The following is a 57671-nucleotide window of genomic DNA, read 5'->3' as shown; positions in this document are numbered from 1 at the left end:
GCAACAACTCGTGCAGCAGTCTACCAAAGACGAAATCATCTGGACCAAAGGCTATCTGGCGGGTTTTTTAGCAAATCAGAACAGCGTTCCACAACCAATAGAAGTTCCTGTTGCGGTTAATGTAAAACCGTTGATTGTTTATGGAACCGAAACCGGAAATGCTAAAAAAGTAGCAACCCAATTGTTAGCTAATTTTAAAAAGGATAAAATTCAGGCGAAAACTACCGATATCTTTCAATTTGACGTTGCCAAATTAGAGAAAGAAACCTTAGTGCTTTTCATTGTCAGTACGCAAGGCGAAGGTGAATTTCCTCAGAATGCGATAGGCTTTTATGAAAAACTGAAAGCTACTGACACTAACTTAAACAAACTGAACTTTGCCGTTTTTGGACTTGGCGATTCCTCCTATCCGCTGTTTTGTAATGCAGGAGTTTTGTTGGATGAAGTTTTGGAACAGAAAGGCGCCAAACGTCTAATTCCTTTAGTAAAAGCCGATGTCGATTATAGCCAAACCGTAACCAATTGGGAATCCGATTTGAAAGCAGTTTTTTCTAAAAAGGCTACCTCAACTTCTCAAGTAACGGGAAAACAGGCAACCTCATCCGTAAATCAAAAGAAAAACTATAAAGGAGTTGTATCGCATAAAGTAATTTTAAACGACAGAGGTTCCAACAAACAAACCTATCATATCGAAATTACCCCTTATGAAGAAGTGTTTTACCAGCCGGGAGACGCAATCGGGTTTTATCCGAAGAACTCAGAAGCAGAAATCCTTGAAATTCTTTCATTCTTTGATAAAAAAACTGAAAAAGAAACGCTTTTTGATAAAAATATACGCGGATTGGGCAAAAAATCACTCGAAAGCCTTTCAGAAATATTCGGAATTACCATCACGGAGGAAAAAGCCGATTTGTTGGATATTCTAAACAACTATAGCAAGCCTGAAAACGTAACTTTTGAACAAGTGGTTGCACTACTCCATCCTATTGCTCCTCGTTTGTATTCCATTTCTTCTGATGTTGCAGCCCATGATGGATTGGTACATATAACCGCAAACCTCAACACCTTTTCCATAAACGGCGCTACCAAAACCGGTTTGTGCTCGCAGTTTTTAGCGGATTTTCCAAAAGATGCCGAAATCGAGTTTTACATCCACAAGAACAACAATTTCAAATTGCCTGAAAACGATACCGATATCATCTTAATTGGACCGGGAACCGGAATTGCGCCTTTCAGAAGTTTCCTTGCCCATCGTGATACCGAAGGAGCTGAAGGGAAAAACTGGCTCTTCTTTGGTGAACAGCATTTTGCACTGGATTTTTATTACCAAACCGAAATTCAGGAATGGCTTACCACCGGAACGTTAACCAAACTGGACACCGCTTTTTCACGCGATCAGGAGCAGAAAATTTATGTACAAGACCGAATTCGAGAGAAAGCCAAAGAGTTTAACCAATGGCTTGAAAACGGCGCATCATTGTACATCTGTGGTCAAAAGCACCCGATGAGCATTGATGTGGAGAATGCAGTATTAGAAGTAATCGCTGCTGAAAGAAACATCAGTATTGATGAAGCACAAGCTGTTTTGGAAGCTTTGGAATCAGACGGAAAATATCAAAAAGACGTCTATTAAAGGGTTCAGATGTGTTAAGACACGTTAGACAACGTGGTTAATGTGGTTCTGAACTTTAATGGACACATCAGTTAACGTGGTAAAAGAGGTTCCGAACCACAAAAAATACGTCAGGTAACGTGGTAAATTGGATTATAAACCGAAAAATATACGTCAGGTAACGTGGTAAATGGTGTTCATAACGTACTAAAATACGTCAGATAACGTGGTGAATGTACTTTGGAACGTATTGTAACACGTCTGACAACATAATTAACTAAAAAAATAGAAATGAGCGAGAAATTATCCCCTATAGAAGCCATAAAAACCAAAAGCGACGGTTTGCGAGGCACCTTAAAAGAAAGTATTGATTTAGACAATCACACAGGCAACGTGCGTCCTGATGATGAAACCTTGGTAAAATTCCACGGAATGTACGTGCAGGACGACCGCGACCGCAGAGCCGAGCGTGCCGAGAAAAAACTCGACAAACTGTACTCTTTCATGATTCGTTTGCGTATTCCCGGTGGTGCCATCAATGCCGAACAATGGTTAGCCACCCACGATATTTCAGAACAATACGGCACCGGAACTTTAAAAATCACTACGCGTCAAACGGTGCAGTTACACGGGTTGCTAAAACATCAGCTGCGCCCTACTATTCAGGCATTTAATGTAGCGAAACTGGACTCAATTGCGGCTTGTGGCGACGTAAACCGTAACGTGATTGCGAGTTCACATCCGCAATTGTCGCCATTACACAACGAAATTCATGCATATGCCGATAAGATTTCGACTTTGTTGTTACCGAAAACCCAATCGTATTATGAGGTTTTCATTGATGGTGAAAAGATTTACGAACGCTCCGCAGAAGCCGATCCGTTGTATGAAGACCGTTACCTGCCCCGAAAATTCAAGATTGCCATTGCGATCCCACCAAGTAATGATATTGATGTGTTTGCCAACGATATCGGACTGATTGCCGTAATCGAAAACAACCAACTCAAAGGGTTCAACATTGCTGTTGGAGGTGGTTTGGCAACTACGCACGGAAACCCAAACACCTATGCACGTTTGGGGACAATCATCGGTTTTACGGATTCTGAAGAGAAAACTTTGAAAGCTGTCTACGAAATCCTTACTGTGCAACGTGACTTCGGAAACCGCATTGACCGTAAGTTCTCCCGATTGAAGTACACCGTAGATAAAATGTCCGTGGAAGGTTTCAAAAAAGAATTGGAACAGCGCATAGGCTTTGATTTGTTACCGGAACAGCCCTATACGTTTACTGAACGAAACGACCGCTACGGTTGGCAGCAAAACCATGAAGGCAAATGGTTCTACACTTTGTTTGTGGAGCACGGGGTTATTAAACCGTATCAGAAACAGTTTTTATACGAACTGGCGCTACTGAAAATCTCCAATTTCATTTTTTCAGGAAACCAGAATTTGATTTTAGGCGAAATCCGTGAAAATGATAAATCGAAAGTAGATGCGCTTCTCGAAAAACATCAAATCGACAAAAATGACAGCGCACTCCGTAAAAACTCGATGGCTTGTGTGGCCTTGCCAACTTGTCCGTTAGCCCTTGCCGAAGCTCAACGTTATTTGCCGGAGTTAGTAACCAAAATCGAACCGATACTGGAAAAATATCAGCTTCAAAACGAAGAAATCTCCATAAGAATGACCGGATGTCCTAACGGTTGTGGCCGTCCTTATGTAGCCGAATTAGGGTTCATCGGAACCGGGCCGGGACAGTACAATTTTATGTTAGGCGGCGATCGCTACGGCGAAAGATTGAACACCTTATACAAAGAGAAACAAACCGAAGCCCAAATTTTAACCGAAGTAGACCAGTTGTTAGAACGTTACACTAAAGAGAAAAATGAAAACGAAACCTTTGGCGATTTTGCCTTCCGAACGATCATCAACCCGAATTAGATTTGTATTACTTCTGGTTGCGGTTTTCCTATCGGCCTTAAATACATCGGCACAAAAAAAGGTAACCCACCAGCAATTAGTGTGGTACGGCTATTACAATTCGTTAACCTTTAATGAAAATTGGAGTTTGAAAAGTGAAATTCAGGAGCGGCAATTTATTAATCCGACGGCACAGCATCAGTTGGTTTTCAGAACAAATCTGGAGCGAAAACTGGTTGAAAACTGGAATACTTCGGCGGGAATTACCCTGTTTTTGCAAAGCCCAAACGATCCGAATTCCGAAAGCAATTTGATGGTTCCGGAATTGCGCCCGGACCTCGGCTTTAACAACAAACAGAAGCTTTCCTTTCTAACGATTTCCCACCGTTACAAAGCGGAAGCCCGTTTCTTTCACGATGTGGAAAACAATGAATTGGTTGGTGGCTATCGGTTTTCCAATATTCGATTGCGCTACCAGCTAGGTTTAGATTTTCCTGTATGGAAACAAGATGGTCAAGAGAAATTAATCTTTAAAGCAAAAGACGAAGTGATGTTTAATCTCGGAAGTAAAATTGTAAAAAACACTTTTGATCAAAACAGGGTCTATCTGGCTCTGAATTATGTATTAAGTCCTTCACTCGCTGTAGAAGCCGGATACATGAATTGGTTTCAGCAGCAAAAATCGGGAGTGGATTTTTACAATCGGGACATCATTCGCTTTTCGGTCTTCCACAATCTAAATCTAAAAAAGAAAAAACATGAGTAATACCTTATTTCCCGTCTTTTTAAAAACAGAAACCGCACGATTTTTAATTGTAGGCGGCGGCAATGTAGGTTTGGAGAAAACAGAAACCTTATTGCGGCAAAATCCGACGGTCAACATCAAACTGGTGGCGACTGTTATTTCTTCAAAGCTTAAAGAACTATTGGAGCTGAACCCGCACATCGATTTTTACGAACGCCCTTTTGAAGAATCCGACTTAAACGATGCTGATTTTGTGATTACGGCCACCAATGATAAAGTCATCAATTCGGAAATCAAACGAAAAGCAAACCATCTGAAACTATTAGTCAATGCAGCCGATCAGCCAGATTTGTGTGATTTCTATCTTGGTTCGATTGTAAAAAAAGGGCATTTGAAAATCGCTATTTCCACCAATGGAAAATCGCCTACGGTTTCCAAACGCTTGCGAGAAGTACTGGATGAGAACATTCCGTACGAAATCAATGATTCTTTGGAGCATCTTGAGAAATTGCGTGAGCATTTAAAAGGGGATTTCAACCAGAAAGTTGACCGGCTCAATGAAGTGACAAAAGTACTGGTAGAAAAGCAAGAGCCCGCAAAAAGAGGGCGTCTAAAAATCAGCAACCTGAGATTATGGATTTATGGTTTCAGTATTCCGGCATTACTGATAACAGGTTATTTATTGGGCCAACTAATCAGTCCTGTAGAAATTGGGAATTATGGAGCAACATTAATTCATCAGGCTGATGAAAATTTACTGTGGTTCATACTGGCCGGTTTCGTGGCACAATTGATTGATGGCGCACTCGGAATGGCTTATGGAGTTACCGCTACAAGTTTTTTGTTGTCGTTCGGGATTTCTCCGGCGGTTTCCAGCGCCAGTGTGCATGCTTCGGAAGTATTTACCAGCGGGGTTTCCGGGTTGATGCATTTAAAATTCGGCAATGTTAACTCTAAACTGTTCAAGAATTTACTGATTCCGGGAGTTATCGGCGCAATTTTAGGCGCTTACGTACTGACGAGTTTTGAAGAATACAACAATTATATCAAACCTATTGTTTCGATATACACATTGATTCTTGGAATCATAATCATCCGAAAAGCATTGAAAAAAGACAAAAAACGACAAAAAGTGAAACGTCTTTTCCCTTTGGCCGGAGTTGGTGGTTTTCTGGATTCCATTGGCGGTGGCGGCTGGGGACCGATTGTTTCCACTACCTTAATTGCTAATGGAAAGAACCCGCGTTACACCATTGGTTCGGTAAATCTTGCGGAGTTTTTTGTGGCGCTGGCGAGTTCGTTTACGTTTATTGCCACCATTGGATTTACGTTTTGGTCGGTAATTATCGGATTGATTATTGGAGGCGTAATTGCCGCACCGATTGGAGCTCTACTAGCAAACAAAATCCCAACCAAAGCACTAATGATATTGGTCGGGATCGTAATCATCATCACCAGTTTAAAGAGAATTTTGTTATAAACTAAAAGGGGCTTGAATGCCCCTTTTATTATTTCAGTTTTTTAAGTTCTACCAAGACTGCTTCCCCAACCGCATGAGCCGATTGAGGGTTTTGCCCGGTCACCAATCGCTGATCGGTCACCACATGTTGCTTCCATAAGCCGGATTTTTCGAATTTTCCTCCGCGTTCTATCAGTTTGGTTTCTAATGCGAAAGGCACAACGTTTTCCAGTTTTACGGCAATTTCTTCCTCATTGGTAAAGGCGTTGATTTTTTTACCATCAACTAAATATTTACCATTGCTCAATTTAATGTTTACCAAACCTGCAGGGCCATGACAAACGGCACTTACCACACCATTGTTTTCATAGATTTTTGAAGCAAGAGCAGCTATCTCTTTGTTATCTGCGAAATCCCACATAGCACCGTGACCTCCGGCATAAAAAATAGCCACATAATCATTTGGGTTAACTTCTGAGGGTTTCATCGTGTTTTCCACTTTGTGGTGGTATTTGGCATCGTCCCAGAACTTTTTGTTAACCTTATCGGTTAAGTCGAAACCGTCAACCGGAGCTTTTCCGCCTTTTGGGCTTACAAAATCGATTTCATAACCTGCCTCATGTAAAACTTCCCAAGGATGGCTAACTTCTCCTAAATAATAACCGGTTGGTTCTCCGGTAGCGCCTTTTTTATCGTGGCTAGTTACCACAAATAGAATTTTCTTTTTCATGTGTTTTGCGTGTTTAGTTTGTGCTGATGCTTGTGTAGTGCTAAATCCGATGGTGCCAGCGATAATGACCATTAGAAATACTCTTATAAAGTTACTTATTGTTTTCATGATTTTTATTTTTTTAATGATGTTAATGCTGAATTGATCGTGCTTAATTCTTCTTGGTTGAAGGTAATATGCATCGCCTGTGCGTTGGAAAGTGCTTGTTTAGCATTTCTTGCCCCTGCTAAGGCTGTCGTTATCCCGTTTTGCTGAATGGTCCACCCTAAAACCAATTGTGATAAGCTTACTTGTTTGTTTTGGGCGATTGGGTTTAACTGCTCTAAAAATGATTTTACCTTATCCAGATCATGTTGTTGGAAATAACCGTTTCTATGGTCGTCTTGCTTTAGTTTTCCGTTGGTAAAATACTTTCCGGTTAGCAATCCACGTTCCATTGGGCTGTAGGCAATGATACCGATGTCCTTCTGTTCAGAAAAAGGAATCAATTCCTGCTCAATAGAACGGTTCAACATACTGTAAGCAACCTGATTGGAAGCCAGTGTTGTAGATTGTTCTGCTTCCAGCAACTGAGCTATGTTATAATTTGAAACGCCTACCGCTCTGATTTTTCCTTGTTGTTTTAAGAGTTCCATAGCTTCCATCGTTTCGCTAATTGGAGTCGTGGGATCGGCCCAATGAAGTTGTAACAAATCGATATAATCCGTATTCAGTCGTTTTAAACTTTCTTCTACTTCTTTGATAACGTTTTCTTTAGAAGAAAACTTATATACCGGCAAACTTTCTCCATTGTGGTTTACATCGAAAAAATACTCGCCTTTTCTGTTATTGCTTCCATCCCAAACCAAGCCAAATTTGGTTAACAATTGTACTTTGCTTCGGTCTTTGCCTTTCAAGGCTTTCCCTATAACTTCCTCACTTAATCCAAGCCCGTAAAAAGGTGCTGTGTCGATACTGGTCACTCCATTATCGATAGAAGCATGAATGGCTTCTAAGGATTCTTTTTCTTCATTTCCACCCCACATAGTACCTCCAATGGCGAAGGTTCCTAAGGATATGGGAGATACTTGTAACTCTGATTTTCCTAAATTTCTCATACTGTATTTTTTAAATGAATTGTTCTGTTTTTTTATTTTCTGTGATGCTAAAATGTGGCAACACTTTCTCAGCAATAAGCTTCATAGCTTCGTCTATCGGGGTTTCCGATTTTCGCAAATGAATCGCCAAGTGGTTTACTCCTGATTCTTCGTATTGTTTGAAAAGCTCCAATAAATTGTTAATCCCTACCGAACCTCCGAAACGTTGGGTTTTAAAGGGTGCATTCGGATCTTTCAATAAATTAAGGTGGAAAGCAGTGATATAAGGTTTTGCGGCTTGGTTGTTATCATACAAGGCATTCTTCCAATCGATGACCATTTCTCTGGTTTGCTCCACTTCCCTCGGATAATTGAACCATCCTTGCACGTTTTGCGCAATCCAATCCAAATTTTGTTGTGCTCTTCCGGCTAAAACCCAGGGAATATCAGTTTTTGGTTTCGGATAAATCTGAATGGCATTTGATAAACCTTCATAATACAGATTCAGTTCGCTTTTATCTTTCCAGGCTTCGTTAACAATCTTATGATTTAGTACAAAACGTTCTGCTCTTGTTTCAAAATCGTAACCGAATAGAGGAAATTCAATAGGACGATCACCCAATCCAACCCCAAACAAAAAACGTCCTTGTGATAGATTTTCAATTGTAGCCGTAGCTTTAGCCAACTGCAACGGATCGTGAAGTGGCAAAACAATGGCCGCCGTTCCCAAAAGAATCGAATTAGTAATTCCGGAGAGATAACCTAAATACGATAAGGTATCGAAAAGCTGTGCGCCATCTCCAAAGTTCGGATCGTAAACCGGAACTTCGCGCATCCATAAAGCGGCAAACCCCAGTTCGTCGGCTAATTTTGCGTATTTGGAATGCTGGCTCACATCAGGAATTCCAAAAGGTCTTCCTTCAAGATTGCGTTTGCGTTCCCCTTCGAGCGACCAGTCGTTATCCAACGGAAATTCAATTCCTAACGTCATTTTGCCCGGCTGGTGAATTTTACAAATGGTTTCCATTTTACTAACTGTCTAAAATTATTTTCTTGAAATACGAGCGCTCACAAAAGTGACCACGATGGCAGCGGCTACCAGTAAAGCACCAACCCAAGGTGTAGCTTCAAGTCCTAAGGTAGATTCCACAACAATTCCACCCACAAAGGCACCAATGGCAATTCCTACGTTAAAAGCGGCAATGTTGAAAGCTGAAGCAACGTCTTCCGTACCCGGCAAATGCTTTTCAGCAAGCTGTACCACATAAAGTTGTAATCCCGGAACGTTAGAGAACGAAAGCGCTCCCATAACAAATAAGGTAATCATTCCTAAAACCGGATCACTGGCTGTAAAGGTGAAGATTAACAAAGCGATTGCCTGTAAAATAAACATCCACAGTAAAGCTCGCAAAGGATTTTTATTAGCTACTTTCCCTCCTACTAAATTTCCTAAAGCGATAGCGATTCCATACACAACCAATACCATGCTTACCATTGATTCTGAAAAACCGGTAATTTTTTGAAGGATAGGCGATAAATAGGTGAAGGCTACAAAAGTTCCACCATACCCTAAAGCAGTCATTAAAAAGGCTAACAACAAACGTCCGTTGGTAATCACTTTAAACTGGTCTTTTAAAGAAATCTTATCTTCATTTTTGATTTGATTCGGCACTAATATCCAGCTGGAAATAAGTCCAATTACACCTAATAAAGCCACCCCAATAAACGTTGCTCTCCAACCGAACTGTTGTCCGATGAAGGTTCCGAAAGGCACACCGGTTACAATCGCTACCGTTAATCCAGTAAACATTATGGATATAGCCGAAGCTCTTTTATTGGGTGGAACCAAAGCCGCTGCAATGGTTGATCCGATGGAAAAGAAAACCCCGTGCGCAAAACCTGTTACAATTCTTGCGATAACTAAAGTGGTAAAACTTGGCGCTACTGAAGCGAGTCCGTTACCAACTATAAACAACAACATTAAGTAAATAAGAAGTTTCTTTCTGGGAATTCGGCTGGTCAAGGCAGTTAAAATTGGTGCTCCGATTGCAACACCTATAGCATATAAACTAACAAGTAATCCTGCTGATGGGATCGTAATGTTCAAATCGGATGCTACGGTTGGTAAAAGTCCAACAATAACAAATTCTGTAGTACCAATACCAAAGGCACTGATGGTTAAGGCCAATAAAGCGGCCGGTATTTTTTTGGTTGTACTGCTTGCGGTGGCAGTGGTTGCATACGCTGTCGATTTCATATTTGTATTGCTTAAAATTAACAGTACAAAGTTCCGTCGATGGGCGCTTGCAGACGATGAGGTAGATCAATGTTTTAAAGTGAGGTAGATCACACTTTTGTTATCCTTTTAAACGACTAAGCGTTTCTCGTGTAACTCCCAAATAGGCGGCAAGAAGTTTTTTAGGCACTCTTTGAATTAAACGTGGAAGTTTCTTAATCAGATTATTATAGCGTTCTTCGGCGGTTTCTGTAAGTAATGACAAGATTCGTTGCTGTAAAGCAATGTAACCGTGATGCGACTTTATTCTGAAGAAATTATTCATCTTAGGAATTTCATGGCAGAGGTATTCCCTATCTTCCCATTTCAGGCAGAAAAACTCCGAATCTTCAATACAATCGATAAAAATGGAAGCTGGCACTTTATTCTGAAACGCATTGAAATCACTGGTCCAGTACTGCTCCATGGCAAATTGTAAGATATGCTCCTTACCGCTGGAATCGATGGCGTAAGCTTTGGTAAGTCCTTTAATTATCCAATATTCACAAGGAACAAGCTGATCTTTTTGAATTAAGAACTGATGCTTTTTCAAAGACCTGTGTGTGAACCGCCCAGCCACTACAGCCCATTCTTCATCGGTTAAGACGCAAATTTCTTCTATATGTTTTCTTAGTAGTTGATACTGATCTTCCATAGTTTAAAAGTAGTTCTAAAACCATAGTTTACAAAATTTCAATTAAAAATATTCCGATTAAAAGCTTAATAGATTGACTTTGATAAAGTAGTGTTAAATATAATCTGTTCTCAATAAATTCAATCTAATCCTAGTAAATTAGCCGAACTATGGAACACAATGCCTCAAACAACTTAGTAAATGTAAATGGTAAGGAACTTTTTGTTACACTTTATCAACCTTATAAAAACCGACCAACTTTAGTTTTTTTACACGACTCTTTAGGATGTATTACGCTTTGGAGAGATTTCCCGATGAAACTTGGTAAACTTACAAACTGCAATGTAATGGTTTACGACCGGGAAGGTTACGGCAAATCGCAATCGTTTTCCAATCCGGAAAGGGATAATTTCTACTTGGAAAAAGAAGCTGCAATCCTTAATTATTTATTAGACGAATTAAACATAACTGACGCCTTACTTTTCGGGCATAGTGACGGAGGTTCGATTGCTTTGCTTACGGCTTCCAACTATCCTTCAAAAATCAAAGGAGTCATAACAGAAGGCGCACATGTTTTTGTGGAATATGTAACCTTAAAAGGTATCAACGAAGCCATTGAAGCCTATCACAACACCGATTTGGTTGCCCGATTAAAAAAATACCACGGAGAGAATACCGAAGCGATGTTCTGGGCCTGGGCAAAAACCTGGAATACCGAAGCCTTCAGAAGCTGGAACATTGAAAGCTTCCTTTCTAAGATAAAATGCCCTTGCTTAATAATGCAAGGCGAAGACGATGAATACGGAACCTTATTCCAAGTGGAAAGCATTGTAAACCAAGTTAACGGGACATCTGAAAAACTAATTCTTCCAAAAGTAAAGCACAATCCGCACAAAGAAGCACCGGAATTGGTTTTAAAAGCCTGCCAAGAATTCATTACTAAAATAGGTTAATCTTATCCTTTAAAATCATAAAATACTGAAGCTTCCCACATACTTTTTGTAACTTTGTAAAACTCATTATAGTTTTATGCAAAATCGGTATTCCATAGCAATTTCCCCACCAGATGAGGTTATTTCCTCGGTTAAAAACATGAAGGAAAACCTCAACAAAGAGGTAGGATGGTTCAATAGCAAGAACTCTATGGCGCATATTACCATAAATGAATTCATAACCTCCGAACTCCAACTGGAAAACATCAAGAAACAGCTTACTTACATCTGCAACGGGTTTGAGCCCATTAAAGTTCATATGAACAGCTTTGGAAGTTATAACAACGGAGCATTTTACATTGCCCCCGATGATTGTTCCAAAATGGGGTTAAAAACCATAATGCGCCATGTAAACAATTCGCTTTGCATCAACGATAAAAAAACCAGCAATGATCCACACATGTCTATTGCCCGAAGATTATCGCCCGAAGCTTTAGGCAAAGCTAAAAAACTATTCGATGAAGTAGACCTTAACTTTGTTTGCGACCATGTGGTAATCAGACAGTTCAACCCAAAAATAAAACAATTTGAAATTATTGAGCGCTTCCCGTTTAACAACAAACCAAGTGCTGTACAGGGAAGATTATTTTAAGCATATAATTAAAAACATTTCGACTAAAAAGTATACTATGAAACATTCATTATTGCTATTCCTTTCCGCACTAATCATGACCGCTTGTACTTCTACAAAAACAAGTACTTCTACACAAAATACTAATACTGAAACCAATACTCCTCCTTATTTTAAAGCCAGTGGGAATGAACCGTTTTGGGGTTTGACCATTTCCGAATCAGTGATCGAATTGCAATCGTTGGCAGACGACAAGACCTATTCGTTTAGCCATGTAATGCCAATCAAAGCAATGGATGCCAACGTGAAAATGTACCGCACAGAAAATACCGAAGCCAAGCTTGAAATAACCATTCAGCAACAGGATTGCATCAACGATATGTCGGGCGAAAAATCACCTTATATTGTTAGTTTAAATCTTACCAAGAAAAATGGTAAATCTGAAAGTTTAAAAGGATGCGGAAGTTATCAGTTACCATTGCGCTTCCATGATATTTGGGCCTTGGAAAGCTTAAACGGAAAAAAGGTAACCGCTTCCGATTTTGCCAAACAAATTCCTTATTTCGAAATTGATTCCAAAAAAAGCAGTTATTCAGGTTATGGCGGATGTAATGGCATGGGTGGTTCTTTGTTTTACGAGCCGGGAATCTTACGCTTTGAAAAAGGCATAAGCACTATGATGTATTGCGGCGACAACAACAAAGAAAACGAATTTCATCAGGCCCTGAACAAAGTAACACAATACGAATTTAAAGACACTAAATTAGTACTTTCAAATCCTTCCGGTGTGCTTGTAGTAATGAAAAAAGTAGATTAATTACTAAAATAAAAGCTAAGCCATGTTTACTATCGATCAAATTAAAAACGCTCATTCCAAAGTAAAAAGCGGTGCCGATTTCCCTAATTATGTTCAGGATCTCATTAAACTGGGCGTTGTTTTCTATGAAACTTATGTAGACGACGGCCACACCGATTATTACGGAAAAGCGGATTACACCGCGTCTTCAAGTTCAAAATATAAAATGCTTGATATTGCAGCAATCAGTAATACAGAACAATTCAAAAGCGACTTAAAAGCCCATCAGCAAGGTAAAACAGATTATCCGACTTTTTGTAAGGATTGTGCAAAGTCGGGTGTGGAAAAATGGGTCGTAAACACCGAAAGAATGACATGTACTTATTACGACAAATCCGCAAACGAATTGCTGGTAGAACGCATTCCGCAATAATTTACTTTAAAACCACTTACCATCCACATAATACCATTGTTCTCCTTCTTTTTTAAAGGTGGATTTCTCATGATGGGTGTGCGGCACAAGGTTTTTATCCAGATAATATGCTTTGAATTCTACAATAGTTTCAATGGCTTTCACAATTTCTAACTTAACCCAGTGATTCTCGGAAGCAAATACCAAGATGTCTTTTCTGTTATGGTATTTTCGGGTAGATATGTGTGTGGTTGCCAAAAGATAGTCTACATTTTGCGCACAATATGCTGAATAACGTGAACGCATTAAAATTTCGGCTGAAGGTGCTTTTTCAGTTCCTGAAATATACGGCATACAGCATTCGGAAAATGGTTTTTGTGATCCGCAATAACAAGGCGTTTGGGTATTCATCTTTTGGTTATTTTCTACAGTTACAAAAATAGAAAAAGATTGATACAAAAGTGCTCTAATAGAAGTAAAAACCATGTATGCAGGGAGTTTCAGCTCAATTTTATGATTAAAAACTACCGAAAAAAAAATTAAAATATCACTAAATTTAGTGATTGTGCACGGGTGATTTTATAGGTAAGTTTGGAAAATTCTAAACAAAATAAAAATCCAGTGATAATTAAAATGAAATGGTAATTACTTCAAGCCCCAACAATTTATATAGATTACCCTTTTAAATCATTGACAACCCAATTAAAAAATGAGCCTACTAAAAAAAATCTTTGGTAAAAAAGAAACTGAATTTACTCCAGACAATACCCAATTAATACATCTGATCCAAGAATATCATCAAGACAACAGCAACGAAAATTATCTGGCCGTATTGGAAGAACTATACGGCAACAATGCTTTTTTGTTGGTTCCCACGGAAAACAATTCTAAAAACATATCCAATTCAAAAAAATGGAAAACCCTGCAAGCCGGGGAAACCTTAAATTTTACAAGTGTTTTCAATCTCGATGGTTTATTGGTTCTGGGCGTTTTTACTTCCGAAGAAAACTTATCCAAATGGACTAATGAGGAAGCTACTTACACCGCTATTCCAGCAAAAACCGTTTTGGAAATTTCACAAGAGCAGAATTTTGGAAGAATTGTTATCGACAGTGATCAGGATACGATGTTTGTTCTGGAACGAAATACTTCCAACATTAAAACCGATGAAATTAAAGAAGAAACAACAGTAAAAGTTGGAACTCCAATACGTCCTATTGAAGGAGCTCACAAAGAAAGTTTAGTAAATGCTTTTAAAAAAATATCAAATATTTCCGAAGTGTTCCATTTTGCAATGCAACGCAACGAAGAGCAGCTACTAATTTTGGCTATTGTTTTGGAGAACCAGTCCGAGAATGCACGTAAAGCTGTCTTTGGCGCACTCAATGATGGCATGCATGGTTTTGAGCTGGATTTACCTCTTGATATTATGTATCTCCAACCTGAAAACCCTTGGTATGCAACTGCCAAAGAGTTCGAATGCTTTTACAATCGCTAAAAACAACTAAAAAGAATTACGTCCCGCCGACTTTATGAAGTGGCGGAATTTTTATTACTGATGTTTACAAATATACCGAAAAGATTGAAAGAGGAAATTGGAAAAAGAGGAGAAAGTGCAAGCACAGACTCCTCCAAATATAAACCGGCTTTAGCCATTTTATAAAACCGTTGTTAGCAGTAGTACCTACCATTAGATGTTACTTGTCAGTGATAATTAATTTAGTTGACAAATAAATTTCATTGTTGTCATTTAAATGAAGAATATAGACACTACTTGGAATATCATCGCGTTGTAATGTGACTGTATACCCCGAAATATTCTTTATTTGTTTAACTGATTGTCCAAATGAGTTGTAAAGAGATAGGGTTGCATTATTTAAATAAATGTCTGATTGTAAAGTTGTTTGCGTAGAAAATGGGTTAGGGAATATTTTTATAGCAGTTGGATTTTTAATGTTATCTGTTATTCCCATGGGACTTAAGGTGCAATTATTGGATGCAGAAAAATTTACTATTCCCATGTTTATATCATCATATGCATCATAAATTTTATTTGCTATTACACTTGGATCAGTCTCTGTCCATGAAACACCTGATAAATCGATATTATAGTTGTACATATGCTTTATATCATATGATGTATTATTAGATAAACAAGTATTTGAGATGGAAAAATTTTCCGGAAAAGTGTCATAATATAAAACAATTCCGTTAGTATTGTTGAATATTTCACAGTTAATCAAGTGCTGTTGAGGAAATAAATATAACCCATTTGTATTATGGTAAAACTTACAATTTGTATAGGTTCCGCCTGTTCTGGTTGGCGATGATGTAAATTCTGAAAATTCAGAATTATTTACAGTAAAATTAGAGTCGCCATGAATAGCTTCAGCTCCTTTTTTAAAAATACAACTATCAATATTCAAATTTTTGCAATGAGTATATACTCTAAAGTGATCATAAAATAATGTATTAGTGAGTGAAACAGTAAATGATGTCATAGACTCATATCCATAAATGGCATAATAATTATTAATAATTGAAGAATGTGAAATATTTAACACTTCACCAGTTGAATTTGCTGTAATCTTAAAAAGAATATAGGCATGACTACCCTTAAAATATTCAACCTTAGCCCTGCCTCCTAAATTATTTTCTATTTGAAAACCAACCCATTTTGATTTTGCCGGTGTACTTGAATTTGAAATAAACTGAATCGAATCATTTACTGTTCCTCTTGCTATTAAAGCGCCCCTGATTATAATTCTGCGGTCATCATTGACCTTCACAATCACACCAGGTTCAACCGTAAGTGTTTTTCCTGGATACACAGCAATATCACCAGTTACTATATACGGACTATTTGCTTTAGTCCATGTTGTATTTGAAAAAATACCTCCGCTAACATTTGTCTGCCCGTAAGCAGTTATGGAGAGAATAATAATCAAGATGTGTAATAGTTTTTTCATTTTGTTGTTAATTAAAGTATCTTTTTTATGGTATTGCTGCTAACTACTTGCTTTCTGAAACTTTTTGATACAACTGATTCAGTAACACCTGATATTTACTGATTTCTATTAAATGTTCGTCTTCTTCAGCATGATCAAGAAGCTCGTCTAATACTTCGCCGGCATCAACCAGTTTGTTGTTTGCGCCTTTAAAGTCTTTGGCAGCGATTAGGTCAATGGCTTGTTGGATGGTTATTTGTAGTTCTGTGAAGTTGATTTCCATTTTTATTTTAATTTATTCTATTCCTTACTTTTGTCTTGATACAAATCTAATGATTCAACGAATACCAAAACAAAATAATATTTTATGATTTAAAAGTAACAAAAAATACTCAAGTGTTATTTAGCCTAAGGATTTCGTGAACCTAAAGGTTTCAAGACTGGAACGCTGCGCCAAAAAATAAAGCCAAATCCTAAATTATTTTAACTCACTGCACTCAAACAGAAAATAATTCTTAACGGATTTTACTTCATTTTCCTTAACGGCTTCGTGTTCTAAGGTCAATTTGCTCTTAATAAAACGTTTTTCCTTAAATACTTTGCTTAGTTTCCTCTTAACTTACATCTCAAAACCTTACTTTTGTAAGTATGGATTCACTAACACAAATCGTATTAGGTATAGCCGTTGCTGAAGCTTGTGCTGGTAAGGAACTAAAAAACAGAACTTTTCTTTACGGAGCAATCATCGCAACCATTCCGGATTTGGACGTATTGGTTGGAAAATTCTTAAACCCCTTGGATGCTCTAATGATACACCGTGGAATGAGTCATTCAATAGTATTTCATTTACTGCTATCTGTTCCGCTTGCATGGTTAATAACCCGGATTGAAAAAAATAAAATCAACTTTAAGAAAGCAGCATTACTGTCTTTTTTATGTTTGGTTACCCACGCACTTTTAGATTGGTTTACCACTTGGGGCACCCAACTGTTGTGGCCGTTGCAAAATCGCTATTCCTTACAAACCATTTTTGTGATTGACCCGTTATACACCATCCCTTTTATTTACTTTTTGGTAAAAGTCTGGAAAGCCAAAGAAACGGTACTTCGTAGAAAATATGTATTCCAGGGGCTTATCATCAGTAGCAGTTATTTGCTATTGTCCTGCATAATTAAACTCTACGCGTTACATCAATTTGAGAACGCTGCAAAAGAGCAGAACATTAGCTATTCCGAAATTATTGTAAAACCAAGCCCTTTCAATTTGATTCTGTGGAATGCTAATATTGACACTAAAGAAACATACCTCATTGGAGATTATTCCCTTTTAGACAGCAAACCGATTTCATTTCAGAAATACCCTAAAAACTTTGATTTACAAAAACAATTAAAAGGAAACCCTGATTTTGAAAAGCTCAAAATAATTAGTGAAGGCTGGTATCTTGTAACTCAAAACAATGGGATTTTATACTTAAACGATTTACGTTTCGGGCTTTTAGATGATGAGCCTAAAAATCCCAGATTTGCTTTCAGTTATCAATTTGTACAAGGTAAAAACGGATTACATGCCATAGAAGCCCCGAAAAACCGAAAAGATGCTAAAATACTTCTCTCAAAAATGTTTAGCCGTTTAAAAGGCAATTGAATCATCCTCTTAAAAGATTGATGCTTACTGTTGCATAATCCGTATTCGGATATTTTTGGAAATACAACATATCTGGGAATAAACCGGCTTCGGCGGCAACTTTGTGCATTACCTCAATCTCTACAATGTACTGATCTGAAAAACCATGTGTAGCATCATAGGCCGTAGCAGCAGTGCTTCCCAAATTGGCAGCTGTTAATTTTGGCGGAACCGTGTGTAATTCGATCATCAACAAACCGTATTTATGTACGTAAGGCGACCACTTCTTGAAATGCTCCAACAAATTATCCTCTACAGCATTATTGGTTAAATGTTTCCCACGATGAGCAAAAGCTCCGGTAGAAGTACTCACACGGTTTGGAGTACTGGTTTGAGGTTCTTCCCAAATGCGGTTGTGGTCTAAAAAGGTTCTTACGTTGAGTAAATCTTTTAAATCAATGTTGTAGTTTTCCTGTAAATCAGCAGCTAAACCTTCCGGATTTCCAATATCGCCCCAGATTACTTTGGCCCAAATATCGGCTTTAATAAGATTTGCTCTGGTAACTTTTAAAGCGGCTTGGTTGTAATCGGCCCCAACCAGAAACAAAGGATGTTCGTCAAACAATTTACCACGAAGAGTTTGACGTTCAATTACGTTAAATATGTGTTCTAAAAAAGCACCGTTTCCACACCCCATATCCAAAATTCCTTTAGGTTGTTCGTGGATCGGTTTATTGAAAATTTCAATGATTATGTCGTCGATAACCTTAAAATAAGTAGCATGCGCTCCTCCACTGCCCCATACATTCATTTCTCTGTTTACATGAATTTCATCCTGATTAGGAGCCAAATCCCTCATCTCGTTCGGATTACCAAACAACAGACTTTCCATGTGCTTGAACATCGGCAAATAAGATACAGTTACTCCATAGGCAGAAGCACGTTTGGCAAAGAAAAGACCATCTTCGGTAAACTGATAATTACCTTTCTTCTGGGTAAACCAACCCAAATGAGTGAAAAATTCGAGCATTAAAGTGAACGCTTCCGGGTTTTTATGAAATTCTTCCGCTCTAAAGGAAGTCTCCATAAAATATTTGTGAAACATCCCACTCATCCCCAAACTTACAATTAATGGAGCCACCAAATAACCTTCAATATGCATTAACACCTGTTCCTGAACGGCACGCTTTTCATCCTCTTTATCCAAAATCAAATCATACTGGTTCGCATATTTTTGAAAAAGGGGTTGAAGATTTTCAATACTATCGGCAGTAATAACATTTGCAGTAAAAACATCCGTAGTATTTAAAAGTTGTACTACATCCTGATATAAGTGAACCAGTGAAAAGGCAAACTCGGTTTTAGTATTGATTGAAACCGTTACCTGATTGGTGGTATTGTCTACCTCATAGTTCAAAAAACCTTGCGAAGCCAACATACGAAGTGCCACATTCATATACCCTTCATTGGCTTTGAACTTTGCAGTTACTTCTGATAAGGTAGTTTGTTTTTCATTCACAAGGAACTCCAAAACACCCTTGTCTTTTAAACAGACAGCAACCGGAGCAAGGGTTATACCGTCTAAATGCCTGAATATGGATTCGCGTAGTTTGGTTTTTGGTATCATATTGAGAATGTGTGTATTCTCAAATTTATGAAATTTTCTTAACGGTTACACGTCTTAGGTTGAAGAAGTGTTTAAATTCACGATTGATTTTAATATTGTACGGTGGCTGAGGCTCTCGAAGCCACTTGTTTTTAAGGTATACTGGATTAATTAAGTGGTTCCGATATTTACCATAGACTCTTTCATTACGTTCTATTTTAGCTGATGTGGCTTCGAGGGCCTCAGCCACCGATTGGCGTTTTGAATATCGTTCGGCTTAGATTGTAACACAATATTTGATAAGAGTACTGTGGCTTTTCAAAAGCTATTTACTATTTTTCAAGAATGTTTTTCAAATTTAACAAACTCGTATTCATGTCTTTAGCCAACATTTTCTCAATCATGGAAATCATCACATTCATTGGATACTTCATTGTGCTTTTGTTGTTCCAAATCACTTTAGTCTGATTCTCAGAAACCGATTCAAGTTTATAATCAGCATAAGCGACTGCTTTAAAAGGTCTGATAAAACGGATTTCGGTAGCTATCAATTCGTTCTCGATTAACTTTTTTATTTCCTGTTCTCCTTCACCTGCTTTCTTATTCCCATTCCAGGCATAAACAAATCCGGTAGTACCATCTTCTCCTTTAAATTCTTTTTTAGCCGTAGGGTCTGCCATTACCCATATATTGAAATTGTCTTGATTTTTAAGCTGCTTCAAATATCCAAAAACGTTTTGTTTCGAAGTGTTGATCACAACTTCACAAGTAACATCGTAAGTTTTCTTTTTAAGAAGTGCTACCAGTAAAACTAATGCAACTAGAGCTGCAAATACGTATAAAATCGTCGTTAAAATTGTCATTTGATTAAGTTTGATTATTGGTTACTAATTTCAAATTTATACTTTTTTAAACGATAGCAAAATTTACTGTTCATTCTCATCTTTGAATTTCTTCATGATGGTTTTCAGTTTTTCTTTACGAAGTTGTTCCGCTTCTTTTTCCTTATTTTTCTTTTGATCGACTTTCTTTTTGTGCGCCAATCGATTGGTTTCATTACGACGTCCCATTATGCGGTATAATTTCGTTTAATTTCTAAAAAAGTTTTTGAAGTAGTAATTAATAGCGTTACGATTTCCTTTCGCAATACATCAAGATCATCAAAATCAAGGTATTTTGCCCAATTATCGGTAGTGAGCAATTCATTTATGGTTTTAATCACTTTTGAAGTTTCAGAAGCATTGCGCAACATTTCTTTTCCTTGATACTTAGGGTTGTTTTTATGCTGAAAACTTACTTCATTGATTTGCCAGTTAACCTCGATGTAAAACAGATTCTCCTGTTCATTATTCGGATAAAAATCGGTCCAGTTAGCATAACCAACTTTCGTTCTCTGATTAACATTTTTACTGTCTGAATCCAACCTCCAGCGGCAATTGGCTGCCCTTCCCCAATGGTTGGAAACCCGGTACACGCCCTCTTCAGTAAAATAATAAACGCTTCCCGATTTACTGTTATGATTGGGTTTTAATGCTTCAATTTTAAGCTCATCAACTTCTTTAAAAACACAAAACGTATGCTTATGAAAATTAAATTTATTGTAGATTTTTGACATTTCTTAATGATTTGAAGCCGCCGTGTTCATTAAATACGAAGTGAGCTGCTTTATTTTTGCATCCTGCATATGAAACACATCGCAAAATACTAAATTCAAAATTGGCCCGTCTTTTAATTTACATTGTACGGTTCCTTCAGCTATTACGATATCGTTTTCTTCAACCATCCGAATCACTTCAATAATTGGCTTCCCTGTAAAATTTTCGTTCTCAATTTCTTTATCGAAAGCTTCTTTACCGGAAATAGTGAACGTGCCCGGAATGTGCCAGATTACGTCGTCAGTAAGACAGGCTAAGATAGCTTCGTGGTCTATTGCTTTGAAGGCTTCCATGTAATTGTGGACAGTTTGTTTGTTTGGTGTCATGATACTTTTTCTGATATTCAAAGTTACTGATTTTGTTTGTTATGTTCTTTGTCTTGATACAAACTGAAGGTTCAACGACCTGAGCGCTAACAGCTGACCAAGCAATACCAAAACAAAACAACCGGTGGCTGAGCGGAGCCGAAGCCACACCTTAAAAAAAACATTTCTAAATTATTTTAACTCGCTTGCGTCAAACAGAAAATAATTCTTAACGGAATTGCTTTTATTTTTCTTAACGGCTACGCGTTCTTAGGTCGTAAAGTGCTTTTATTGACGTTTCATTTTAAATCATGTAAGAATCGTGATCTTTTTATTAAACGTATTATTTTAATCACATTTTTGTGATCAATTTTTTATACAGAATTTTTTGATTACAAAATCGTGATCAAATTCAGTAAAAAATAAATTTGATTACAAAATAACTTAACCATATCTATATTAAAGTTGTAGAACTGAAAAGCCTTCTATTTAGCGAAATAACTATCTTTGAAAAAAAACAGACAATGAAAGAAATTGTACTCACTTTTGGAGCGCTTTACGGCGGTTTAGCAGTTATTTTAGGAGCCTTTGGAGCTCATGCCTTAAAAAAACGAATGAGTGAAGACTTATTAAAAAGCTTTGAAACCGGCGTAAAATATCAAATGTATCACGCATTGGCCTTAATGCTTACCGCACAATTATTTTCTTTTGAATCCGGCATCGAGCAAAGTGCTGCGATTTGCTTCATTGTTGGCACACTTTTATTTTCATTCAGTATTTATGGACTGTGCCTTTCTTCTATGAATGGCAGCAAATGGCGCTTTCTTGGCCCGATCACTCCTCTTGGTGGGCTTTTACTTGTAAACGGCTGGATCCTATTGGCTTTATCGGTGTAACAAATTCCTTAATTTACTACTTATTGCATTCGAATCTTAACTAATCAATTAAATATGAAAACAAACGCAATTGCTTTGTCTCTTTGCCTTTCTGCCACAATTTTGGTTGGGTGCAAGAAAGATAACAATGAGAATTTAGCCGAATTGAGCGACCCCTTGGTAACCAATCGCGATACTTTGGTAAACCCAGCAGACGATTTCTTTAATTATGCCAACGGCGGATGGTTTAAGAAAAACCCGATTCCTTCTTCTGAGCGCAGTAACGGGATTTTCAGAACTATTGGAGACACCATCAACTCTCAAATCAAACAAATCTGTGTAAAAGCTTCGGAAGATACAGGTGCTGAAAAAGGAAGCAACAAACAAAAAATCGGTGATTTCTACGCTTCAGGTATGGATGAAAACGCAGTGGAAAAAGCTGGGTTAAATCCGCTTAAAGCAAATATGCAAAAAATTGATGCGGTTAAAGATGTACCTTCATTAATGGCAACTATTGGTTATCTGCACACTCAAGGTGCTGGTCCTGCGTTTGGGTTTTATGTGGGTCAGGATGATAAAATTAGTACACAATACGCCGTATTTCTTGCTCAAGGCGGTATTGGAATGGGGAACCGTGATTACTATTTCAATACAGATACAGAAACTACAAAAATCCGAACGGAATATGTAAAACATCTTGAAGCGATGCAAAAACTTACCGGAGCAGACGATGCGACCGCTAAAAAGAATGCAGCGCTTATCATGAAAATGGAAACAGAAATGGCAAAAGCTTCAAGAAAATTAGAAGCATTGCGCGATCCTGTTAAAAATTACAACAAAATGAAAGTAGCAGAACTGGATAAAATCACGCCAGCCGTGAAATGGAGCCCGGTGCTTCAGGAAATGGGAATCAAAAATGCTCAGGAAGTCATTGTAGGTCAGCCGGAATTCTTCAAAGCATTAAATACTGTTGTAAACCAATACACTATCGAAGATTGGAAAGTTTATTTGAAATGGGATTTGGTGAATTCATACGCTTCCTATCTGAATAAAGCCATTGACAAGCAAAACTTCTACTTCTACTCTACTGTAATGAACGGGGTTAAAGAACAGAAACCAAGATGGAAACGCGTTGTAGAGCAAACCGACGGGTCTTTAGGAGAGCTAATTGGTCAAATTTATGTTGACGAATATCTGCCAAAAGGTTCCAAAGAAAAATTACTGGAAATCGGGAATAACATCCGTTCAGTATATGCAGACCATATCAGACAATTGGACTGGATGGGTGAAGAAACCAAGAAAAAAGCTTTAAGCAAGCTTTCCAAAATTGTGATGAAAGTTGGTTATCCTGACAAATGGAAAGACATGAGCGCTTTAACCATCGACAGAAACTCGTACTGTAAAAACGTAATGAACGCCAACATCTGGGCTTACAATTACATGACTTCAAAATATGGAAAACCGGTGGATCGTACCGAATGGAGCATGTATCCGCAAACGTATAACGCTTATTACAACCCAAGCAATAACGAAATTGTAGTGCCTGCTTGTAATATTATCGTTCCAGGATTTGAAGGAAAAATGCCGGATGACGCAATTTTATACGGAATCATTGGAGGATCTACTTTCGGTCACGAAATCACGCACGGTTTCGACGATCAGGGAAGCCAGTACGACGAAAACGGAAACCTGAACAATTGGTGGACTGCTGAAGATTTGAAAAAATTCCAGGCAAAAACCAAACTGATTGTTGAGCAGTTCAACAACTATACTGTTTTAGAAACCAAACATTTAAACGGTGACGCTACGCAAGGAGAAAACATTGCCGATTTAGGCGGTGTGGTAATGGGGTATGAAGCGTTCAAGAAAACGGAGCAGTACAAAACGCAACAAAAAATCAGTGGTCTAACTCCAGATCAACGTTTCTTCTTAGCCTATGGTTACGCATGGATGGTTAATATGAAAGACGAATCCCTTGCGAATCAAATCATAGTAGATGTTCACGCACCGGCTCAATGGCGTATCAACGGACCATTAAGCAACATGCCGGAATTCTACAAAACCTTTAATGTAAAAGAAGGCAACAAAATGTTCTTACCGGAAAACAAACGTGTTAAGATTTGGTAATTCTACAAATGAAACACAATTTAAAATACGCAATCTTTTGTGTTTTCTTTTTAACCATCGGGTGCATTAAAAATTCACCCGAGGTTGTTTTTGAAAACAACAATCACCAGGTTGTTGATAGTGTAAAAATTTACACTAGAAGAGATTGCAAACCTTTAACACTATACAATATTAAGCCAAAAGAATCAAAAACGGGAAATATCATTTTCTGTAGAAACAATAAATCTGACGGATCATACGGTATTGAGATTTTTAGAAAAGGAAAAATAATTACCACAAATGGATTTGGATATTACACCAATGGTGGTAGTATAAATCACTCTTTTCAGATTCATTATGGAGAGTTTGGCTCTATATTAGTTAATAGCAAATAAAAAAAACCGCTCAGTTGAGCGGTTTTTTTTATCTGTAAAGTTTCTACCTGATTAAGGGAAGATACCTCTTTGTTTGTATGCCATTTCGATACGAACTAAAGCCTGAATGTAAGCTGCAGTTCTCCAGTCTGTTTTGTACTGACCACCAGTGATTACTACACGGTTGAAAGCGTCTTCAACTTTCTTTCTCAATTTGATGATTACATCGTCCATAGTCCAGATTTCTCCGTTACGGTTTTGCAACCATTCAAAGTAAGAACCAATTACACCTCCAGAATTACATAAAATGTCCGGAATGATTTCGATTCCTTTTGCTAATAAGATCGCTTCACCTTCAGTATCGATAGGTCCGTTAGCTCCTTCAGCAATTACTTTAGCTTTTACAGTATCAGCATTAACTTCAGTAATTTGGTTACCTAAAGCAGCAGGAATTACGATATCACAGTCAATTCCGAAGAAATCTTCTCCAGCATAATCCTGAGTGTTTTTGAAACCAGAGATTGTTCCGTTGTCCGCTTGGAAACGTAATAAAGCTTCCGGATCAATTCCTTCAGGGTTGTAGATTGTTCCTGTAGCATCCTGAACTCCAACTAAGATTGCTCCGTTTTTGTTCATGAAATGTGCCGCCCAATACCCTACGTTACCGAAACCTTGAACAATATATTTTTTACCTTCTAAAGTAGTGTTTCTTAATTTAGCCCAAGACTCTAAAGTAGCAACTACCCCGAATCCTGTTGCACGGTCACGTCCTTCCAAACCTCCTGAACCTACTGGCTTACCAGTTACAACGTGTTGGTTTTTAGAACGCTCAGCCGGAGATTTTGTAGACATATACGTATCTGCAATCCAAGCCATCATTTGTGCGTTAGTGTTAACGTCCGGAGCAGGGATATCATGCTCAGGACCGATATTATCTCCTAATGCGTAAGCAAAACGACGCGTGATACGCTCTAATTCCCCTTGAGAATATTTTTTAGGATCTAACTGGATTCCTCCTTTACCACCTCCGTAAGGAAGTCCTGCCAATGAAGTTTTCCATGTCATCCATGTAGCTAATGCTCTTGCTGCATCGATGTCTACCGTTGGGTGGTAGCGAAGTCCTCCTTTGTAAGGACCTAGTACATTGTTATGTTGTACACGGTAACCAGTGAATACTTCTACTGTACCGTTATCCATTTTTACTGGAAAGTGTACGATAATCTCATTGTTTGTGGTAGAAAGGATTTTTTTAACTGTTTCATCCAATCCCATTACGTTAGCCGCCTTTTCGAACTGATTTTTTACGTTCTCATACATGCTAGGCTGTGGCTTTGCTGCTGTTGCCATAGTTTCAATTATTTACAACTTAATTTTGTTTGTTTGTTTATTTTGAGGCTTTAAAAAAAGCAAGCAAATATATGGTTTTAAAATAAATCCAAAACCTTTTTTAAGAATAAAATAAGTTCAATAACGACAATTTAACACTACTTTTGGATTAACTTGTCAGGTGCTGGAATTTAGGTAACAAAAGTTACTGAAGCATGTTTTTCAAAAACCTACATTTGTAAAAAACAAAACCATGTATCAGTTATTAAAGGAATCGTACGGTTATTTATTTGAAGATGCTTTACTGGAAGAAATCGCCAAAGTCGGAAAGCACCGAAAATTTGCTGCTGATGACATTTTAATGGAAATAGGCGAAACCATAAAATTCATGCCCATCCTTTTAAACGGCGCCATAAAAATTATGCGCGAAGACGAAAACGGCGACGAATTCCTTTTGTACTTTTTAGAGCGTGGCGATACCTGTGCCATGACCCTAACCTGCTGTTTAGGCAACAACAAAAGTAAAATTCAGGCGGTTTCGGAAACTGCTGGCGATTTGATTATGATCCCGATTGAAAAAATGGAAGAATGGATCGTGAAATACAAATCCTGGCGCAATTTTGTTTTTGAGAGCTACAACACGAGACTAATGGAAATGCTGGAAGCCATTGACAATCTAGCTTTTATGAACATGAACGAGCGTCTCTATAAATTCCTGACCGACAAAGCAAAAGTTTTAGGAACAACCGAAATCTCCAATACGCATCAGGAAATTGCAAGTGAAATGCATACTTCACGAGTTGTGATTTCCCGACTTTTAAAAACCCTTGAACAGGAAGGCAAAATCAAACTGAATCGTAACAAAATTGAAATCTTACAATTCTAATGGAAGTATTCGGTTATTTTGGCGCTTTAGTAATTGGACTAATTTTAGGATTGACAGGTGGTGGCGGTTCTATACTTACCGTACCTTTATTGGTTTACGCTTTGGGTTTTAATCCGGTTACAGCTACTGCCTATTCGCTTTTTATTGTGGGAACCACTTCAGCTTTTGGTGCCACTCAAAATTTTTTCAAAGGTTTTGTTGATCTTAAAAAAGGATTCTTATTTGCCATACCTTCATTCATAACCGTTTACCTGACAAGAAGATACATTGTCCCTGCTCTACCGGACACCATTTTAGAGACTTCTTTCTTCAGCTTAACCAAAGAAATCTTTCTGATGGTTCTTTTTGCCGTAATCATGCTTTTTGCAGCTTTATCCATGCTCAGAAAGAGAAAAGAGGTCGTGATAAATACTGATTCCGATTCCAAAATAAAATTCCTTCTTCAAACGATAATTGTAGGATTATTGATAGGATTAGTTGGTGCCGGAGGTGGTTTTTTGATCATTCCATCGCTAGTGTTTTTCGCTAAATTACCCATGCGAAAAGCTGTAGCTACTTCCCTAATGATCATTGCCTTAAATTCGCTAATAGGTTTTATGGGAGATGTTCAAAATCTAACGATCGATTGGCAATTCCTTCTTATCTTTACCTCAATATCTGTAGTAGGTATCTTTATCGGAATCTATCTTAATAAGTTCCTAAATGATACCCAACTTAAAAAAGGATTTGGTTACTTTGTGCTCTTAATGGCACTGTTTATTTTATCAAAAGAACTACTTGGAATGTAACTTATGTTACGTCAAGTAATTACACATTATAGTACCTTTACAAAAAAATTACAACGCATATGAAAATAGAACAAATTTATACCGGATGTATCGCTCACGCTGCTTATTATATCGAAAATAACGGAGAAGCTGCTATATTCGATCCGTTACGCGAAGTTCAGCCTTATATTGATAAAGCAACGAAAGACAATGCTAAAATCAAATACATTTTTGAAACGCATTTTCACGCCGATTTTGTTTCCGGACATTTGGATTTAGCCAAAAAAACAGGAGCGCAAATCGTTTACGGGCCAACAGCTCAACCTAGTTTTGAAGCTACCATTGCAACAGACAATCAGGAGTTTAAAATTGGAAATGCAACAATCAAAGCCTTGCACACCCCAGGGCACACTATGGAAAGTACCACTTATTTAGTGATTGATGAAAACGGTAAAGAACACGGTATCATCACCGGAGACACTTTGTTTATTGGCGATGTAGGAAGACCGGATTTAGCTCAAAAAATTGCTTCGGATTTAACTCAGGAAAAATTAGCAGGATTTCTATACGATTCCCTTCGCAATAAAATCATGCCTTTGTCTGATGACCTGATCGTGTATCCGAACCACGGTGCCGGAAGCGCCTGCGGAAAAAACATGAGCAAAGAAACCACCGACACTTTAGGCAATCAGAAAAAAGTGAATTATGCTTTACGTGCTGATATGACCAAAGAGGAATTCATCGCTGAATTATTGGATGGTTTAGGAGCACCTCCAGCCTATTTTCCGCAAAACGTAATGATGAACATTCAGGGCTATGAAAGTTTAGACACTGTTTTATCTAAAGGAAAACACGCTTTGGAACCAAAAGAATTTGAAGCAGTTGCCAATGATAGCGAGGCTTTGGTTTTAGATGTTCGTCATCAGGATGCTTTTGTTAAAGAACATATTCCAGGTTCGATTTTTATCGGATTGGACGGAAATTTCGCTCCTTGGGTTGGCGCCTTGATTATGGATATCAAACAACCAATTCTTTTAATTACCGCAGAAGGGCGTGAAGAAGAAACCATCACCCGATTAGCTCGTGTAGGCTTTGACAATTGCTTAGGTTATTTAAAAGGCGGGGTTGAAGCATGGAAAGTTGCAGGTTTTGAAACAGACAGCATTGTTTCGATTTCACCGGAACAGTTTGCTTCAGAAAAAGATCAAACTTCATTAAAAGTAGTTGATTCCAGAAAACCGGGAGAATATTCCGCAGAACACGTTGAAAATGCCATCAATATTCCTTTAGATTTTGTAAACAGTCAGCTTTCAGAAGTTCCTAAAAATGAAGATTTTTATTTGCATTGCGCGGGAGGTTATCGTTCGGTAATCATGGCATCCATTTTAAAAGCAAGAGGCTATCACAACATGATCAACGTTGAAAAAGGAATAGCCGGAATACGAAACGCCGGGGTTCCGCTTACGAAATTCGTTTGTCCTTCAACCTTAAAATAACAATTTGAAAATCAGGCTCAGTCCTGATTTTTCTTTTTTAGTGCTAACAAAACTTTAATAAATCCTATAGATAAATGCTTAGTATTTTTGAATACTTTTGCAACTCAAACAATTAAACTTAAAAATGAAGAAAGTTCTTTTATTGGCTGCATTCTCAATTATGGCTTCTTGCAGCAAAGTTGGTGACAACGAATTCTTAATTACCGGTACCGCTAAAGGTTTTGAAAACGGGACTCCAGTAATCCTTCAATTTCAGGGAGAAATGGGGCCGGTTGCTAAAGATACCGTTAAAATTGAAAACGGTAAATTCGAATTCAAAGGAATTGTAGACAGTACAGACATCAGTTTTATTAAAATTGATAACCCTAACACTTTAGTTCCGTTTATTTTGGAGAACGGAGAATTAAACATCTCTATCCAAAAAGATTCTTTACACCTAACTAAACTTTCCGGAACAACAAACAACGACAAACTTCAGAAGTTTAACGAAGAGGTTCAAACGCAATACAAATCGTTCGAAAAATTCAGAAAAGACAATCAGGCAAAATACATGGCAGCTGAATCTCAAAAAGATACTGCAACCGTTAACGCTTTGATGAAACAAATGATGGATTTGCAAAAATCAATGATGGAGCATCCTAAAAATTACATGCAGAAAAACAACAACGAGATTTTGTCTGTAATCATTTTAGAGAACTATGTTTCCAGAGGAATGATGCCTTTAGAAGAAATTAAAACACAAATGGCAAAATACTCAAAAGAATTGAGCGCTACTAAACCAGCCTTGCGTATTAAAAAACTAATTGCGCCAGTAAAAGAAGTTGCTGTAGGATTGGAAGCTCCAGATTTTAAAGCTCCAAATCCTGAAGGAAAAATGGTTTCTTTGAAAGAATCATTAGGAAAAGTTACCATTATTGATTTCTGGGCGTCTTGGTGTGGTCCTTGTCGTGCTGAAAACCCTAACGTGGTTGCTCTTTACAATGAATTCCATGCAAAAGGATTAAACATCATTGGGGTTTCTTTAGACAAAGATGCTGCAAAATGGAAAGAAGCTATCGCCAAAGACAACTTAACTTGGACTCAAGTTTCTAATTTGAAATTTTGGGAAGATCCGATTGCAAAAGAGTACAGTGTAAAATCAATTCCTGCTACTTTTATCTTGGATGCTACAGGAAAAATTGTTGCTAAAGACCTTCGCGGTGCAGAATTAAAAGCTAAAGTTGCCGAATTATTGGCTAAATAAGCCCTAAAAATACTCTTGAACAAAAAAATCTCCTTAGGGAGATTTTTTTTATTTTATTCACTTCCAATACATTAAAAAAAACTTTAAAATTATCTTTATTTAACGCTTGCATAACGAAAAAACAGTTCTATATTTGCAACCGCAATAAGCAATTATGCGTTGGGGAGATACTCAAGCGGCCAACGAGGGCAGACTGTAAATCTGCTGACTAAGTCTTCGCAGGTTCGAATCCTGCTCTCCCCACAAACTAAATGAATAAAAAAAAGCACCAAGTTCACTTGGTGCTTTTTTTTATTCATTTAGTTTGAGTAAGGTTCCCTTACTCAGGATGCCGGAATGAAATGGAGGAATCCTATCATAAAAATTAATACCACTTCGTTACTCAGGATCACGAAATAATTTATCATAATCTCAATAATTAAGAAATAAAAAAGCCCGGAAAACTTCCGGGCTTTTTTATTTCTATAGCTTAATTATTCCAAAGCAAAATTAATGGTAACATTCGCCGTCACTTCAATTTCTCCTATCGCTAATGTTTCTCTAGACATTCCTGCATCGGCACCTACTTTCATCTCGGCAAACATCGGTCTAGGATAATAGGTCTGAGAATTATCGGTTACTAAAAGCGTTTTTCCAACTTTTTGGTTTAATGCCCCTGCATAATCCAAAGCTTTTGCCTTAGCATTTTGAACTGCTTTAACACGCGCCTCAGACTCGTATTGCGCTACTTTTGAAGAACGAAACTCAACTCCGTGAATTGTATTTGCCCCAGAATCTACAAGTCCCATCATAATGACATCGTACTTCGATAAATCCTTTAACGTAATCGAAATAGTTTGTGAAGCATTGTAATAGTACTTCTTTTTATCGTAATCGAAATTTTTATACAAATTCACCTGTTTGGTCTGATAATCTGAAGCTGGTAATTTCGCGTTTTTCAGGTATTTGATTATCGCATCAATGGCAGCATCATTTTTCTTTTTAACTTCTGCAGCGTCATTCCCTGTGTTTTCAACACCAACATTAATAACTGCCTGATCGGGTGTTACTTTGATTTTTCCTTCTCCGGAAACTACAATTTGCGGTACTGTTTTCATTTCTTGTGCGTTTGAAAATACACTCATAAATAAGGTTACGGCGATTAAAACAATTTTTCTCATAGTATTAAATATTAATTTTCTTATAACATTCAAAAGCAATGCCAAACTTTACAACTTCCCTGTTTTTTCCAAAACAAATAAAATCACAATTGGAATGGCAAGCAAAATTACCATCATTGTATTGTCCAGCAGCATTGATGGTTCTTGCGATAACGTAATGATATAACCTCCTATCGCGCCTCCAAAATGCGCTGTGTGACCAATGTTATCGTTCTTAGCTTTCATCCCGTAAATAGAATATAAAAGATAACCAATACCGAAAAGATAAGCCGGAATAGGAATCGGAATAAAAAACAAATACAAGCTCATATCCGGTTGAAATAAAATCGCCGAATACAAAACTCCGGTTACAGCCCCAGAAGCTCCAATTGCCCTGTAATAGTAATCGTCTTTATGAAAATAGAGCGACAACAAGCTACCGCAAATCAAACTTCCGAAGTAAACAATCAAAAAATGGAATACCCCCATATAACTAATCACTACCGGAGCAAAAAAATACAAGGTTAACATATTGAATATTAAATGACCGAAATCACCATGAAGAAATCCCGAAGTAATCATCCGGATGTGTTCCCCGGCTCGAATACTTCCGATGTGAAACTCATATTTGCGAAAAAATGCGCTGTCGTTAAATCCTCTATAGCTTACAATAGCCGTAACTGCAATGATAATTAATAAAACTGGGTTCATATATTGAATTTTCTTACCGTAAATTTACCAATTGTTTCTTTACAGAATGTTAATTAAATAAAAGATTAATTGGTTTAAAAAGTATATTTGTAAAAAATTATCCGAATGCAATTAGTAGTTTACCTGTTGGTATATCCGATTTTGTGGTGCATTTCCATACTTCCTTTTCCTATATTTTATTTCTTTTCTGACTTGATTTATATTTTGGTTTACCGAGTAATTGGCTACCGAAAAAAAGTCGTGCGTTCAAATATCAAACTAACTCTGCCGCATCTTTCTGAAAAAGAGCAGTTGCTTGTAGAGAAAAAATTCTACAAACATATGTGCGATATGTTTCTGGAGATGATTAAAACGCTTACCATTTCTGAAAAAGAGATGAAAAAACGTTTCGTCTTCACCAACATTGAGCTTGTTCATGAATTTGAAAAGAAAAACAAGAGCATTGTGCTTATGTGCGCGCACTATGCCAGCTGGGAATGGATGATTATCCTTGGAAAATACATCAGTTTTAAAGGTTTTGGAATCTATAAACGCATCAGAAATCCTCATTTTGACAAACTGATAAGAGACATTCGTTCCAAATTTGATGCGGCTTTAATCGATACCAAATCAACAATAAAAGCGGTTAATGAAAATCAGGAAAAAGGAATAATGGGAATTTACGGTTTTGTGAGCGACCAAACTCCGGTTCCCTACCGAACACATTACTGGGAAACCTTTATGGGGCATGAAGTTCCTGTACATACCGGCGGCGAAATGCTGGCCAAGAAAACAGACATGAATGTTCTGTACCTCAAAGTCGAAAAAGTAAAACGCGGCCATTATCAGGCAACCTTTATTCCTTTAGCGGAAAATGTAACCGACATTCCCAACTATGATGTTTCCAAAAAATTTCTTCAGGAAGTGGAAAAACAAATTTACGCGGCGCCCGAATATTATTTCTGGACACACAAGCGTTGGAAATTCCGTCGTGATAAAGAATAAAAAAAGCTCAGTAGATTTTTACTGAGCTTTTTCTTTTAAAGTTTGAACCAATTGGCTACCATTTCTTTTTCTTTATGCAACGCATTTTTATGCAGAAACTCGTTCGAACACTTGTTGTACTCATAATCCTGAGCCCATTCTTTGTGGTTTTCTGCTAAGGCTTTGATGCTCTTGCAAACGTATTCGATTTCTTCAGAAGTTGTAGTTGGGTGAATCGACATCCTAATCCATCCCGGTTTTTCAATTAAATCTCCGGAAGTAATTTTATCGGTTAAATAATGGGATTGTTCTTGGTCTACATGCAACAAGTAATGCCCGTAGGTTCCGGCGCAACTGCAACCTCCTCGGGTTTGAATTCCGAAGCGATCATTAAGCAATTTAACCCCTAAATTGAAATGCAAATCATTTATATAAAACGAAATCACCCCCAACCTGTTTTCATGCTGAGCTGCCAGAATGTTTAAATTAGGAATCGCCTTTAACTGCTCGAAAACGTAATCCACGATTTCATGTTCGCGTTTCAGGATATTATCAACTCCCATTTGTTCTTTAAGCTGAATAGCTAATGCCGTTTTGATTACCTGAAGAAATCCTGGCGTTCCACCGTCTTCACGTTCTTCGATGTTGTCCAAATATTTGTGCTCTCCCCAAGGATTCGTCCAGCTAACGGTTCCTCCTCCCGGATGATCAGGCACCATATTTTTGTATAATTTTTTATTGAAAATAAGCACACCTGAAGTTCCAGGGCCGCCTAAAAATTTGTGTGGAGAAAAGAAAATCGCATCCAAATAACCTTCCGGATTATCGGCCGGGTGCATATCGATTTTAATATACGGCGCCGAACAGGCAAAATCCACAAAACAAACTCCATTATACTGATGCACTAATTTAGCAACATCGTGGTACGGCGTTCTAATTCCCGTTACGTTTGAACAACCCGTAATTGAAGCAATCTTTAACGTTCGGTCTTTATATTGCTCCAGCAATTCTTTGAAACTATCCAGACAAATCAAACCTTTTTCGCATGCTGGGATAACCTCTACTTTTGCAATCGTTTCCAACCATGATGTCTGATTGGAGTGGTGCTCCATATGAGAAATAAAAACCACGGGCTTTTTCTCCTCCGGAACCTGAGTATATTTCTGAAGGTTTTCAGGTACTTTAAGTCCTAAAATACGTTGGAATTTATTCACTACACCGGTCATTCCCGAACCGTCCACAATCAAAATATCGTCTTGATTACTGTTAACGTGTTTTTTGATGATGTGGCGCGCTTCATGATACGCCATAGTCATCGCTGTACCTGAAACTGTTGTTTCTGTATGGGTATTAGCCACAAACGGACCGAATTCGTTAATCAGTTTTTCTTCAATCGGACGGTATAAACGCCCGGAAGCCGTCCAGTCGGTATAAATTATTCTTTGAGTACCAAAAGGCGATTCAAACTCCTGATTGATACCAATGATGTTATTACGAAACTGTTGAAAATACTGTTCTAGTTGGGTTGCTTTTTCAGTTGTAGTCATTCCATTTTGCATTTGCGTTCAAAGATACATTTTTTTGATAATTAGACTTGTAGCAACTTGGGTTTTTGACCTTCAGAATTTAATTTTAACATAATACAGGTTTCTTGTAAAATTATTCGACAGTAATCTCTTAAATTAGTAATCAAAAACATCCAAACCATGACTTTTAACCTTGAAAATTCCATAGAACTATTAGAACGGACACCATTAATTTTAGAAACGCAATTAAGAGGAATATCAGATGTATGGATACATTGCAACGAAGGCGAAGAAACCTGGAGTGTTTTTGATGTGGTCGGACACTTAATTCACGGAGAACAAACCGACTGGATCGCTCGATTGAAAATTATTCTTTCTGAAGGAGCTGATAAAAACTTCAAGCCTTTCGATCGGTTTGCAATGTTTGAAGAAAGCAAAGGCAAGTCTTTAAATCAATTATTGGAAGAATTTAAAGTGCTACGCGAGAAGAACACAAGTATTTTAAAATCGAAAAACATTACCGAAAAAGACTTTAACAGAAAAGGCATTCACCCTGTTTTTGGAGCAGTTACCCTTTCACAATTATTAAGCTGTTGGATGGTGCACGATTTAGACCATTTAGCTCAGATTAACCGTATCATAGCCAAACAATACAAGCAGGAAGTTGGTCCTTGGATTGAGTTTTTAAAAATCTTAAAATAATCCCGTTTTTTTGTAAACTTTTCCTTGGATCTTACGTATAAGTAATGATTAGTAATCAATTCGTTTTTCATTAATGAAAAGCAAATTATCAACTTAAAAAAACAATCATGACCTTACAAATTATTGCAATTGTGGTTATAATCCTTCTATCGGGATTTCGAATTGCACAAGAGTACCAAAGAGGTGTCATTTTCAGACTTGGACGCTTTCATTCAATTAAAGGTCCGGGACTTTACTGGATTATACCTTTAATTGACCGACAACAAAGAGTAGACATCCGAACCAAAACAGTAGATTTAGAACAACAGGAAACCATTACCAAAGACAGTGTCACAATCAAAGTAAATGCAGTACTATGGTTTAAAATTACCGTTCCTGAAGATGCCATCATTAAAGTGGCAGATTACAACAAAGCAGTTTATCAGTTTTCGGTAACGGCTTTACGTAACATTATCGGACAGCATACTCTGGATGAAGTTCTAAGAGAACGTGAAAAGATTAACGGAACCCTTCAAAAAATGGTAGACACCGCTACCGAACCATGGGGAATTAAAATTGAAATGGTTGAGATGAAAGATGTTGAAATTCCGGAAGGTATGCAAAGAGCCATGGCACGTGAAGCTGAAGCCATCAGAGAAAAAAGAGCCCGAATTGTTAAAGCCGAAGCCGAATTAGACGCTTCCATCAAGCTTACACAAGGAGCCACAAAAATGGCAGAAAGCCCAATTGCGTTAGAGTTGCGAAGAATGCAAATGCTTTCAGAAATTGGTATCGACAATAATACCACAACCATTGTATTAGTTCCTTCCGATTTTACCAATGCTGCTAAAAGCTTTACCGATTTAGTTAATACTAAGAAAACTGAATAACACGCAATTAAATCATAAAGAAAAACCCTGAGCTTTCACTCAGGGTTTTTATATTTAGATTCCGGCTATCTGTTTTAACTCGCTAACAAAACGTTCCGCTAAAACATCGGCAGCATTTTGGGTTGGCGCTTCGGTGTAAATTCGGATGATTGGTTCTGTGTTCGATTTTCTTAAATGAACCCATTCCGTTGGAAAATCAATTTTCACCCCGTCGATGGTTGAAATGTTTTCCGAAGCATATTTTTGAGCAATTTGCTTCATCACATTGTCTACATCAATTTGAGGCGTTAATTCGATTTTGTTCTTACTCATGAAATACTGTGGATAAGAAGCTCTTAATTCGGCAACGGTCATTTCCATACTTGCCAAATGCGTCAGGAATAAAGCTACACCAACTAACGAATCTCTTCCGTAATGAATTTCAGGATAAATGATTCCTCCGTTTCCTTCTCCTCCAATGATTGCGTTGGTTGCTTTCATCAATTCCACAACATTAACTTCCCCAACTGCACTTGCCTGATAGCTTCCGTTGTGTTTTTCGGTTATATCTCTTAAAGCTCTTGAAGACGACATATTCGAAACCGTATTTCCCGGTGTTTTACTCAATACATAATCTGCAACTGCAACTAAGGTATATTCTTCGCCGAACATTTCACCATCGTTGGAAATAAATGCTAAACGATCTACATCCGGATCAACTACAATTCCAAAATCAGCTTTTTCTTCTACAACCAATTTACAGATATCACCTAAATGTTCTTTCAAAGGCTCTGGGTTGTGTGGAAAATGCCCATTGGGTTCACAGTACAATTCTACTACTTCCACACCCATTTGTTCCAATAACTTCGGAATAATAATTCCTCCAGATGAATTAACACCATCGACAACAACTTTGAACTTTCTTTTAGCAACCGCTTCAGCATCAACTAATGGTAAATTCAACACTTCATCAATGTGGATGTCCATGTATGCATCATTCTCGGTAATCGTTCCTAAACTATCAACATCTGAAAAATCGAAAGCTTCTGCTTCTGCAATTTCAAGAATTTTTGCACCATCGGCACCGTTTAAAAACTCACCTTTTGCATTCAACAATTTTAAAGCGTTCCATTGTTTGGGATTATGTGATGCAGTTAAAATAATTCCTCCATCAGCTTTTTCCAAAGGAACGGCAACTTCTACCGTTGGTGTGGTTGACAACCCTAAATCGATAACATCAATTCCTAAACCGATTAAAGTATTTACTACCAAATTATGAATCATCGGGCCAGAAATACGGGCATCACGACCAATCACAACGGCTAATTTATCTTTATTGATATTCTGTTTTAAGAAAGTTCCGTAGGCTGAAGCAAATTTTACAGCATCAACCGGAGTAAGATTGTCTCCAACCTTTCCGCCAATGGTTCCGCGAATTCCTGAAATGGATTTTATTAAAGTCATATAAGAAGTTATTCTAAATTCGGTTAATTATAAATGAAGAGACAAATATAACGAATTGTGGTTTTGAGAAAATCATTTAAAATTTAAAATTCGTCATTAAAAATGATTAAATTAGTCTGATGAACTTTTTAGCACACATCTATCTTTCCGGAGAAAACGATTTAATTAAAATCGGGAATTTTATGGCGGACGGTATTCGCGGGCATGATTATGAGCAATTTCCGCTGGAAGTTCAAAAAGGCGTTTTACTTCATCGGGCAATTGACACTTTTACCGATGCGCATCCGGTTTTTCGTCAAAGTAAACATCGATTACATGAAAAATACGGCCATTATTCCGGAGTGATTATGGATATTTTTTACGATCATTTTCTGGCTAAAAACTGGGCAAATTATTCAAAAGAAAAATTAGAAGATTACACAGAACGGTTTTATAATTCACTTAGAGAAAATTACGATTGGCTTACTCCAAAAACACAGGGTATGATGCCCTATATGATTGGTCGAAACTGGCTGGTTTCTTACGGAAGTGTTGAAGGAATCGGTAAAATTTTATTTCAGATGGATCACCGTACCAAAAACCGTTCTAACATGCAAAATGCTGTTCAGGAATTAAACGAATACTACACCGAATTTGAACAGGAATTCACCACTTTTTTTGAAGAATTACGAGCGCATGCACAACAAAAACTTGCTATTTTATAATGAATTTCATCTCAGAACTTGAACGAGTTTTCCATGAGAATGCATCAGCGGAATTGGCCGCTCCTATGGAAGCTTATATGAAAAATAATTTCCCCTTTTTAGGAATCAAAACCACACCACGAAGAACATTATTTAAAGAAATCTGGAACCTTCACAAAGAAGAAATAAAACAAAATACCCGAGCAATCGCATTGGAACTATACAATAAAAAAGAACGTGAATTTCATTATTGCGCCATTGAAATCCTGATGAAAGAACTCAAAAAGAAAAATCAAAAGGAAGATAGTAAACTCATTGAAAAACTAATTGTTACTCATTCCTGGTGGGACAGTGTGGATACAATTGCCAAATACCTGCTTGGAAATTATCTGGCTCAGTTTCCTAATGAAATTCATAACGTTATCAACCGATTTTCTAATTCAGACAATATATGGCTGAACCGTTCTTCTATTTTGTTCCAACTGGATTACAAAACAAAAACTGATTCAGAATTATTGTTTTCTTTATGCGAAAAACATAAAGATTCAAAAGAGTTTTTCATTCAGAAAGCCATAGGATGGGCGCTTCGAGATTACAGTCGTTTTAACCCAAAAGGCGTTACGGATTTTGTTACAACAACTGACTTAAAACCCTTAAGCAAACGCGAAGCCCTACGAAATTTATGATTTCATTAAAAGGCTGTTCCGATAAAAAAGCCGTATTTTAGCGTTTTAATCCAATCAGAATACAAAAAATGCCTAATCAAAAAGCTTCATTTTTCACTTTACTAATTCGCAGCCAGTTAAAGCGTTTTGAAGCGTTTTTATTCATGCTGAAATCGGTTTTGAGCAATCGTCAGTTTTTGTATGTTTCCTGTGTTTTGGTTGGGATTTCTTCGGCACTAGCTGTAATTGTTTTAAAAACTTTTGCGCATTGGGTGTTCCGTTTTGCAAATTACATTGACCATATTTTTCATTTGCCCTATTCCAACAGTTTACTACCCATAATTGGAATTTTACTCACCGTTTGGGTGGTAAAAAAGTTCTTAGACGGAAGCATCGAAAAAGGTACCTCGCAAATCATGATTGCTGTGGCTAACAAATCAGGAGTAATGCCTAAAAAGCAGATGTATGCGCAAATAATCACCAGCTCCTTAACGGTTGGTATGGGCGGATCTGCGGGATTAGAGTCTCCGATTACTATAACCGGAGCAGCTTTCGGTTCTAATTTTGCGCAGAAATACCGTTTAAATTATAAGGACCGGACCTTATTATTAGCCTGCGGAGTTGCCGCCGGAATTGGTGCAGCTTTTAGCGCTCCCATTGCAGGAGTTTTATTTGCCATCGAAGTGATTTTGGCAGACATGAGTGTAACCGCTTTTATTCCAATCATGATTTCCGCAGCAACCGGAGCTTTAGTTTCAACAGTAATTTTGAAGGAAGACATTTTACTGACGTTCAAAAACCAGCTAACCTTTGACTATCACAACATTCCTTATTACATCATTCTAGGAATTTTAGCCGGATTGGTTTCTGTATATCATGCCAGAAACTTCCGAAAAGTGGAGCATTTTTTTAGCGGAATCAAATCTTCCACTTATAAAAAAGCATTATTCGGAGCCTTTATCTTAGCGGTCTTAATTTTCTTTTTTCCGACGCTTTTCGGAGAAGGTTATGAAAGTATTAAAGCACTATCCTCTTCTGATCCGGGCATTTTACTTGAAAATACCTTTTTGGAAAAGCATAAATCAAACCAGTGGATACTTCTTGCTTTCATCGGCATGACCATGATGATTAAATCTATCGCGACAGGATTAACCTTAGGTAGTGGTGGTAATGGAGGTAATTTTGCCCCTTCTCTTTTTGTGGGATCCTATCTTGGTTTTTTTGTTGCTAAATTTTTTCAATTAACAGGAATTGATAAAAACCTTCCGGTAAGCAATTTTTCAGTAGTTGGAATGGCGGGTTTACTTAGCGGATTGTTTCACGCGCCTTTAACTGCTATCTTCCTTATTGCAGAAATCACGGGTGGTTATGGACTTTTTGTTCCGTTAATGATCGTCTCTTCCATTAGCTTCGCTATTTCCAAAAAAATGGAAGGACATTCTATGGACATTAAAAGTTTAGCCGATACCGGAACTGTTTTTACAGACGATAAAGACAAAAACATACTGTCTTCTATTGAACTTTCAAAACACATCAAAACAGATTTTACAGCTATTCCGAATACTGCAAAACTGGAAGACGTTCCTGCCATCCTTTCACAAACCAAACAAACGATTTTTCCTGTAACCAACGAAAAGGGTGAATTTGAAGGGATTATCAACTTCGACACTATTCGCCCTATTATTTTTAACCAATTTCAGATAAAGTACACGCCTTTACATGATGTTATCGAACAGCCCAAAACCACAATTTACTACGATGAAATTATGGAAACCGTTATGGGAAAATTTGAAACTAGCCGTTACGAAATCCTATTTGTTTTAAAAGACAATAAATGCTTGGGGTACATTGAAAAAGCAGATATTCTTACCACTTATCGTGAAAAACTGAAATCACTTCGTATAGAATAGTAAATTTCAAACATCAACAAAACCAAACACTATAATGAGACAGCTCTTAATTATATTTTCTTTTACCTTATTTCAATTATCATTTTCACAAAGTAAAGTAACGGAGAATAGTAAAACCGAGAGCCTGATTCATATTTGGGGACTATTGAAATACCAACATCCGGAAGTAAGTAAAGGTATTTTCGATTTTAATCAGGAGTTTATTAATGAATTTGATAAAATTAGTCCCATCCAAACAACAGAAGCTCTGAATACAGAATTTCTAAATTGGGTAAGAAAATTTGATTTAGGAAAATCTAAATTCAAAAATGAACCTAACCTACTAAACAACAGTAAAATATTTACTAAAAATGCTGATTTTAGTTGGATCGAAAACTCAGGCTTCAACCAAGAACTCATTCAGGAACTTAATCGAATAAAAAGCAATAGGGCAATTGGCGACTATTATGCTTCAATAAATTCCTTGAATAAAATGGTAAATTTCAAAAATGAAAAAGGATACGATAGGTTTGACCCAGCTCAAAAAGCACATCGATTTTTATTTTTAAGTTCGTTTTGGAACACCATGCGCTACTGGAATGTGAACATTTATTTAACCGATCAGCCCTGGAGAGAAGTTTTGACCGAAATGATTCCAGTATTCAATCAGGAAAGCACAATTAAATTTGAATCGGCAAAAGAGCAACTTTTTAGTAAGCTGAATGACTCCCATTCAAATTACGACTCTAGCCATCTTTTAAATAAAAAGTTAATTAATTATGCCTATTTTGGAGGTAGAATCATTAACGATTCATTGGTTATCACATCAATTTTTAATACTGATTTTGCAAAAAAGGATGGCATTTCTTTAGGAGATGTGGTTTATACTGTAGAAGAAAAGCCACTAAAAAATTACTACGTAGATAAGTTTTCACAAGCAATCAGCGTGTCAAATCAGAATTATTTAAAATCAAGAATAGAACGTTTTTTCCTTTTGGCAAATGATAAAGATTCCATTCAAATCGGTATTAAAAAAAACAACGGAAGCAAAACAACAAAAACCATAAAACTTTACAAATCAGTCCGATATCCAGAAGATTTACTAGTTTCAATGAATAAGCCCTTAAGTGAGAACTGGTTTAAAATAAAAGAAGATATTGGATATTTGAATTTAAAGTTAATTGATAAATCCGGACTCAAAAAAGCATTCAAAGAATTCGATAAAACAAAAGCTATCATTATTGATTTACGAAATTACCCCAGAAATATTTCCACAGAAGAAATCGCTGAACATCTATATCCCGATAAAAAGGTTTTTATAAAAACATTAGGCCCTTTTACACCTTCTTATGCAGAATATGATATTGAAGCACCATTAAAAATCATCAAAAACCCATTTGCTTGTGGTAGTAAGAACAAAGATTATTACAAAGGAAAAATCGTTTTACTAGTAGACCGCACAACCAGTAGTAATGCCGAGTTTATTGGTATGGCAATCCAACAAGCTCCAAATTGCATCACCCTTGGAGAACAAACTTTTGGAGCTGTTATGAACCGAAATCAAATTACTTTAATCGATAAAACAACTATAGATTTTACCGGGATGGGCGCTTTCTATCCAAACGATAAAAGTGTACAGCGCAATGGTTTAAATATTGATTATCCTATTAACGAATCAGCAGCAAATTACAATCCTGATTTGTATTTAGAAGAAGCTGTGAAATTAATCCAGAAGTAACTATCAAGTTAGTAAATTGGTACTTCATAACATTTTAAGTTCAAAAAAAGATTAAAGTCAAAATAATTAAGTCGATTTTACCATCCAAAACCTTTTGTAATCTATTCTGAAATTTCGCTACAAAACTGTACCTTTGCGTTTTGCACAACTACACAACTGATTTATGTTGAATACAGAAGAAACTATTGAAGTTTTAGGCGCCCGCGCTCATAATCTTAAAAATATAGACGTTATCATCCCGCGTGAGAAACTTGTAGTGATTACAGGGCTTTCAGGTTCGGGAAAATCGTCTTTGGCTTTCGATACCATTTATGCTGAAGGACAACGTCGTTACATCGAAACCTTTTCGGCTTACGCTCGTCAGTTTTTAGGTGGTTTGGAGCGTCCCGATGTAGATAAAATCGACGGACTTTCTCCCGTTATTGCTATTGAACAAAAAACAACCAGTAAAAGCCCACGTTCAACGGTTGGAACCATTACAGAAATTTACGATTTCCTGCGTTTATTATTCGCCAGAGCCGGAGAAGCGTACAGTTACAATACCGGAGAAAAAATGGTTTCCTATTCTGATGATCAGATCAAAGAGTTGATTTTCGAACATTTTTCCGGAAAACGCATCAACATTTTAGCACCAATTATCCGTTCCAGAAAAGGACACTACCGTGAATTGTTTGAACAAATTTCCAAGCAAGGTTTTGTGAAAGTTCGTGTTGATGGAGAAATCCGTGATTTGGAATACGGTATGAAAGTGGATCGTTACAAAACCCACGACATCGAAACCGTAATCGACCGAATGGCGATAGAGAAAACCGAAGATTTAGACAAACGCCTTACCGAAAGCATTAAAGTAGCTATGTACCATGGTGACGGTATCATGATGATTATCGAACAAGACAGTCAGGAAGTGCGCTATTTCAGTAGAAATTTAATGTGTCCTACCACAGGGATTTCCTATCCGAATCCAGAACCTAATAATTTCTCGTTCAACTCACCGAAAGGTGCGTGCGAACATTGCAACGGATTGGGAACTGTAAACGAAATCAACCTGAATAAAATCATACCGAATCCTAAACTTTCTATTAAACAAGGTGGATTTGCACCACTTGGAGAACAAAAAAGCTCGTGGATTTTCAAACAGTTGGAAATTATAGGAGAAAAATTCGGTTTTAAACTGACTGATCCTGTAGAAAGCATTCCGGCTGAAGCGATGGACATGATTTTAAACGGCGGTAACGAAAAATTCTCGGTGGTTTCCAAAGTTATGGGCATCACTAAAGATTATAAAATCGATTTTGAAGGAATATCAAATTTCATCAAAAACCAATACGATGAAAGCGGTTCGGCTTCAATAAAGCGATGGGCGAAGGAATTCATGGACGAAATTGAATGTCCGGAATGTCACGGAACCCGTTTGAAAAAAGAAGCGCTGTACTTTAAAATCAATGAAAAGAATATTGGTGAATTATCGTCGATGGATATTGATGAACTGTGCGAATGGTTCGGCAACTTAGACAATCATTTAACTGAAAAACAAAGAGTTATTGCCGTTGAAGTGGTTAAGGAAATCAAAGCCCGATTAAGCTTTTTAGTCGATGTTGGTTTGAATTATCTGGCTTTACACCGAAGTTCAAAATCGCTTTCCGGTGGTGAAGCGCAACGTATCCGTTTGGCCACACAAATCGGTTCGCAATTGGTTGGCGTTTTGTATATTCTGGACGAACCAAGTATCGGTTTACACCAACGTGACAACGAAAAACTGATTCATTCTTTGGAGCAGTTGCGTGATATCGGAAACTCGGTTATCGTGGTGGAACACGATAAAGACATGATTGAGAGAGCTGACTACGTTATCGACATAGGACCAAAAGCCGGTCGTTTCGGAGGCGAAATCATCAGCAAAGGAACACCGAAAGAACTTCTGAAAGAAAACACCATCACTGCACAATACCTTAACGGAAAAATGGAAATCGCGGTTCCGAAAAAACGTCGTGAGGGTAATGGAAATCTGGTAAAACTATCAGGAGCAACCGGAAATAACCTAAAAAATGTTTCCGTAGAATTTCCTCTAGGGAAACTGATTTGTGTAACCGGAGTTTCAGGAAGCGGAAAATCAACCTTGATTAACGAAACGCTCTACCCTATCCTAAACACACATTTTTTCAACGCGGTTAAAAAGCCTCAACCTTACAAAAAAATTGAAGGTTTGGAGCATATTGATAAAGTAATCGATATTGACCAAAGTCCTATCGGGCGTACACCGCGTTCAAATCCGGCAACTTATACGGATGTGTTTTCGGAAATCCGAACTCTGTTTACCCAAACGCCGGAAGCACAAATTCGTGGTTACAAACCAGGGCGTTTTAGCTTTAATGTTTCCGGAGGACGTTGTGAAACTTGTGAAGGATCAGGAGTTAGAACCATCGAAATGAGTTTCTTACCGGATGTTTATGTGGAATGTGAAACGTGTCAAGGCAAACGCTTTAATCGTGAAACGCTTGAAATCCGTTATAAAGGAAAATCAATTTCGGATGTATTGGAAATGACGGTGGACGAAGCGGTTGATTTCTTTGAGAACATTCCGAAAATTTACAGAAAAGTAAAAACAATTCAGGATGTAGGATTGGGTTATATCACATTAGGACAGCAAAGTACAACCCTTTCCGGTGGAGAAGCTCAACGTATAAAACTGGCTACAGAATTATCGAAAAAAGACACGGGAAACACTTTTTATATTTTAGACGAACCGACTACCGGACTTCACTTTGAAGATATCCGAGTACTGATGGAGGTCATTAACAAATTGGTAGACAAAGGAAATACCGTTTTAATTATCGAACACAATCTTGATGTAATCAAACTTGCGGATTACATCATCGATATTGGTTATGAAGGCGGAAAAGGCGGTGGTGAACTAATAGCCAAAGGAACTCCGGAAGAAATCATCAAAAATAAGAAAAGCTACACTGCTCAATTTTTGAAAAAAGAATTACATTAGCAGGCTATTTAATTTTTAACGAAACGAAAGAATGAAAGAAGAATTTGAAAATGACGATTTAAGGATCCAGGACAAGTTCAAACAGAAAACCTGGAATGAAATACGTGCCAACGACTCTTGGGCGATTTTTAAAATCATGTCTGAGTTTGTAAACGGTTATGAAACTATGGGAAGAATTGGACCTTGTGTTTCGATTTTCGGATCAGCCCGTACCAAACCGGACAACAAATATTATTTATTAGCTGAAAAGATTGCTTTTAAAATCTCTCAAGCTGGTTATGGTGTAATTACCGGAGGAGGTCCCGGGATCATGGAAGCCGGTAACAAAGGAGCGCATTTAGGCAATGGAACATCGGTGGGTTTAAACATCGAATTACCTTTTGAACAACATTACAATCCTTATATTGACAAAGACAAGAACCTAAACTTTGATTACTTCTTTGTTCGCAAAGTAATGTTCGTAAAATACTCTCAGGGATTTGTAGTAATGCCCGGTGGTTTTGGAACTTTAGATGAATTATTTGAAGCGGTTACCCTAATCCAAACTAAGAAAATTGGAAAATTCCCGATTATATTGGTAGGAAGAGAATTCTGGAGCGGATTATTAGATTGGGTAAAAACCGTAATGATTGATCAGGAGAAAAATGCAAACCCAGAAGATCTAAACCTAATTAAGGTTGTAGATACCGAAGACGAAGTACTCGAAGTATTAGATAATTTCTACAAAAAATACAATCTTAGCCCTAACTTCTAAGAATAAAATAAATAAAAAAAGCTTCCGCAGTTCGGAAGCTTTTTTTTATACTTCTTAATTAATAGTTATCGAATAATCAGCTTTCTGGTAGTTGATTTGTTATCTGAAGTTATTTTTACCATATACAATCCGGATTCTAAACCTAAATTCAATGCAGTCTGACCATTAAAAGCAATTGTTTTTACTTTTTGTCCGGTAACATTATAAATTTCAATAACTCCGTCATTTACAACACCATTAATTGTGATACTGCCGGAAGTTGGATTCGGGTACATTAAAACTTTTAACTCGGAAACATCATTAGTACTTAGCGGCGCATGCCAAACCTCACCTATACGAGATCCCCAAATATAATCGGCTAAATCCGGATAGTCAATAAACGGGTTACGATTTACCTGCCAAGTATAAATGTAATTGTTTCGGTTCATTTCAAAATCATCTGAAGGATCGGAATGGTTCCAGTTCAATAGAGTAGTCAAATCTCCAATGTAACCATCGGGGTTTTGTGATGGATTACCATCTACAACATTTAACCCATTATAGCGCACACACATATAAAAAATCGCTCGGGCTACATCACCATGCCAACTTCCTGAATTTCCAGTTGGCCCATTATAATCGACACCGTAATTTCTTTCGTTTCGGGAACTGTTCTCTTGTCCGTCTTCGGCACGAATATGATGTGCATCGGCATGACCGGCTAAAATATCATCTGCACTGGTTGGAAGCCACACATCAATTCCGTCTGCATTTGATGAAGTTCCATCGGCAAAACCACCTCTTGACTGGCAGTAAATGTGTTCACGGTTCCATTTTCCAATTATACTGTTATCATACTGTTGATCTAATTTAGACCTTCCCTGCTCTACATACATTAACCAAACCTGGTTGTTGTTTGCAGGGTTTTGATCTGCAGTTCTTAAAATCTCATAAATATCACCGTAATTATGGGCACGAACAACTGCAGGATCTGCAATAATATTCTGTATCGCCTGTTTTAAATTCGCTCCAGAGAGACCTTCCAATGAATTATAATATCCAACAGGTGCTGAACTGGTTACTTGAGTATAAGTAGGACTCACCGGTGTTCCCCAAGAAGCAACTACAAAATTAATGTCGTTAACTCTATTGGAAATATTGTTGTTTAATAAGATAAATTCTGATGGCACAGCTCCAACAACTAATTTCATAACTTCGTCTCCATCATTAATCCCATCATTCAATAACTGAATTACCGTAGAACCAGTATTACTGCCACTTGGAATGGTCACACTTAAATTGCCGCTAAAATCAGCATTTGTAAATGTTCCGTTGTTTAAAGTAAAAGTTAGGTTTAAATCCGAAGTTACAGTGGTATCTGTAGTAAAAGTTACTGTAAGATTCTGCCCTTCTGTAAAAGGAGGCGTTAACGAAAATGAAGTGGATATCCCGTTATAAATGATTCCGCTGCCATCATTGTTGGCTCTTGGTGTTGGCGTTTTTACCTCATAGGTACCATCAGCTTTTCTTTGAATGGATTGCAACGGAGCATTGGACGTTCCGTTTACTGCTTCATTATAACTTACAGTTTCATTAAGTGCTGTCATCAAAGCAGTTGCCTGTGTTGTTGCGTTATTACTGTAAACCAAAGCGTCAATCAGGTTTGTGGTTGAAGCCGGTGTATTGGTTGGAAATTCGTCTGCGTTTCCTAAATAAATAGCAACTGCATCGGGTCCGTTTTGAATGGTTGCCGAATTGATAAGATACGAAGGAGATGGAGAAACCTGTGCATTTCCTAAAAGGATGTTACCGTTGCCATCAGTAACCAAACCGTCCAAATCAATCGCTAAATAACTGATGTTGGAAGTTCCACTACTGCCTCCGTTAAAAAAAACAACTACATAGCCGTCAAGTGGAAAATTTGGTGTTGCCGATTTAATCTCGATGAATTCCTTTACGTCCGTAGAAGGTGTGTCAGCATCTAATTCATTAACTACAAGCTGAGCAAAAGTCGCATTGGAAATCAATACAACACAAAAAATTAGTAATTTTTTTATCATTTTTTTGAAAATTGGGGATTCAAAGTTACACATATCCCAACAATTCGCGTTGTTTATTTCATTTTTTTTTATAAAACGATCAATTCCTTAAGAAAAGTATTATAATTTATATTAATCTAATAAAATTCATGTAAAAACTCATTTTTGTATATATTTACAAATACGAATATTAATGACCAATGCGCCTAAAAAATCCACACCAGTTACCCAGTTTTTTTGTTTTTATTTTTTGTTCGGTCGTACAAGGTATTTCAGCACAACACAATATTCGAATTACAGCCAAAGTTGAACAAGATCACAAAACAATTAATCTTGAACAGGAAATCACCTTTTTCAACAACACAAACGACACTCTAAAAGACTATATCTTAAACGATTGGAACAATGCTTATTCCGCTAAAAACACGCCTTTAGCCAAACGTTTTTCAGACGAATATGTAAGAAGTTTTCATCTGGCAAAAGAAAATGATCGGGGTCGAACCGAAATACTGTACATTACCGATCAAAACGACAGGACTTTAGAATTTAACCGATTAGAAAAAAAACAGGATCTTATCGATGTTCATCTTCTAAATCCTATTTATCCAAAGCAAAAATTCACCATCAGAATAAAGTATCTGGTAAAAATCCCTAATGATAAATTCACCCGATTCGGTTTTGACAACAATGGTAATTTGTATTTAAAAAACTGGTTTTTAGTTCCTGCGCGTGTAGAAAACAATAAATTTATCAAGAACAGCAACGAAAATCTGGATGATATTGCCAATGGAGCAGCTAATTATAACATAACACTTGATTTTCCGGCAGGACTAAATCTTTATACAGATTTAGATGTTCTAAATAAAAACGAAAACGAGAACTTAAAAACCTATTCCCTCGAAGGTAAAAACCGTACAGATTTTACCATGGTTCTTGAAACCAAACCAACGTTCAGCAACTATAAAAACAACTATTCGGAGGTAGTTTGTAACCTGAAAGACAAACGCTTAAACGACATTCAAAAAGCAGTTGTGATTGACCGAGTTGTAAGCTATGTTACTGAACATTTAGGTGTTTCCGAGCAGAAAAAACTCCTGGTTACTCAAACCGATTACGAGAGAAATCCGTTTTATGGCCTTAATCAATTACCTTCTTTTATAAGTCCATTTCCTGATGAGTTCATGTATGAACTCAAATTTTTAAAAACCTTTACCTCAAGTTACCTAAAAGCCGCTTTAAAGCTAAACCCAAGAAATGAGAGTTGGATACTTGACGGAATTCAGGCCTACATCATGATGAAATACATAGACGATAATTACCCTAAAATGAAGATGATGGGAAGTCTATCGGAATATAAATTATTGAAAGGTTACAATATTTTTAAAGCTGATTTTAACGATCAGTATAATTATCTGTATTTGTTAATGGCCCGTAAAAATCTTGATCAGGCAATTGGTGATTCCAAAAGTACTTTTATTAAGTTTAACGAGCAGATTTCCGGAAAATACCGTTCCGGATTGAGTATCAACTATCTGAATTCTTATTTAAACCACAACATTGTTCCTACTACAATTTCAGAATTCATTGCATTGAACCAGAAGCATCAAACTCAGGAATCCGATTTTGAAAACCTTCTGAAAAGTAAAACCGATAAAGACATTGATTGGTTCTTTACCACTGTTGTAAAAACAAGACAATTGATCGATTTTAAATTCGGGAAACTGAAAAAAGAGTCTGACACTATTAAAGTAACCATAAAAAATAAAACGCGAACCAATGTTCCGGTTTCTGTTTACGGTATCAAGAACGACAGTATTGTGTTTAAAAAATGGTATGAAAATATAGCCAAAGACACTATAGTTACACTTCCTGCAAAAGATGTGGAAAAACTGGCAATTAATTACAATAAAGAAATCCCTGAGTATAATTCAAGAAACAACTGGAAGTCAGTTCGAGGTTTTTTAGGAAATAACCGTCCGATAAAATTCACATTTTTCAGGGATTTGGAAGATCCTGATTACAATCAGATTTTTTACGTTCCGGAATTTACCTATAATCTTTACGACGGAATTTCGCCCGGTTTAAGTTTAAATAACAAATCTATTTTAGACAAACCGTTTATCTTCGATATCACTCCTACTTATTCCTCAAACACTAATACATTGATAGGTAATGCCTTTGTTTCAGTAAATCAGAATATACGGGAAGATCGTTTATACAACATTCGCTACACGCTTGGAGCCGGAACCTATCATTATGCTCCAAATGCAGCATACAGCAAAGTGACACCCTCAATTTCGTTTCGATTTAGAGACCCAGATTATCGTGCAAACAAAAAGGAAAGTGTCAATTTGAGGCAAATTTTGGTTTACCGTGAAAAATCATTACTGAATCAGAATGAAAAACTAAACGATTACTCTGTTTTTAATTTGCGTTATTCTAAAAGTGAGTCTGAAATCACAAGGGTTTACACCTTAATGTCTGATGTTCAGATTGCAAGTCAATTCGGAAAATTATCAGGCGAGGTTCAATACCGAAAATTATTTGAAGACAACAGACAAATCAATTTGCGTTTTTATGCTGGAGCTTTTATGTACCGAAGCACTAAATCGGAGTTTTTCAGTTTTGGAGTTGACCGTTCTACCGATTATTTATATGATTTCGGGCTTTTAGGCCGTTCGGAAAGCACCGGTTTGTTCAGTCAGCAATACATTATGGCCGAAGGTGGTTTCAAATCGAAATTCGACACCCGTTTTGCTAATGAGTGGTTAACAACGGCTAATGCAAGTTTTAATATTTGGAACTGGATTGAAATTTATGGCGATGTTGGTTTAATAAAAAACGAATACAAATCAGCTAAATTATTGTATGATAACGGAATACGATTAAATCTTGTTCCTGATTATTTCGAATTATACTTTCCGGTCTACTCCAATAACGGATGGGAAATTGCTCAGGATAATTACAATCAGAAAATACGTTTTGTAATCACATTAAGTCCGAAAACTCTTATTTCACTTTTTACCAGAAAATGGCTTTAATAGAATTATCACAATTTCGTTTGCACTTTTTAAATCATTTTATTGAAAAATATTTATCAAAAGCAATATTTTATTAAAAATAACAAAGCGTAAAATCCTATTTCAATTGAATAATTATCAAAAATGAAATTACAAATCTTTCAACACGTTGCTTTGTATTGTCTAAATAATTAAATTTGTCCAATAACATCATTACTGATATATGAACCAAACTGCCTCTAAAGAAACATTATCGTTTGAAGACTTTAAAACAGAAGTAATAAACGATTATAAAATTGCCACTGTAAGTCGCGAATGCAGCCTTTTAGGACGTCGCGAAGTACTGACCGGTAAAGCAAAGTTCGGAATTTTCGGAGACGGAAAAGAAGTTCCTCAGCTTGCTATGGCAAAAGCTTTTAAAAATGGAGATTTCCGTTCTGGTTACTACCGCGACCAGACTTTCATGATGGCAATTGGCCAGATGAATATTCAGCAGTTTTTCGCCGGTTTATACGGTCATACCGATTTGGCTCACGATCCTATGAGCGCCGGACGTCAGATGGGTGGTCACTTTGCAACGCATTCCTTAGACGAAAACGGAAACTGGAAAAACTTAACACAACAAAAGAACTCAAGTGCAGACATCTCTCCTACAGCCGGGCAAATGCCACGTTTGTTAGGTTTGGCTCAGGCATCAAAAATATACAGAAATGTAGGTGGTATCAACCAAACTAATTTTTCTGAAAAAGGAAATGAAGTAGCTTGGGGAACCATCGGAAACGCTTCAACTTCTGAAGGATTGTTCTTTGAAACCATCAATGCAGCCGGAGTTTTACAAGTACCGATGGTAATGAGTGTTTGGGATGATGAATACGGAATTTCGGTACACGCAAAATACCAAACCACTAAAGAAAACATTTCTGAAATCCTTAAAGGTTTCCAACGTGATGAAGAAAGCAACGGTTATGAAATCATGACAGTTAAAGGATGGGATTACCCTGCGCTTGTGGAAACTTACCAAAGAGCATCTCAGATCGCACGTGAGGAACATGTTCCTGTTTTAATCCACGTTAATGAATTAACACAGCCACAAGGACACTCAACTTCAGGTTCTCACGAGCGTTATAAAAATGCAGACCGTTTGGCTTGGGAAGCTGAATTCGACTGTTTGGCGCAAATGCGTAAATGGCTAATTGAAAACAGCATTGCTACTGCAGAAGAAATTGAAGCAATTGACACTCAAGCTAAAAAAGATGTTTTAGAAGGCAAAAAAGCAGCATGGAACGCATTTGTAGAGCCAATTAAAGCAGAACAGCAAGAATTGGTTTCATTATTGAATTCTATTGCGTCTTCAAGCGATAACAAAGTATTTATCGAGAAATATGCGAACGACTTAGCTTCTTTAAAAGAACCAATCCGTAAAGATATCATCACAACTGCGCGTAAAGTTTTACGTCTTATTGTTAATGAAAAAGGAAGAGCACAACTTTCTGCTTGGATTACTGCTTATACTGAGAAAATCCAACCGAAATTCAGTTCACATTTATTTTCCCAATCCGACAAAAATGTACTTTCAGTTGCCGAAGTTTTACCAAAATACGATGAGACCTCAGAAGAAGTTGATGCGCGTTTGGTACTACGAAACAATTTCGATTCAATCTTTGAAAAGCACCCTGAAACCTTGATTTTTGGTGAAGATTCCGGAAACATCGGAGACGTTAACCAAGGATTGGAAGGTATGCAGGAAAAATACGGAGAATTCCGTGTGGCTGATGCAGGAATCCGTGAAGCTACAATTTTAGGACAAGGTATTGGAATGGCCATGAGAGGTTTACGTCCAATAGCTGAAATTCAATATTTGGATTACCTTTTATATGCAATCCAGATCATGAGCGACGATTTGGCAACTTTACAATACCGAACTTCCGGTCGTCAAAAAGCACCATTAATTATCAGAACACGTGGCCACCGTTTAGAAGGAATCTGGCATTCCGGTTCTCCAATGGGAATGATCATCAATGCGATTCGCGGTATTCACGTTTTAGTTCCAAGAAACATGACTAAAGCTGCGGGATTCTATAATACTTTATTAGAAACTGATGAGCCTGCTCTACTTGTAGAATGTTTGAACGGTTATCGTTTAAAAGAAAAAATGCCGACTAACTTGGGGGAATTCAAGACTCCAATTGGTGTGGTAGAAACTATCAAACAAGGTCACGACATTACTTTGGTTTCTTATGGTTCAACTTTGCGTTTGGTAGAACAAGCCGCTAAGGAATTATTGGAAATTGGAATTGATGCAGAAATCATTGATATTCAATCTTTATTACCTTTTGATGTTAATCATGACATAGTTAAATCCTTAGCAAAAACGAATCGTTTATTGGTAATTGATGAAGACGTTCCTGGTGGTGCATCAGCGTTCATTTTACAACAAATTATTGATGAGCAGAAAGGATACAAATTCTTAGACAGCAATCCGGAAACATTGGCTGCAAAAGCACACCGACCAGCTTACGGAACCGACGGTGATTACTTCTCCAAACCGTCTGTAGAAGATATTTTTGAAAAAGTTTACAGTATGATGAATGAAGTTAATCCTTCAAAATATCCAAGTTTGTACTAAAACTTTATTGTATTTATAAGAAAGCCGGACTGTTTAGTTCGGCTTTTTTTATTAATTAAGCTCAAAAATATAATAAAACAGATTGGTTTTTATCAAATACAAACGATTTATAAAAATTTTGTTAACTCACTAGAAATTAACATAAAAGAAAATACAGAGTAATAAAAAATGCACTATATTTACTACAAAAGCACGGGTATGGTGGAAGGCAGTTTAAATATAAAGCTCTCATTACAAAACGAACTCAATCTAGCCAAAAATAAATATTCTGTTTTTGACCGCATGATTGAAGGTGTTCAGGTTATTAATTACAAATGGCAATATATTTATGTAAATGACTCGATTGCCAAACAAGGCGTATCCACCAAAAAAGAACTTTTAGGCAGTACAATGATGGAACGTTATCCCGGAATTGAAAATTCTGCAATGTTTGATAACTTAAAATTATGCATGTTTGAAAGGCTTCCTTCAGAAATTATCTCCGAGTTTGACTTTCCTGACAAATCCAAGGGTTGGTTTGAGCTAAGTATTCAACCTGTTCATGAAGGTATTCTTATACTATCCACTGATATTACCAAACTAAAAAGAACAGAAGCCGAACTCAAGAAAAAACTACTCGAACGCACGCAATTGCTTTCTTTAATTACTGCTCAAAAAAAACAACTTGAGGAATTTTGTCAAATAATTGCTCATAATTTGAGAGCACCTTTAAGTAATCTAATTCATTTAAATGAAATTATCGATGAGTGTAATGATGATCAAGAAAGACATAATTACTTAAAAATTCAAGGTTCAGTTATAAATCAATTTCAAAAATCATTTGAAGAATTGGTTGATGCAACACGCATTCGAATGGATTTAACCATAAAAAAACAACATGTCAGTCTTACTAATGAAATTGAAGATGTCCTTAAAAATCTTGCCGCAGAAATTTCCGAAACAAAAGTAAAAATAACACATAATTTTAACAAAGTTCCTACAATACAATATCCTAAAAAATACCTTCACAGCATCTTTAAAAATCTGATAAGTAATTCCATAAAATACAGCCTTCCGGAAAAAATCATTAAAATACATATCAGCAGTTATATTAAAGACGATTGGATTTGCATCGATGTAAAAGACAATGGACTGGGTATCAACTTAAAAAAACACAAAAACGATCTGTTCAAGCTGCATAAAACCTTCCACGGTAATCCCGATGCAAAAGGATTTGGACTTTTTCTAACCAAAACACAGGTTGAGGCGATGGGTGGAGAAATCGTTGTAAAAAGTCAGATTAACAAAGGAAGTACCTTCACGGTGAACTTATATAAAATGAATCCTGATGAAGAAAATTGAAAACATATGCATCATTGATGATGATATCATCTTTCAACTTTTGACCAAGAAAGTAATAACTGACTCTCAATTGGTTAACCAGGTGAATGTTTTCTCCAATGGCCTGGAAGCTATAACATTTTTGAAATCAGCACATGACAACAACACAAAACTTCCGGATTTGATTCTTCTCGATATTTTCATGCCGATTATGGACGGTTGGAAATTTCTCGAGCAATATAAATTACTGCAATCCAAACTTTGCAAAACCATTCCGATTTATATTGTTTCCTCTTCCATAGACTCATCTGATATCAGAAAATCGAAAGCGATAAACACTGTTACGGATTATATCGTAAAACCACTAACCAAAGATGCTTTTACCTACATCATGAAAAATTACTCATCAAACCAATTCTAACAAAAACAATCAAATAATAACCTCAAAAATAATTTTAAATCCCTAACTTTATTATTGCAAACGATTTTAGCAAACTTGTTATAAAATCAAATTTTATTAGTAAATGAACCACGTTGTTAAAGTTTTAAAGGCGCAATTTATCACACATGATGTAAAATCTTTTGTAGTTGAAAAACCACAAGGCTATAATTTTATCCCAGGACAGGCCACGGAAATTTCAATCAACTCACCAAAATGGAAGAAAGAATTAAGACCTTTTACTTTTACCAATTTAAAGGAATCGAATTACCTCGAATTCATGATAAAAATTTACAAAGACCGCGATGGTGTAACCAACGAGCTGGGAAAAATTAATGCCGGAGACGAATTGATTCTTCATGATGTTTTTGGTACAATCAATTATAAAGGACCAGGTGTTTTCATTGCGGCCGGGTCAGGAATTACCCCTTTCATTTCAATTTTCAGGGAACTTTACAAAAACAATCAACTTAGAGGAAACCGTTTAATTTATGTTAACAAAACTTCAGAAGACGTAATCATGGGCAATGAACTTCATAAAATGCTCAAAAACGATTTTGTTAACTTTTACACTCGAGAGAACGTTGTCGGATTTACCGGAAGAAGAATCGATCGTAACTTCCTGATTGAAAACATCGTAAACTTTAGTCAGAACTTTTATGTTTGCGGACCGGAAGACTTTGTAACCACCGTGAGAAAAATTCTTATAGATCTTGGAGCTTCGGCCGAAACCATTGTTTTTGAAGAATGATTCAGCAATGATAAAACTCAAGATAGCATAAAAAAACTCCGGAGTTTAATCCGGAGTTTTTGTTTTCAATTGTTATACTTTAATCTTCTTTAACTATTCTAAGTGTTTTACTGTTAGCCCCTTGATTTACTACCGCTAAATAAACACCTCGCGGTAATTCTTCACCAAAAGTTACTTTTCCATTGCTAATATTGTCGATATGTTTGATTAATCTTCCTGCCATATCGAATACTTCCACATTCATGAATTCTTCAGTTCCGTTGGTAATTTCCAAAGTAAATTGTGAATTACTTGGATTTGGATAAGCCAGAACATCAAACAAACCTTCTTCTTTACTGTTTGAATTTGCCGGTGAACAATCCGGAGTACATTTTCCGAAGAAATCACCGTGGGCCAAATGTTCTGCCACAGCACTATTATCAACACAAATACCTACACATGGATTTTTTGCACTACCGGTTTTATGACAAAGCTGAACTTTTGCAATACCACTATTACCAGCAAAACAACGAACATCTTCTGCGTGTAAGCTAATGGAACAGGTTGTTGTACATCCATTACTATCGGTAACTAAAGCAGTTATAATTGCATCACTCATCAAAGAAACTGTTGCTGAATATCCAACCCCGCATACAATAGTATTTAATGAAGTTGAAGATGGATTCGAAGAAGGTCCTCCACTTCCCGGACAAACCACATGAGCATTGCTTGATGCTGTTTTTGCTCCTGGAAACCAAGTTTCATCCCCAGAACTTGTAATCTGGTTACATAATAACGGACGGTTCATCGTTAAAGACACTGTATAAGGCCCTACCCCTCCTGAAGGATTAACCGTTACAATAGCGGTTTGGTCACCACTATATCCAAAATAAATTGAATTATTATTAGACGAACAACTTGCCGATAATGCTTGAGGTTGAGTAACTGTTCCGCTTACTATAACACTACAACCATTTGCATCACTTACCGTAAAACTGTATGGTCCAGC

Annotated in this window: 51 protein-coding genes and 1 tRNA gene (1 of these 52 running past the window's edge); 32 read left to right on the top strand and 20 right to left on the bottom strand. The window is 37.0% G+C overall.

What is annotated here, in order from left to right:
* The 4 genes from LZZ90_RS12650 to LZZ90_RS12635 all read left to right on the top strand — a co-directional run.
* On the top strand, positions 1 to 1633 hold the 3' portion of the coding sequence (locus LZZ90_RS12650; protein ID WP_237791070.1) for a sulfite reductase flavoprotein subunit alpha. It extends 29 nt beyond the left edge of the window; only the last 1633 of its 1662 coding nucleotides appear in the window; the start codon falls outside the window, past its left edge; the stop codon is at positions 1631 to 1633.
* Between the two features lie 270 nt (positions 1634 to 1903).
* Positions 1904 to 3553, top strand: a complete 1650-nt coding sequence (locus LZZ90_RS12645) for an NADPH-dependent assimilatory sulfite reductase hemoprotein subunit (protein WP_237791069.1) — start codon at positions 1904 to 1906, stop codon at positions 3551 to 3553.
* Positions 3498 to 4298, top strand: a complete 801-nt coding sequence (locus LZZ90_RS12640; RefSeq protein WP_237791068.1) for a DUF2490 domain-containing protein — start codon at positions 3498 to 3500, stop codon at positions 4296 to 4298. Before LZZ90_RS12645 ends, LZZ90_RS12640 begins: the two co-directional genes overlap by 56 nt.
* The gene (locus LZZ90_RS12635) at positions 4291 to 5757 is read left to right on the top strand and encodes a TSUP family transporter (RefSeq protein ID WP_237791067.1); all 1467 of its coding nucleotides are present in this window, start codon (positions 4291 to 4293) and stop codon (positions 5755 to 5757) included. Before LZZ90_RS12640 ends, LZZ90_RS12635 begins: the two co-directional genes overlap by 8 nt.
* A gap of 28 nt (positions 5758 to 5785) precedes the next feature.
* Here the strand turns inward: LZZ90_RS12635 and LZZ90_RS12630 are convergent, their stop codons facing one another.
* The 5 genes from LZZ90_RS12630 to LZZ90_RS12610 form a co-directional block, all read right to left on the bottom strand.
* Positions 5786 to 6574, bottom strand: coding sequence for a type 1 glutamine amidotransferase domain-containing protein (locus LZZ90_RS12630; RefSeq protein WP_237791066.1), 789 nt, complete (start codon positions 6572 to 6574; stop codon positions 5786 to 5788).
* Between the two features lie 5 nt (positions 6575 to 6579).
* Positions 6580 to 7563, bottom strand: coding sequence for an aldo/keto reductase (locus LZZ90_RS12625; RefSeq protein WP_237791065.1), 984 nt, complete (start codon positions 7561 to 7563; stop codon positions 6580 to 6582).
* Positions 7564 to 7573: 10 nt separating this feature from the next.
* On the bottom strand, positions 7574 to 8569 hold the full coding sequence (locus LZZ90_RS12620) for a TIGR03571 family LLM class oxidoreductase (protein WP_237791064.1): 996 nt from the start codon (positions 8567 to 8569) through the stop codon (positions 7574 to 7576).
* Positions 8570 to 8587: 18 nt separating this feature from the next.
* Positions 8588 to 9799: an MFS transporter gene (locus LZZ90_RS12615; protein WP_237791063.1), complete on the bottom strand. Its 1212-nt coding sequence runs from the start codon at positions 9797 to 9799 to the stop codon at positions 8588 to 8590.
* A 100-nt stretch (positions 9800 to 9899) separates the two neighbouring features.
* Positions 9900 to 10472 (bottom strand): Crp/Fnr family transcriptional regulator, encoded by a 573-nt coding sequence (locus LZZ90_RS12610; protein ID WP_237791062.1) that lies wholly within the window; start codon positions 10470 to 10472, stop codon positions 9900 to 9902.
* Positions 10473 to 10621: 149 nt separating this feature from the next.
* On the opposite strand from LZZ90_RS12610, the gene LZZ90_RS12605 reads away from it, so the two are divergent.
* The 4 genes from LZZ90_RS12605 to LZZ90_RS12590 all read left to right on the top strand — a co-directional run bounded on the left by LZZ90_RS12605 (position 10622) and on the right by LZZ90_RS12590 (position 13243).
* Positions 10622 to 11404 carry an alpha/beta fold hydrolase gene (locus LZZ90_RS12605; RefSeq protein WP_237791061.1) on the top strand — a complete coding sequence of 261 codons (783 nt, stop codon included), beginning with the start codon at positions 10622 to 10624 and terminating at the stop codon, positions 11402 to 11404.
* 76 nt (positions 11405 to 11480) lie between these two features.
* The gene (locus LZZ90_RS12600; RefSeq protein WP_237791060.1) at positions 11481 to 12035 is read left to right on the top strand and encodes a 2'-5' RNA ligase family protein; all 555 of its coding nucleotides are present in this window, start codon (positions 11481 to 11483) and stop codon (positions 12033 to 12035) included.
* Positions 12036 to 12072: 37 nt separating this feature from the next.
* Positions 12073 to 12831: an META domain-containing protein gene (locus tag LZZ90_RS12595; protein WP_237791059.1), complete on the top strand. Its 759-nt coding sequence runs from the start codon at positions 12073 to 12075 to the stop codon at positions 12829 to 12831.
* 22 nt (positions 12832 to 12853) lie between these two features.
* Entirely contained in the window at positions 12854 to 13243 is a 390-nt protein-coding gene (locus LZZ90_RS12590; RefSeq protein ID WP_237791058.1) for a DUF1398 domain-containing protein, read from the top strand.
* A 6-nt stretch (positions 13244 to 13249) separates the two neighbouring features.
* On the opposite strand, the gene LZZ90_RS12585 is transcribed toward LZZ90_RS12590, so the two are convergent.
* A complete protein-coding gene (locus tag LZZ90_RS12585; protein ID WP_237791057.1) occupies positions 13250 to 13633 on the bottom strand; it encodes a YchJ family protein in 384 nt (127 codons plus the stop codon).
* Positions 13634 to 13931: 298 nt separating this feature from the next.
* Between LZZ90_RS12585 and LZZ90_RS12580 the strand changes: the two genes are divergently transcribed.
* Positions 13932 to 14720, top strand: coding sequence for an SseB family protein (locus tag LZZ90_RS12580; protein WP_237791056.1), 789 nt, complete (start codon positions 13932 to 13934; stop codon positions 14718 to 14720).
* A gap of 199 nt (positions 14721 to 14919) precedes the next feature.
* Here the strand turns inward: LZZ90_RS12580 and LZZ90_RS12575 are convergent, their stop codons facing one another.
* Both LZZ90_RS12575 and LZZ90_RS12570 read right to left on the bottom strand, forming a co-directional pair.
* Complete coding sequence (locus tag LZZ90_RS12575) at positions 14920 to 16191, bottom strand: T9SS type A sorting domain-containing protein (protein ID WP_237791055.1); 1272 nt, start codon at positions 16189 to 16191, stop codon at positions 14920 to 14922.
* Between the two features lie 43 nt (positions 16192 to 16234).
* Positions 16235 to 16453 (bottom strand): hypothetical protein, encoded by a 219-nt coding sequence (locus tag LZZ90_RS12570; protein WP_237791054.1) that lies wholly within the window; start codon positions 16451 to 16453, stop codon positions 16235 to 16237.
* A 365-nt stretch (positions 16454 to 16818) separates the two neighbouring features.
* Between LZZ90_RS12570 and LZZ90_RS12565 the strand changes: the two genes are divergently transcribed.
* Positions 16819 to 17814, top strand: a complete 996-nt coding sequence (locus LZZ90_RS12565) for a metal-dependent hydrolase (RefSeq protein WP_237791053.1) — start codon at positions 16819 to 16821, stop codon at positions 17812 to 17814.
* Between the two features lies 1 nt (position 17815).
* Here the strand turns inward: LZZ90_RS12565 and LZZ90_RS12560 are convergent, their stop codons facing one another.
* The 5 genes from LZZ90_RS12560 to LZZ90_RS12540 all read right to left on the bottom strand — a co-directional run bounded on the left by LZZ90_RS12560 (position 17816) and on the right by LZZ90_RS12540 (position 21401).
* Positions 17816 to 19420, bottom strand: coding sequence for a class I SAM-dependent methyltransferase (locus tag LZZ90_RS12560; protein ID WP_237791052.1), 1605 nt, complete (start codon positions 19418 to 19420; stop codon positions 17816 to 17818).
* Between the two features lie 311 nt (positions 19421 to 19731).
* On the bottom strand, positions 19732 to 20262 hold the full coding sequence (locus LZZ90_RS12555; RefSeq protein ID WP_237791051.1) for an SRPBCC family protein: 531 nt from the start codon (positions 20260 to 20262) through the stop codon (positions 19732 to 19734).
* A 63-nt stretch (positions 20263 to 20325) separates the two neighbouring features.
* Complete coding sequence (locus tag LZZ90_RS12550; RefSeq protein WP_237791050.1) at positions 20326 to 20469, bottom strand: hypothetical protein; 144 nt, start codon at positions 20467 to 20469, stop codon at positions 20326 to 20328.
* Positions 20469 to 21014, bottom strand: a complete 546-nt coding sequence (locus LZZ90_RS12545; protein WP_237791049.1) for a hypothetical protein — start codon at positions 21012 to 21014, stop codon at positions 20469 to 20471. Before LZZ90_RS12545 ends, LZZ90_RS12550 begins: the two co-directional genes overlap by 1 nt.
* Positions 21015 to 21017: 3 nt before the next feature.
* A complete protein-coding gene (locus LZZ90_RS12540) occupies positions 21018 to 21401 on the bottom strand; it encodes a nuclear transport factor 2 family protein (RefSeq protein ID WP_237791048.1) in 384 nt (127 codons plus the stop codon).
* Positions 21402 to 21883: 482 nt separating this feature from the next.
* Here LZZ90_RS12540 and LZZ90_RS12535 point away from each other — a divergent pair, with 482 nt between their 5' ends.
* From LZZ90_RS12535 to LZZ90_RS12525, 3 genes are read left to right on the top strand one after another with little or no spacing between them, the layout of a single operon-like run.
* A complete protein-coding gene (locus LZZ90_RS12535) occupies positions 21884 to 22255 on the top strand; it encodes a DUF423 domain-containing protein (RefSeq protein WP_237791047.1) in 372 nt (123 codons plus the stop codon).
* Between the two features lie 54 nt (positions 22256 to 22309).
* Positions 22310 to 24361 carry a M13 family metallopeptidase gene (locus LZZ90_RS12530; RefSeq protein ID WP_237791046.1) on the top strand — a complete coding sequence of 684 codons (2052 nt, stop codon included), beginning with the start codon at positions 22310 to 22312 and terminating at the stop codon, positions 24359 to 24361.
* 8 nt (positions 24362 to 24369) lie between these two features.
* On the top strand, positions 24370 to 24735 hold the full coding sequence (locus LZZ90_RS12525; RefSeq protein WP_237791045.1) for a hypothetical protein: 366 nt from the start codon (positions 24370 to 24372) through the stop codon (positions 24733 to 24735).
* Between the two features lie 51 nt (positions 24736 to 24786).
* Here LZZ90_RS12525 and LZZ90_RS12520 read toward each other — a convergent pair whose 3' ends face one another.
* On the bottom strand, positions 24787 to 26061 hold the full coding sequence (locus tag LZZ90_RS12520; protein WP_237791044.1) for a Glu/Leu/Phe/Val dehydrogenase: 1275 nt from the start codon (positions 26059 to 26061) through the stop codon (positions 24787 to 24789).
* Between the two features lie 232 nt (positions 26062 to 26293).
* Between LZZ90_RS12520 and LZZ90_RS12515 the strand changes: the two genes are divergently transcribed.
* From LZZ90_RS12515 to LZZ90_RS12495, 5 genes are all read left to right on the top strand, one after another.
* On the top strand, positions 26294 to 26926 hold the full coding sequence (locus LZZ90_RS12515) for a Crp/Fnr family transcriptional regulator (protein ID WP_237791043.1): 633 nt from the start codon (positions 26294 to 26296) through the stop codon (positions 26924 to 26926).
* The gene (locus LZZ90_RS12510) at positions 26926 to 27714 is read left to right on the top strand and encodes a sulfite exporter TauE/SafE family protein (protein ID WP_237791042.1); all 789 of its coding nucleotides are present in this window, start codon (positions 26926 to 26928) and stop codon (positions 27712 to 27714) included. The genes LZZ90_RS12515 and LZZ90_RS12510 overlap by 1 nt, the downstream gene beginning before the upstream one ends.
* 59 nt (positions 27715 to 27773) lie before the next feature.
* A complete protein-coding gene (locus LZZ90_RS12505; RefSeq protein ID WP_237791041.1) occupies positions 27774 to 29189 on the top strand; it encodes a rhodanese-like domain-containing protein in 1416 nt (471 codons plus the stop codon).
* A 124-nt stretch (positions 29190 to 29313) separates the two neighbouring features.
* On the top strand, positions 29314 to 30432 hold the full coding sequence (locus LZZ90_RS12500) for a TlpA disulfide reductase family protein (RefSeq protein WP_237791040.1): 1119 nt from the start codon (positions 29314 to 29316) through the stop codon (positions 30430 to 30432).
* Positions 30433 to 30593: 161 nt separating this feature from the next.
* Positions 30594 to 30675: transfer RNA gene (locus tag LZZ90_RS12495), tRNA-Tyr, on the top strand.
* A 230-nt stretch (positions 30676 to 30905) separates the two neighbouring features.
* On the opposite strand, the gene LZZ90_RS12490 is transcribed toward LZZ90_RS12495, so the two are convergent.
* Both LZZ90_RS12490 and LZZ90_RS12485 read right to left on the bottom strand, forming a co-directional pair.
* A complete protein-coding gene (locus LZZ90_RS12490) occupies positions 30906 to 31592 on the bottom strand; it encodes an SIMPL domain-containing protein (RefSeq protein ID WP_237791039.1) in 687 nt (228 codons plus the stop codon).
* A gap of 48 nt (positions 31593 to 31640) precedes the next feature.
* On the bottom strand, positions 31641 to 32282 hold the full coding sequence (locus tag LZZ90_RS12485; RefSeq protein WP_237791038.1) for a rhomboid family intramembrane serine protease: 642 nt from the start codon (positions 32280 to 32282) through the stop codon (positions 31641 to 31643).
* 105 nt (positions 32283 to 32387) lie between these two features.
* Here LZZ90_RS12485 and LZZ90_RS12480 point away from each other — a divergent pair, with 105 nt between their 5' ends.
* Positions 32388 to 33266: a lysophospholipid acyltransferase family protein gene (locus tag LZZ90_RS12480; RefSeq protein WP_237791037.1), complete on the top strand. Its 879-nt coding sequence runs from the start codon at positions 32388 to 32390 to the stop codon at positions 33264 to 33266.
* Between the two features lie 35 nt (positions 33267 to 33301).
* Here LZZ90_RS12480 and LZZ90_RS12475 read toward each other — a convergent pair whose 3' ends face one another.
* The gene (locus LZZ90_RS12475) at positions 33302 to 34792 is read right to left on the bottom strand and encodes an aminotransferase class V-fold PLP-dependent enzyme (protein ID WP_237791036.1); all 1491 of its coding nucleotides are present in this window, start codon (positions 34790 to 34792) and stop codon (positions 33302 to 33304) included.
* Positions 34793 to 34951: 159 nt separating this feature from the next.
* Between LZZ90_RS12475 and LZZ90_RS12470 the strand changes: the two genes are divergently transcribed.
* Positions 34952 to 35473, top strand: coding sequence for a DinB family protein (locus LZZ90_RS12470; RefSeq protein ID WP_237791035.1), 522 nt, complete (start codon positions 34952 to 34954; stop codon positions 35471 to 35473).
* Between the two features lie 107 nt (positions 35474 to 35580).
* On the top strand, positions 35581 to 36342 hold the full coding sequence (locus LZZ90_RS12465; RefSeq protein WP_237791034.1) for a slipin family protein: 762 nt from the start codon (positions 35581 to 35583) through the stop codon (positions 36340 to 36342).
* 54 nt (positions 36343 to 36396) lie between these two features.
* Here the strand turns inward: LZZ90_RS12465 and glmM are convergent, their stop codons facing one another.
* Positions 36397 to 37785: a phosphoglucosamine mutase gene (glmM, locus tag LZZ90_RS12460; RefSeq protein WP_237791033.1), complete on the bottom strand. Its 1389-nt coding sequence runs from the start codon at positions 37783 to 37785 to the stop codon at positions 36397 to 36399.
* Between the two features lie 119 nt (positions 37786 to 37904).
* Here glmM and LZZ90_RS12455 point away from each other — a divergent pair, with 119 nt between their 5' ends.
* From LZZ90_RS12455 to LZZ90_RS12430, 6 genes are all read left to right on the top strand, one after another.
* Entirely contained in the window at positions 37905 to 38489 is a 585-nt protein-coding gene (locus LZZ90_RS12455) for an ACP phosphodiesterase (RefSeq protein WP_237791032.1), read from the top strand.
* A complete protein-coding gene (locus tag LZZ90_RS12450; protein WP_237791031.1) occupies positions 38489 to 39154 on the top strand; it encodes a DNA alkylation repair protein in 666 nt (221 codons plus the stop codon). The genes LZZ90_RS12455 and LZZ90_RS12450 overlap by 1 nt, the downstream gene beginning before the upstream one ends.
* A gap of 68 nt (positions 39155 to 39222) precedes the next feature.
* Complete coding sequence (locus tag LZZ90_RS12445) at positions 39223 to 41043, top strand: chloride channel protein (protein WP_237791030.1); 1821 nt, start codon at positions 39223 to 39225, stop codon at positions 41041 to 41043.
* 34 nt (positions 41044 to 41077) lie between these two features.
* Positions 41078 to 42760 (top strand): S41 family peptidase, encoded by a 1683-nt coding sequence (locus tag LZZ90_RS12440; RefSeq protein ID WP_237791029.1) that lies wholly within the window; start codon positions 41078 to 41080, stop codon positions 42758 to 42760.
* Positions 42761 to 42923: 163 nt separating this feature from the next.
* Positions 42924 to 45755, top strand: coding sequence for an excinuclease ABC subunit UvrA (uvrA, locus tag LZZ90_RS12435; RefSeq protein ID WP_237791028.1), 2832 nt, complete (start codon positions 42924 to 42926; stop codon positions 45753 to 45755).
* Positions 45756 to 45786: 31 nt separating this feature from the next.
* Entirely contained in the window at positions 45787 to 46509 is a 723-nt protein-coding gene (locus LZZ90_RS12430) for a TIGR00730 family Rossman fold protein (protein WP_237791027.1), read from the top strand.
* Positions 46510 to 46574: 65 nt separating this feature from the next.
* On the opposite strand, the gene LZZ90_RS12425 is transcribed toward LZZ90_RS12430, so the two are convergent.
* Positions 46575 to 48548: an endonuclease gene (locus tag LZZ90_RS12425; protein WP_237791026.1), complete on the bottom strand. Its 1974-nt coding sequence runs from the start codon at positions 48546 to 48548 to the stop codon at positions 46575 to 46577.
* A gap of 179 nt (positions 48549 to 48727) precedes the next feature.
* Here LZZ90_RS12425 and LZZ90_RS12420 point away from each other — a divergent pair, with 179 nt between their 5' ends.
* The 5 genes from LZZ90_RS12420 to LZZ90_RS12400 all read left to right on the top strand — a co-directional run bounded on the left by LZZ90_RS12420 (position 48728) and on the right by LZZ90_RS12400 (position 56683).
* Entirely contained in the window at positions 48728 to 51568 is a 2841-nt protein-coding gene (locus tag LZZ90_RS12420) for an aminopeptidase (protein WP_237791025.1), read from the top strand.
* 202 nt (positions 51569 to 51770) lie between these two features.
* Positions 51771 to 54173 (top strand): thiamine pyrophosphate-dependent enzyme, encoded by a 2403-nt coding sequence (locus LZZ90_RS12415; RefSeq protein ID WP_237791024.1) that lies wholly within the window; start codon positions 51771 to 51773, stop codon positions 54171 to 54173.
* Between the two features lie 168 nt (positions 54174 to 54341).
* The gene (locus LZZ90_RS12410; RefSeq protein WP_237791023.1) at positions 54342 to 55514 is read left to right on the top strand and encodes a PAS domain-containing sensor histidine kinase; all 1173 of its coding nucleotides are present in this window, start codon (positions 54342 to 54344) and stop codon (positions 55512 to 55514) included.
* The gene (locus tag LZZ90_RS12405; protein ID WP_237791022.1) at positions 55501 to 55914 is read left to right on the top strand and encodes a response regulator; all 414 of its coding nucleotides are present in this window, start codon (positions 55501 to 55503) and stop codon (positions 55912 to 55914) included. The genes LZZ90_RS12410 and LZZ90_RS12405 overlap by 14 nt, the downstream gene beginning before the upstream one ends.
* 103 nt (positions 55915 to 56017) lie before the next feature.
* Positions 56018 to 56683: an FAD-binding oxidoreductase gene (locus tag LZZ90_RS12400; protein WP_237791021.1), complete on the top strand. Its 666-nt coding sequence runs from the start codon at positions 56018 to 56020 to the stop codon at positions 56681 to 56683.
* A 79-nt stretch (positions 56684 to 56762) separates the two neighbouring features.
* Here LZZ90_RS12400 and LZZ90_RS12395 read toward each other — a convergent pair.
* Positions 56763 to 57671 (bottom strand): T9SS type A sorting domain-containing protein (locus LZZ90_RS12395; protein WP_237791020.1); only part of this gene is annotated, 909 nt, incomplete at its 5' end.

The sequence above is a fragment of the Flavobacterium sp. SM15 genome (assembly GCF_022012335.1).
GTDB lineage: Bacteria > Bacteroidota > Bacteroidia > Flavobacteriales > Flavobacteriaceae > Flavobacterium.
Note: the sequence above shows the minus strand (reverse complement) of the source record. Positions and strands in the feature narration are given on the sequence as shown.

What these genes read in the sequence shown, in the direction of transcription:
- LZZ90_RS12410 (WP_237791023.1), top strand. Translation starts at nt 54,342, where the DNA reads ATGCACTATATTTACTACAAAAGCACGGGTATGGTGGAAGGCAGTTTA.
- glmM (WP_237791033.1), bottom strand. Translation starts at nt 37,785, where the DNA reads ATGACTTTAATAAAATCCATTTCAGGAATTCGCGGAACCATTGGCGGA.
- LZZ90_RS12530 (WP_237791046.1), top strand. Translation starts at nt 22,310, where the DNA reads ATGAAAACAAACGCAATTGCTTTGTCTCTTTGCCTTTCTGCCACAATT.
- LZZ90_RS12415 (WP_237791024.1), top strand. Translation starts at nt 51,771, where the DNA reads ATGAACCAAACTGCCTCTAAAGAAACATTATCGTTTGAAGACTTTAAA.
- LZZ90_RS12580 (WP_237791056.1), top strand. Translation starts at nt 13,932, where the DNA reads ATGAGCCTACTAAAAAAAATCTTTGGTAAAAAAGAAACTGAATTTACT.
- LZZ90_RS12450 (WP_237791031.1), top strand. Translation starts at nt 38,489, where the DNA reads ATGAATTTCATCTCAGAACTTGAACGAGTTTTCCATGAGAATGCATCA.
- LZZ90_RS12610 (WP_237791062.1), bottom strand. Translation starts at nt 10,472, where the DNA reads ATGGAAGATCAGTATCAACTACTAAGAAAACATATAGAAGAAATTTGC.
- LZZ90_RS12620 (WP_237791064.1), bottom strand. Translation starts at nt 8,569, where the DNA reads ATGGAAACCATTTGTAAAATTCACCAGCCGGGCAAAATGACGTTAGGA.
- LZZ90_RS12555 (WP_237791051.1), bottom strand. Translation starts at nt 20,262, where the DNA reads ATGACAATTTTAACGACGATTTTATACGTATTTGCAGCTCTAGTTGCA.
- LZZ90_RS12430 (WP_237791027.1), top strand. Translation starts at nt 45,787, where the DNA reads ATGAAAGAAGAATTTGAAAATGACGATTTAAGGATCCAGGACAAGTTC.
- LZZ90_RS12565 (WP_237791053.1), top strand. Translation starts at nt 16,819, where the DNA reads ATGGATTCACTAACACAAATCGTATTAGGTATAGCCGTTGCTGAAGCT.
- LZZ90_RS12625 (WP_237791065.1), bottom strand. Translation starts at nt 7,563, where the DNA reads ATGAGAAATTTAGGAAAATCAGAGTTACAAGTATCTCCCATATCCTTA.
- LZZ90_RS12405 (WP_237791022.1), top strand. Translation starts at nt 55,501, where the DNA reads ATGAAGAAAATTGAAAACATATGCATCATTGATGATGATATCATCTTT.
- LZZ90_RS12590 (WP_237791058.1), top strand. Translation starts at nt 12,854, where the DNA reads ATGTTTACTATCGATCAAATTAAAAACGCTCATTCCAAAGTAAAAAGC.
- LZZ90_RS12475 (WP_237791036.1), bottom strand. Translation starts at nt 34,792, where the DNA reads ATGACTACAACTGAAAAAGCAACCCAACTAGAACAGTATTTTCAACAG.
- LZZ90_RS12605 (WP_237791061.1), top strand. Translation starts at nt 10,622, where the DNA reads ATGGAACACAATGCCTCAAACAACTTAGTAAATGTAAATGGTAAGGAA.
- LZZ90_RS12640 (WP_237791068.1), top strand. Translation starts at nt 3,498, where the DNA reads ATGAAAACGAAACCTTTGGCGATTTTGCCTTCCGAACGATCATCAACC.
- LZZ90_RS12490 (WP_237791039.1), bottom strand. Translation starts at nt 31,592, where the DNA reads ATGAGAAAAATTGTTTTAATCGCCGTAACCTTATTTATGAGTGTATTT.
- LZZ90_RS12560 (WP_237791052.1), bottom strand. Translation starts at nt 19,420, where the DNA reads ATGATACCAAAAACCAAACTACGCGAATCCATATTCAGGCATTTAGAC.
- LZZ90_RS12595 (WP_237791059.1), top strand. Translation starts at nt 12,073, where the DNA reads ATGAAACATTCATTATTGCTATTCCTTTCCGCACTAATCATGACCGCT.
- LZZ90_RS12505 (WP_237791041.1), top strand. Translation starts at nt 27,774, where the DNA reads ATGAAAATAGAACAAATTTATACCGGATGTATCGCTCACGCTGCTTAT.
- LZZ90_RS12455 (WP_237791032.1), top strand. Translation starts at nt 37,905, where the DNA reads ATGAACTTTTTAGCACACATCTATCTTTCCGGAGAAAACGATTTAATT.
- LZZ90_RS12630 (WP_237791066.1), bottom strand. Translation starts at nt 6,574, where the DNA reads ATGAAAACAATAAGTAACTTTATAAGAGTATTTCTAATGGTCATTATC.
- LZZ90_RS12425 (WP_237791026.1), bottom strand. Translation starts at nt 48,548, where the DNA reads ATGATAAAAAAATTACTAATTTTTTGTGTTGTATTGATTTCCAATGCG.
- LZZ90_RS12600 (WP_237791060.1), top strand. Translation starts at nt 11,481, where the DNA reads ATGCAAAATCGGTATTCCATAGCAATTTCCCCACCAGATGAGGTTATT.
- LZZ90_RS12470 (WP_237791035.1), top strand. Translation starts at nt 34,952, where the DNA reads ATGACTTTTAACCTTGAAAATTCCATAGAACTATTAGAACGGACACCA.
- LZZ90_RS12535 (WP_237791047.1), top strand. Translation starts at nt 21,884, where the DNA reads ATGAAAGAAATTGTACTCACTTTTGGAGCGCTTTACGGCGGTTTAGCA.
- LZZ90_RS12500 (WP_237791040.1), top strand. Translation starts at nt 29,314, where the DNA reads ATGAAGAAAGTTCTTTTATTGGCTGCATTCTCAATTATGGCTTCTTGC.
- LZZ90_RS12615 (WP_237791063.1), bottom strand. Translation starts at nt 9,799, where the DNA reads ATGAAATCGACAGCGTATGCAACCACTGCCACCGCAAGCAGTACAACC.
- LZZ90_RS12420 (WP_237791025.1), top strand. Translation starts at nt 48,728, where the DNA reads ATGCGCCTAAAAAATCCACACCAGTTACCCAGTTTTTTTGTTTTTATT.
- LZZ90_RS12465 (WP_237791034.1), top strand. Translation starts at nt 35,581, where the DNA reads ATGACCTTACAAATTATTGCAATTGTGGTTATAATCCTTCTATCGGGA.
- LZZ90_RS12485 (WP_237791038.1), bottom strand. Translation starts at nt 32,282, where the DNA reads ATGAACCCAGTTTTATTAATTATCATTGCAGTTACGGCTATTGTAAGC.
- LZZ90_RS12525 (WP_237791045.1), top strand. Translation starts at nt 24,370, where the DNA reads ATGAAACACAATTTAAAATACGCAATCTTTTGTGTTTTCTTTTTAACC.
- LZZ90_RS12635 (WP_237791067.1), top strand. Translation starts at nt 4,291, where the DNA reads ATGAGTAATACCTTATTTCCCGTCTTTTTAAAAACAGAAACCGCACGA.
- LZZ90_RS12570 (WP_237791054.1), bottom strand. Translation starts at nt 16,453, where the DNA reads ATGGAAATCAACTTCACAGAACTACAAATAACCATCCAACAAGCCATT.
- LZZ90_RS12515 (WP_237791043.1), top strand. Translation starts at nt 26,294, where the DNA reads ATGTATCAGTTATTAAAGGAATCGTACGGTTATTTATTTGAAGATGCT.
- uvrA (WP_237791028.1), top strand. Translation starts at nt 42,924, where the DNA reads ATGTTGAATACAGAAGAAACTATTGAAGTTTTAGGCGCCCGCGCTCAT.
- LZZ90_RS12510 (WP_237791042.1), top strand. Translation starts at nt 26,926, where the DNA reads ATGGAAGTATTCGGTTATTTTGGCGCTTTAGTAATTGGACTAATTTTA.
- LZZ90_RS12550 (WP_237791050.1), bottom strand. Translation starts at nt 20,469, where the DNA reads ATGGGACGTCGTAATGAAACCAATCGATTGGCGCACAAAAAGAAAGTC.
- LZZ90_RS12440 (WP_237791029.1), top strand. Translation starts at nt 41,078, where the DNA reads ATGAGACAGCTCTTAATTATATTTTCTTTTACCTTATTTCAATTATCA.
- LZZ90_RS12520 (WP_237791044.1), bottom strand. Translation starts at nt 26,061, where the DNA reads ATGGCAACAGCAGCAAAGCCACAGCCTAGCATGTATGAGAACGTAAAA.
- LZZ90_RS12645 (WP_237791069.1), top strand. Translation starts at nt 1,904, where the DNA reads ATGAGCGAGAAATTATCCCCTATAGAAGCCATAAAAACCAAAAGCGAC.
- LZZ90_RS12585 (WP_237791057.1), bottom strand. Translation starts at nt 13,633, where the DNA reads ATGAATACCCAAACGCCTTGTTATTGCGGATCACAAAAACCATTTTCC.
- LZZ90_RS12575 (WP_237791055.1), bottom strand. Translation starts at nt 16,191, where the DNA reads ATGAAAAAACTATTACACATCTTGATTATTATTCTCTCCATAACTGCT.
- LZZ90_RS12545 (WP_237791049.1), bottom strand. Translation starts at nt 21,014, where the DNA reads ATGTCAAAAATCTACAATAAATTTAATTTTCATAAGCATACGTTTTGT.
- LZZ90_RS12445 (WP_237791030.1), top strand. Translation starts at nt 39,223, where the DNA reads ATGCCTAATCAAAAAGCTTCATTTTTCACTTTACTAATTCGCAGCCAG.
- LZZ90_RS12480 (WP_237791037.1), top strand. Translation starts at nt 32,388, where the DNA reads ATGCAATTAGTAGTTTACCTGTTGGTATATCCGATTTTGTGGTGCATT.
- LZZ90_RS12400 (WP_237791021.1), top strand. Translation starts at nt 56,018, where the DNA reads ATGAACCACGTTGTTAAAGTTTTAAAGGCGCAATTTATCACACATGAT.